Annotated in this window: 44 protein-coding genes (1 of these 44 cut by a window edge); 26 read left to right on the forward strand and 18 right to left on the reverse strand. The window is 40.0% G+C overall.

The features are described 5' to 3' along the window. The 7 genes from MTBBW1_RS09110 to MTBBW1_RS09140 all read left to right on the forward strand — a co-directional run. Window positions 1-562 (forward strand): riboflavin kinase (locus MTBBW1_RS09110; RefSeq protein WP_281255628.1); only part of this gene is annotated, 562 nt, incomplete at its 5' end. A gap of 11 nt (window positions 563-573) precedes the next feature. Continuing rightward, a complete protein-coding gene (locus tag MTBBW1_RS09115) occupies window positions 574-1,200 on the forward strand; it encodes a peptide deformylase (RefSeq protein WP_080802324.1) in 627 nt (208 codons plus the stop codon). Then, window positions 1,197-2,144 carry a methionyl-tRNA formyltransferase gene (fmt, locus tag MTBBW1_RS09120; protein ID WP_080802329.1) on the forward strand — a complete coding sequence of 316 codons (948 nt, stop codon included), beginning with the start codon at window positions 1,197-1,199 and terminating at the stop codon, window positions 2,142-2,144. The genes MTBBW1_RS09115 and fmt overlap by 4 nt, the downstream gene beginning before the upstream one ends. Window positions 2,145-2,243: 99 nt before the next feature. Next, on the forward strand, window positions 2,244-3,614 hold the full coding sequence (rsmB, locus tag MTBBW1_RS09125; RefSeq protein ID WP_186441174.1) for a 16S rRNA (cytosine(967)-C(5))-methyltransferase RsmB: 1,371 nt from the start codon (window positions 2,244-2,246) through the stop codon (window positions 3,612-3,614). A gap of 21 nt (window positions 3,615-3,635) precedes the next feature. Then, on the forward strand, window positions 3,636-5,234 hold the full coding sequence (locus MTBBW1_RS09130) for a sigma 54-interacting transcriptional regulator (protein WP_087881745.1): 1,599 nt from the start codon (window positions 3,636-3,638) through the stop codon (window positions 5,232-5,234). Between the two features lie 535 nt (window positions 5,235-5,769). Beyond that, a complete protein-coding gene (gene ald / locus MTBBW1_RS09135; RefSeq protein ID WP_080802333.1) occupies window positions 5,770-6,882 on the forward strand; it encodes an alanine dehydrogenase in 1,113 nt (370 codons plus the stop codon). A 171-nt stretch (window positions 6,883-7,053) separates the two neighbouring features. Next, window positions 7,054-7,833, forward strand: a complete 780-nt coding sequence (locus tag MTBBW1_RS09140) for a carbon-nitrogen family hydrolase (protein ID WP_080802336.1) — start codon at window positions 7,054-7,056, stop codon at window positions 7,831-7,833. 5 nt (window positions 7,834-7,838) lie between these two features. Here MTBBW1_RS09140 and MTBBW1_RS28280 read toward each other — a convergent pair whose 3' ends face one another. Further along, window positions 7,839-7,988: a hypothetical protein gene (locus MTBBW1_RS28280; protein WP_186441175.1), complete on the reverse strand. Its 150-nt coding sequence runs from the start codon at window positions 7,986-7,988 to the stop codon at window positions 7,839-7,841. 795 nt (window positions 7,989-8,783) lie between these two features. On the opposite strand from MTBBW1_RS28280, the gene MTBBW1_RS09145 reads away from it, so the two are divergent. The 4 genes from MTBBW1_RS09145 (at window position 8,784) to MTBBW1_RS09160 (ending at window position 16,730) form a co-directional block, all read left to right on the forward strand. Next, a complete protein-coding gene (locus MTBBW1_RS09145; protein WP_186441176.1) occupies window positions 8,784-10,811 on the forward strand; it encodes a methyl-accepting chemotaxis protein in 2,028 nt (675 codons plus the stop codon). Window positions 10,812-11,038: 227 nt separating this feature from the next. Continuing rightward, entirely contained in the window at window positions 11,039-11,767 is a 729-nt protein-coding gene (locus MTBBW1_RS09150; protein ID WP_080802342.1) for an EAL domain-containing protein, read from the forward strand. A gap of 19 nt (window positions 11,768-11,786) precedes the next feature. Beyond that, window positions 11,787-12,956, forward strand: a complete 1,170-nt coding sequence (locus MTBBW1_RS09155) for a diguanylate cyclase domain-containing protein (protein WP_186441177.1) — start codon at window positions 11,787-11,789, stop codon at window positions 12,954-12,956. A 471-nt stretch (window positions 12,957-13,427) separates the two neighbouring features. Next, window positions 13,428-16,730: a hybrid sensor histidine kinase/response regulator gene (locus tag MTBBW1_RS09160; RefSeq protein WP_080802346.1), complete on the forward strand. Its 3,303-nt coding sequence runs from the start codon at window positions 13,428-13,430 to the stop codon at window positions 16,728-16,730. A gap of 167 nt (window positions 16,731-16,897) precedes the next feature. Here MTBBW1_RS09160 and nhaR read toward each other — a convergent pair whose 3' ends face one another. Further along, a complete protein-coding gene (nhaR, locus tag MTBBW1_RS09165; RefSeq protein ID WP_080802348.1) occupies window positions 16,898-17,854 on the reverse strand; it encodes a transcriptional activator NhaR in 957 nt (318 codons plus the stop codon). Window positions 17,855-18,637: 783 nt separating this feature from the next. Between nhaR and MTBBW1_RS09170 the strand changes: the two genes are divergently transcribed. The 6 genes from MTBBW1_RS09170 to MTBBW1_RS09195 all read left to right on the forward strand — a co-directional run bounded on the left by MTBBW1_RS09170 (window position 18,638) and on the right by MTBBW1_RS09195 (window position 24,680). Further along, on the forward strand, window positions 18,638-20,320 hold the full coding sequence (locus MTBBW1_RS09170) for a Na/Pi cotransporter family protein (protein WP_080802351.1): 1,683 nt from the start codon (window positions 18,638-18,640) through the stop codon (window positions 20,318-20,320). A gap of 26 nt (window positions 20,321-20,346) precedes the next feature. Then, entirely contained in the window at window positions 20,347-21,153 is an 807-nt protein-coding gene (locus tag MTBBW1_RS09175; protein ID WP_080802353.1) for a CBS domain-containing protein, read from the forward strand. Between the two features lie 289 nt (window positions 21,154-21,442). Then, window positions 21,443-21,676 carry a ribbon-helix-helix protein, CopG family gene (locus tag MTBBW1_RS09180; protein WP_080802355.1) on the forward strand — a complete coding sequence of 78 codons (234 nt, stop codon included), beginning with the start codon at window positions 21,443-21,445 and terminating at the stop codon, window positions 21,674-21,676. Beyond that, entirely contained in the window at window positions 21,673-21,984 is a 312-nt protein-coding gene (locus MTBBW1_RS09185) for a type II toxin-antitoxin system PemK/MazF family toxin (protein WP_080802356.1), read from the forward strand. Before MTBBW1_RS09180 ends, MTBBW1_RS09185 begins: the two co-directional genes overlap by 4 nt. A gap of 276 nt (window positions 21,985-22,260) precedes the next feature. After that, a complete protein-coding gene (locus tag MTBBW1_RS09190; RefSeq protein WP_186441178.1) occupies window positions 22,261-22,815 on the forward strand; it encodes a response regulator in 555 nt (184 codons plus the stop codon). Next, window positions 22,812-24,680 carry a flagellar assembly protein A gene (locus MTBBW1_RS09195; protein ID WP_080802361.1) on the forward strand — a complete coding sequence of 623 codons (1,869 nt, stop codon included), beginning with the start codon at window positions 22,812-22,814 and terminating at the stop codon, window positions 24,678-24,680. Before MTBBW1_RS09190 ends, MTBBW1_RS09195 begins: the two co-directional genes overlap by 4 nt. 254 nt (window positions 24,681-24,934) lie before the next feature. Here MTBBW1_RS09195 and MTBBW1_RS09200 read toward each other — a convergent pair whose 3' ends face one another. Together MTBBW1_RS09200 and MTBBW1_RS09205 are read right to left on the reverse strand one after the other, a co-directional pair. Next, window positions 24,935-26,530, reverse strand: coding sequence for a potassium channel family protein (locus tag MTBBW1_RS09200; protein WP_245809315.1), 1,596 nt, complete (start codon window positions 26,528-26,530; stop codon window positions 24,935-24,937). Window positions 26,531-26,833: 303 nt separating this feature from the next. After that, entirely contained in the window at window positions 26,834-27,385 is a 552-nt protein-coding gene (locus MTBBW1_RS09205; RefSeq protein ID WP_139786717.1) for a hypothetical protein, read from the reverse strand. A gap of 541 nt (window positions 27,386-27,926) precedes the next feature. Here MTBBW1_RS09205 and ccsB point away from each other — a divergent pair. The 3 genes from ccsB to MTBBW1_RS09220 all read left to right on the forward strand — a co-directional run bounded on the left by ccsB (window position 27,927) and on the right by MTBBW1_RS09220 (window position 32,584). After that, a complete protein-coding gene (gene ccsB, locus MTBBW1_RS09210) occupies window positions 27,927-28,766 on the forward strand; it encodes a c-type cytochrome biogenesis protein CcsB (protein ID WP_080802366.1) in 840 nt (279 codons plus the stop codon). A gap of 49 nt (window positions 28,767-28,815) precedes the next feature. Continuing rightward, the gene (locus tag MTBBW1_RS09215; protein ID WP_080802369.1) at window positions 28,816-30,240 is read left to right on the forward strand and encodes a transferase; all 1,425 of its coding nucleotides are present in this window, start codon (window positions 28,816-28,818) and stop codon (window positions 30,238-30,240) included. Between the two features lie 985 nt (window positions 30,241-31,225). Then, window positions 31,226-32,584 carry a sigma-54-dependent transcriptional regulator gene (locus MTBBW1_RS09220; RefSeq protein WP_080802372.1) on the forward strand — a complete coding sequence of 453 codons (1,359 nt, stop codon included), beginning with the start codon at window positions 31,226-31,228 and terminating at the stop codon, window positions 32,582-32,584. Here MTBBW1_RS09220 and MTBBW1_RS09225 read toward each other — a convergent pair. From MTBBW1_RS09225 to MTBBW1_RS09295, 14 genes are all read right to left on the reverse strand, one after another. Beyond that, a complete protein-coding gene (locus MTBBW1_RS09225) occupies window positions 32,576-33,136 on the reverse strand; it encodes a hypothetical protein (RefSeq protein ID WP_080802376.1) in 561 nt (186 codons plus the stop codon). The two genes, MTBBW1_RS09220 and MTBBW1_RS09225, sit on opposite strands and share 9 nt — an antisense overlap. Before the next feature lie 401 nt (window positions 33,137-33,537). Beyond that, on the reverse strand, window positions 33,538-35,565 hold the full coding sequence (locus MTBBW1_RS09230) for a flagellar assembly protein A (RefSeq protein WP_139786718.1): 2,028 nt from the start codon (window positions 35,563-35,565) through the stop codon (window positions 33,538-33,540). A 20-nt stretch (window positions 35,566-35,585) separates the two neighbouring features. Then, window positions 35,586-36,110 carry a response regulator gene (locus MTBBW1_RS09235; RefSeq protein WP_080802379.1) on the reverse strand — a complete coding sequence of 175 codons (525 nt, stop codon included), beginning with the start codon at window positions 36,108-36,110 and terminating at the stop codon, window positions 35,586-35,588. 264 nt (window positions 36,111-36,374) lie between these two features. After that, window positions 36,375-37,076 carry a response regulator gene (locus MTBBW1_RS09245; protein ID WP_186441179.1) on the reverse strand — a complete coding sequence of 234 codons (702 nt, stop codon included), beginning with the start codon at window positions 37,074-37,076 and terminating at the stop codon, window positions 36,375-36,377. Between the two features lie 145 nt (window positions 37,077-37,221). Further along, entirely contained in the window at window positions 37,222-39,393 is a 2,172-nt protein-coding gene (locus tag MTBBW1_RS09250; RefSeq protein ID WP_080802385.1) for a sensor histidine kinase, read from the reverse strand. Window positions 39,394-39,459: 66 nt separating this feature from the next. Next, window positions 39,460-40,446: an ABC transporter substrate-binding protein gene (locus MTBBW1_RS09255; RefSeq protein ID WP_186441180.1), complete on the reverse strand. Its 987-nt coding sequence runs from the start codon at window positions 40,444-40,446 to the stop codon at window positions 39,460-39,462. Between the two features lie 277 nt (window positions 40,447-40,723). Continuing rightward, window positions 40,724-42,613: a sensor histidine kinase gene (locus MTBBW1_RS09260; RefSeq protein ID WP_186441181.1), complete on the reverse strand. Its 1,890-nt coding sequence runs from the start codon at window positions 42,611-42,613 to the stop codon at window positions 40,724-40,726. Between the two features lie 294 nt (window positions 42,614-42,907). Beyond that, window positions 42,908-43,819: a transporter substrate-binding domain-containing protein gene (locus tag MTBBW1_RS09265; protein ID WP_080802392.1), complete on the reverse strand. Its 912-nt coding sequence runs from the start codon at window positions 43,817-43,819 to the stop codon at window positions 42,908-42,910. Between the two features lie 173 nt (window positions 43,820-43,992). Beyond that, window positions 43,993-45,429: a hybrid sensor histidine kinase/response regulator gene (locus tag MTBBW1_RS09270; RefSeq protein ID WP_080802394.1), complete on the reverse strand. Its 1,437-nt coding sequence runs from the start codon at window positions 45,427-45,429 to the stop codon at window positions 43,993-43,995. Between the two features lie 94 nt (window positions 45,430-45,523). After that, complete coding sequence (locus MTBBW1_RS09275; protein ID WP_186441182.1) at window positions 45,524-46,885, reverse strand: hybrid sensor histidine kinase/response regulator; 1,362 nt, start codon at window positions 46,883-46,885, stop codon at window positions 45,524-45,526. 218 nt (window positions 46,886-47,103) lie between these two features. Next, entirely contained in the window at window positions 47,104-49,068 is a 1,965-nt protein-coding gene (locus tag MTBBW1_RS09280; protein WP_186441183.1) for a sensor histidine kinase, read from the reverse strand. 141 nt (window positions 49,069-49,209) lie between these two features. Continuing rightward, window positions 49,210-50,448, reverse strand: a complete 1,239-nt coding sequence (locus MTBBW1_RS09285) for an ABC transporter substrate-binding protein (protein WP_080802404.1) — start codon at window positions 50,446-50,448, stop codon at window positions 49,210-49,212. A 104-nt stretch (window positions 50,449-50,552) separates the two neighbouring features. Continuing rightward, window positions 50,553-50,780, reverse strand: a complete 228-nt coding sequence (locus tag MTBBW1_RS09290) for a response regulator (RefSeq protein ID WP_080802408.1) — start codon at window positions 50,778-50,780, stop codon at window positions 50,553-50,555. Window positions 50,781-50,808: 28 nt separating this feature from the next. Further along, the gene (locus MTBBW1_RS09295; RefSeq protein ID WP_080802410.1) at window positions 50,809-51,576 is read right to left on the reverse strand and encodes a response regulator; all 768 of its coding nucleotides are present in this window, start codon (window positions 51,574-51,576) and stop codon (window positions 50,809-50,811) included. A gap of 838 nt (window positions 51,577-52,414) precedes the next feature. Between MTBBW1_RS09295 and MTBBW1_RS09300 the strand changes: the two genes are divergently transcribed. From MTBBW1_RS09300 to MTBBW1_RS09325, 6 genes are all read left to right on the forward strand, one after another. Further along, the gene (locus MTBBW1_RS09300; protein ID WP_080802413.1) at window positions 52,415-53,092 is read left to right on the forward strand and encodes a CBS and ACT domain-containing protein; all 678 of its coding nucleotides are present in this window, start codon (window positions 52,415-52,417) and stop codon (window positions 53,090-53,092) included. Between the two features lie 40 nt (window positions 53,093-53,132). Further along, the gene (locus tag MTBBW1_RS09305; RefSeq protein ID WP_080802415.1) at window positions 53,133-53,612 is read left to right on the forward strand and encodes a universal stress protein; all 480 of its coding nucleotides are present in this window, start codon (window positions 53,133-53,135) and stop codon (window positions 53,610-53,612) included. Between the two features lie 113 nt (window positions 53,613-53,725). After that, window positions 53,726-54,658 (forward strand): universal stress protein, encoded by a 933-nt coding sequence (locus MTBBW1_RS09310; protein WP_080802418.1) that lies wholly within the window; start codon window positions 53,726-53,728, stop codon window positions 54,656-54,658. 264 nt (window positions 54,659-54,922) lie between these two features. After that, entirely contained in the window at window positions 54,923-56,680 is a 1,758-nt protein-coding gene (locus MTBBW1_RS09315) for a sensor histidine kinase (RefSeq protein ID WP_080802421.1), read from the forward strand. Window positions 56,681-56,788: 108 nt separating this feature from the next. Next, window positions 56,789-57,220, forward strand: a complete 432-nt coding sequence (locus tag MTBBW1_RS09320; protein WP_186441184.1) for a response regulator — start codon at window positions 56,789-56,791, stop codon at window positions 57,218-57,220. An 87-nt stretch (window positions 57,221-57,307) separates the two neighbouring features. Next, window positions 57,308-57,671, forward strand: the 5' portion of a protein-coding gene (locus MTBBW1_RS09325) for a response regulator (RefSeq protein WP_080802424.1). It continues 41 nt past the right edge of the window; only the first 364 of its 405 coding nucleotides appear in the window; its start codon is at window positions 57,308-57,310; the stop codon falls past the right edge of the window.

Here is a 57,671-nt window from a genome sequence, read left to right on the forward strand (position 1 = left end):
GCCGGACTGGTTCTGCATAGAAGATAGTGCATCAGACACATCCGACTCAGGCAGCTCCTGCTCAGGGACATCCACATCAGGCTCATCTGACGAGAACCGTATAAGCAGCACCATGATTCGCAAACTTGTCATGGAAGGCAGGGTTGATGAGGCTCCAAAATATCTTGGAAGATATTACCAGATAAGGGGGAAGGTTATAAAAGGTCGAGAAAGGGGAGGCAGCCAGCTTGGATTTCCAACTGCAAATATAAAACTCCACGATGAGCTTTGTCCTAAAATGGGGGTTTATGCAGTTACTGTAGAGACGGTTAACGGAAATTTTACAGGAGTTGCCAATATTGGCTACAGCCCGACTTTTGAGGATCATATTTTTACCATAGAAGTCCATGTGCTTGATTTTTCCGGCGACATATATGGCACAAGAATCAGGGTCAATATGATCAAGCGTTTACGGGATGAGAAAAAGTTTTCTGGAATAAAAGAGCTGGCAACCCAGATCAACTCTGATATTAAGACTGCAAGAACACTGTTTGAAGATCTCTCCAACAAAACCAGATTATAAGGTATATTTATATGGCTTTATTAAAAATTCTTGAATACCCGGATCCTTTTCTGCTTCGCAAGGCTGTTCCTGTTGAAAATATTGATAAAGAGACACTGCTACTGATTGAAGACATGATAGATACCATGTTTGACGCACCCGGGGTTGGCCTTGCCGCTCCCCAGATCGGCAGTGATAAAAGAATTATTGTTTACAACACAGTTGCAGGAGTTGACTCTTCTACTGAAGATTGTGAAAAACAGAAAAATGAGAAAGAGCTTCAGGAAGCAGATCATAAAAATGAGACAACCCAGGAACAAGAGAACACTTCTAAGGACAATGTACCCTTTAACAGAAATGACGCAAGAGCCATCATAAATCCTGAAATAGTATCAGCATCAGGCAGCCTTGTTTCAGAGAGTGAAGCCTGTTTGAGTGTTCCTGATTTCAATGCAAATGTAAAGCGTTTCAGCAGGATTACTGTAAAGGGACTAAATATTGACGGCAAGAAAATTCAGTTTGATGCCGAAGATATTCAGGCTGTGATCCTTCAGCACGAAATTGATCATCTTAATGGAATTCTCTACATCGACCATATAAGTGTCCTGAAAAGAAACATGTACAAGAAAAAGATCATGAAAAGGCTCAAAAGCAAATGAGAAAACGCCAGAAAATAATCTTCATGGGAACACCGGAGTTTTCAGTCCCTCCCCTTAAAGCACTTGCAGCGGCACATGATATTTCTCTTGTTATAACCCAGCCTGACAGACCAAAAGGGCGAGGAAGAAAACTTTCTCCTCCTCCTGTTAAAGAGGCTGCTCTTGAACTTGGCATTGAGGTGTTTCAACCTAAAAAAATCTCCGGAAAGGATGAAGATGCAATTCTTGAAAAATTAAAAGCCCTTGAGCCAGATTTTTTTGTTGTTGTTGCATACGGACACAAGTTAAGCAGAAAAATGCTTGATATCCCAACCATTTATCCCATAAATATCCATGCATCCCTCTTGCCGGCATACAGAGGCTCTTCCCCAATCCAGGCTGCCATAATGAACATGGATAAAGAATCCGGTGTTACCACCATGATCATGGATACAGATCTTGATACAGGAGATATGCTCCTCAAGGCCGTAACTCAACTTACAGAAGATGAAACTGCCCAGACCCTCCATGACCGCCTCTCCATAATGGGTGCAGAGCTTATAATAAAAACCCTTGAAGGTATTGCAGATAACACCATAACTCCAGAACCACAGGATCACTCAAAAGCAACATTTGCTCCGATGCTGAAAAAAGAGGATGGCAGGATAGACTGGTGCATGGAACCTGAAGAGATATCAGCCCAGGTAAGGGCAATGACACCATGGCCCGGGGCATTCACCTTTATCAATGACAAGAGAATAAGAGTCATGAAGGTAAGGTGCATGGATATAAAATCTGATGAGCCTCCAGGAACTGTTATTAACTGCACATGTGACGAGATTCATGTAAGGGCGGGCTCTGGCGCCATTGCCATTCTTGAGCTTCAGGGAGCATCTGGCAAGTGTCTATGTTCTGAAGAGTATTTAAGGGGAAACAGACTTGGCACAGGTGAATGCTTTCTTTAGAACCTAAAAGATACCGATGAGAGGATTAAATATTCTCTCTAAATGACTATAAGAATTCCTGATACTTATGAAATTTCGCTTTAGGAGCAAACAACTATTTTGGACACATCCTGTGACCCCCGCCAGACTGCCATTGCAGTTTTAATTGAAAACAGCAGAACCCGTCGCCCCCTTGATGCTGTTATTGAACAGTTTTCATCTCTTATGGATACCCTCTCCCGCAGGGACAGATCCCTTGCAAATGCTTTGATCTACGGAACACTTCGTTGGCAGAACTACCTTGACTGGCTGATTCAGCCATTTTCGGACAGAGATATTACAACCCTGAAGCCAGATATAATTTACATTATGCGTATGGCCATGTTCCAGGTGGTTTTCATGGATAGAATACCTGTATCAGCCGCTGTCAACACGGCTGTGGATGCGGCAAAAAGGCAATCACACAAGGGAACAGCAGGCTTTGTCAATGCAGTCCTTAGAAAGGCAACTGAGCAATATAATACAGTTGCTCTTCCAGATCAGGAAAAGAAGCCTGAACTTTATCTTTCAATATCAGCTTCCATGCCAATTACCCTTGTACGTAAATGGATCTCCCGTTTTGGATTTGATAAAACAGATCTGCTCTGCCGAACCATAAACGAGATTCCTCCCATCACCATTCGAACCAATACACTTAAGATTAACAGAGAAGAACTGATTTACAATTTTTCAAATGATGTGGAGCACATTGCACCAACCAGTTTTTCAAGTGTTGGAATATCATTTACAAGACCTGCTAAGGCTATACATGAGACAGATTCTTTCAAATCAGGATTTTTTCAGGTACAGGATGAAGCAGCCCAGCTTGTAACAGAGATTCTTTCTCCCCAGCCAGGTGAGAGGATTCTTGATGCCTGTGCAGGGCTTGGTGGTAAGACAGGCCATACAGCACAGCTTATGCAGAATAGAGGCACAGTGATCGCAGCAGATACAGATGCTGCAAAACTTGAGCGCCTTGCACAGGAAATGGATCGCCTTGGTATAACAATAGTTAAAACCTGTAACATTGACCTTTTAAAAGCACTACCTGCTGATTTTCAGGGAGAGCTTTTTGACAGGGTACTTGTGGATGCACCATGTTCGGGACTTGGAGTGTTGAGAAAAAACCCTGATTCAAAATGGAAACTTACCAAAAAAGATATGGCACGCCTTGCCATACGTCAGCAAAAAATGCTTTTAAGCGCTGCCAACCTTGTAAAGCCTTCCGGCCTGCTTCTTTATGCCGTATGTTCATGCGAGGTTAGAGAAAACGAAGATGTTGTGGAGTGGTTTCTTGATCAAAGGAGAGATTTCAGGGTTAAAAATCATTTTCCTACACTTGATGCAGCATTGAAAAACAAGAGTGTCTCGGACAGAGGATTTTTCAGAACATATCCTGACAATCTTGATATGGACGGTTTTTTTGCAGTGCTTTTTGAAAATTTTTCCTGAATCCAGAGGAGTTGTTTTCCGTTGAATTACAAGTTAAAACTTCGCTTTAAAGATCGAATGGGCATTGTTGCTGATATCTCAACAACCCTTGCCGGTTCAGGTTTTAACATTATCTCCATGGATGTTGACCGCAAAGAGGATGAAGCACATGTATATACGGAAATTGAAAATATTACAAAAAAAATAGATAAAGAGGCTCTTTCCCATATCTTTGATGAGATTCAAAGTTTTATGGAGTTTCAGTTTATTGACATTCTTCCACAGGAGGAGAAAGCAAACCGTTTCAGGGTGGTACTTGACAACATGAGTGACGGTGTTGTCTCCATTGACAAAGATGGCAATATTACCACCATAAACCAGGTTGCAAGCGCCATTTTTATGCAGACACCAGAATCACTTGTGGGAAAGCATATAAAAAGCCTTGATTTATCCCATTATGAGATCCTGGAATCTCTTAAAGGCAAAAAGGTCAATAATGCAAAGCAAAACCTTATCACCGACAGTGGCAGATATCAGTATATTTCAACTTGCAAGCCAATACGGGATTCATCAGGCCGGATTATAGGCGCAGTTGAAATTGCAAGGGAGATGCATGAGATCAGAAAACTTGCACGATCAATCTCACAGGAGATGGAAGGTATAAGTTTTGGCGACATTATCGGTAACACCGAGGCCATTAAAGAGGCCATAGCATTTGCCCAGAAGATTGCAGCCACAGATGTCACTGTTGCCATTCATGGTGCAAGCGGTACCGGAAAAGAGCTTTTTGCAAGCGCGATCCACACGGAGAGCAACAGAAAAGGCCCCTATATTCCTATAAACTGCGCAGCCCTTCCGGAGCAGCTCCTTGAAAGCGAACTTTTCGGTTATGTTGGAGGGGCATTTACCGGAGGCAAAAAAGAGGGAAAGGCAGGGCTTTTTGAAACTGCAAACCAGGGAACCGTTTTTCTGGATGAAATTGCAGAGATGCCAATGGGTTCCCAGGCCAAACTGTTAAGGCTTTTGCAGGAAAAGGCTGTAAGAAGAATTGGAGGAACAAGGGAGATTCCTGTAAATGCAAGAATTATTACTGCAACCAATAAAAACCTTGATCAACTGGTAAAGCAGAATAAGTTCCGTGAGGATCTTTACTACAGAATAAATGTGCTGCCCATACATATCCCCCCTTTGAAACACAGAAAAGAGGATATTCCCCTTTTGCTGGAACACTTCTTTTTCCGGCTTTTCATGCGTCTTGGCAAGAAAGTTCCGCCCCTTACTCCTTATGCCCTGGAAAAACTTGTTCAACATGACTGGCCAGGTAATGTTCGAGAGTTAAAAAATGTAATTGAAAGAGCTGCATTTATATCCAGGGGGACTACCATTGATAAGGATGCAATTCTTTTCAGTCACGAACTTAGCAACCATCATGAAAATATTGTCCATTCCCAAAATAGGACAATTGAACCCATTAAAGAACAAGTGGCAGAGCTTGAAAAAAGGATTATTGTGGATGCATTGAAAAATCTTAAGACAGTACGCAAGTCAGCCCTTGCTCTTGGCATATCTCACCCTGCCCTTTTAAAGAAAATGAAGAAGTATGATATTAAGATGGATGTTTTAATTACCACTGGAAACTAAAAGCATATAAACATTTAAGTTTAATTAATTCAGATAGATAATGAATTAAATTTTTAATAATGGTATTTTTTATTACCACATCTCATTATATTATGGCATATTTCGTTGTATATTCTATTGTTTTATGCAAAATACTTCTTTTCAAAACCTTCCAGAAAATAGATAGAGAGGAGTAAACGGGGTCAATAAAAAAAATGAGCATATTTTAATGATAAATTTCAGTATATTAACTTTTTTTATCATTTTCTATAGTCAATTGATGGCATTTGTTTTGCTATACAGATTTTCAACACATTAACAGAACAAATAACAGGTAGTGTCCCAAACCTGTGGACGACTCTCTGGAAATACTTATCAATAGAGTCGTTTCCTTATTAGATCAACGGATTTGGGACACCACCAAATAACAAAATTAACAGAACAAATAACAAAATCGGGGATGACTCTCTTAACCCCTCAATGACTGAATTAGAAAGTTCAATTAATCTGGAAAATAGTATCAATATTTTTTTGAAAATTAAAAAGGAGACAGGACATGATTGTTGGAATTCTCAAAGAGATCAAAGTAGCTGAAAAACGTGTATGCATGACCCCCGCAGGTGTTTCTGTAATGGTGGCTAACGGTCACACAATTCTTGTGGAAAAAGATGCTGGAAAAGGAAGCGGTTATGAAGACTCTGCATATGTTGAAGCAGGTGCCACAATCATAGGGACTCCGGCAGAAATATATGAAAAATCCGACATGGTAATGCATGTAAAAGAGCCACAGCCCTCAGAGTACGATCTCATCAGAAAAGACCAAATTGTTTTTACCTATCTCCATCTTGCTGCTGACGAAGCCCAGACAAAAGCACTTATTAAAAGTGAAGCTGTCTGCATAGCCTATGAAACCATTGAAAAACCAGATGGTTCTCTGCCCCTGCTTGTACCAATGAGTGAGGTTGCCGGTCGCATGGCTGCCCAGGAAGGAGCTAAATACCTTGAGATGCCCCAGGGTGGAAGAGGTGTGCTTCTTGGTGGAGTAACAGGTGTTGAACCTGCCACAGTTGTTGTTATAGGCGGTGGTGTTGTTGGAATCAATGCCGCAAAAATGGCCTGCGGACTTGGAGCAAAAGTTTATATACTTGACACTAATCTTAACCGTTTGAGATATCTTGATGATGTTATGCCTGCCAACTGTTTCCCTGTAATGTCAAACCCTGTTGTTTTAAGGGAGCTTGTCACAAAAGCTGATGTGGTAATAGGTGCTGTACTTGTAGCTGGCGCCAAGGCTCCAAAGCTTTTGACAAAGGATATGCTCAAAGATATGAAAGATGGTTCAGTGGTTGTTGATGTTGCCATTGATCAGGGTGGATGTTTTGAGACTTCAAAAGCCACCACACACACAGAGCCAACCTATGTAGTTGAAGGTGTTATTCATTACTGTGTTGCCAATATGCCAGGTGCTGTTGCCAGAACTTCCACACAGGCTCTGACCAATGCTACTCTTCCATATGCCCTTCAGATTGCCAACAAAGGCTGGAAACAGGCTATTAAAGATAGCGAGGAGATCAAAAAAGGTGCCAATGTTGTTAATGGTAAGGTAACATTCAAGGCTGTATCAGAAGCTTGGAACCTTGATTATACAAATATTGATGATCTTATTTAATGTCGTAAAGTGCATTGACAGGCATAAAAAGATTCCCTGACAGGCATGAAAAAAACTGAATTGTATCAAGGGGCAGACACTTAAGTGTCTGTCCTTTTTTTGTATATACTCTCATGATTGCGAGGGCATACAAGGTGGCGACTTTGATTTAACATAAAGGGAAAATGAAAAATGAAAATAGCATCAATTCAGATGGCTGTGATTGAGGACGATAAAAATGCTGCAATTGAAAAAGCTCTTGCAAAAATTCGTTGTTGCAGGGGAGCAGACCTTGTTATTTTACCCGAGATATGGAATGTGGGATTCATGAGCTTTGACAGCTATATTTCAACTTCAGAAGAGCGCAATGGCCCAACCATGACAATGCTTGTCAATGCTGCAAGGGAGATATCAGCTTACATTCACACCGGCAGTTTTGTTGAGTGTGAAAACGGCAAATACTACAACTCAAGTTATCTTGTATCACCTGAAGGTGAGCTTCTTGCCAACTATCGTAAAATCCATCTTTTTGGATACAATTCTCTTGAAACACGGATTTTGACACCTGGCAATTCTGTTACTGTAGCAGACACCTCCCTTGGAAAGATTGGAATGGCTACCTGCTATGATCTCAGGTTCCCTGAGCTTTTCCGAAAAATGGTTGATCTGGGTGCGGAATTTTTTTTGATATGCTCTGCTTGGCCATATCCAAGGTTGGAAGCGTGGCAACTGTTTAACCGAACCAGGGCGTTGGAAAACCAGTGTTATCTTATCTCTGCTAATTCAGTGGATATGAATAGAAATACAAGGTTTGTTGGGCACAGCATGGTTGTTGATCCCTGGGGCACAGTTATTGCCGGAGCTGGTGACAAAGAGAGCATATTAAAGGTTGAAATAGACTCAAAAGAGATTCAAAGCGCAAGAGAAGAGTTTCCTGTTCTGAAGAGCCGAAGGGTAAATCTTATAACCTAAGGCAGTTACTGACCACGGTTCTGGGTTGTTGTTCCTCCGCCATCAGAACCTGTTGACCCCTCTCCTTTGCCTCCGTGATTCTGATCTCCTCCGGCATATGCAAAAGATGATAAAACAATCATTGCCAATGCAATAAATCCTATAATCTTTTTCATGACACACCTCTCTTTTTTTACAGCTTTTTTTGTAAACAGGCATGATTGATTACGTATCAATCACCCCCAAATATAAAAATGATAGTCATTTTCACGGTAAACGGGCATGGCTGCCATCCAGCCACCCCCGAATATGGAAAATTGTATCCATTTCCACGTTAAAAGTACTTTACACTTTTTTTTATGGAGATGCCCGAAAGATAAGGTATGTTATTCCAGAAAGTGTAAGCTGGGAAATGAAGGATACCACTTTTTGGCATCCTTCATATCAGCTCAAAAGTAGTTTACACTTTTCGAAAATTTTGAACCATGATTAAAGGATTTAAGGATTAACATGATGAATAATCAAGAAAATCCCTTAATCATGAAAATCATGGTTCAGAAAAGTGTAAACCGATAAATGAAAGATACCCACTTTTTGAATCCTTATTTTCAGATTCGACAATACTCTTGAAATGAATGCTATTCATAAATTGAGTTTAATGTCAATATATTTCAAAAGCAACTCTATACTAAACATAAATTTAACTTTCTCCTTATACCTCCCTAATTAATTCGTTTTATAATACTGTCTGAATCAGAATTCCCAAGATTAACAAAGATAAGGCAGAATTATCTATCCTGAACATCTTTTTTATCCTGGCTATCCTGATTCAGACAAATTCAGTAAATGGAAAAAGCGATAAAATGTTGATTTTGAGCATATATCTGAGAATGATAAGTTGTTGAAATTATAAATCTAATGGCTTTTGTGCTCAAAAAATGTTGATTTTAAGCAATTCAAAGGAGTCCACTATGGATGATAGTAATATTTCTGCCTGTATGGATTCAGGGAGAGAATCTGTTCAATTTGAAGAAGAAACTGCAAATAACGAAATAATTACAGGGGGACACAAATCATTTTTGACCCTTGGTATGAAGCTTGTCGTTGTTGTTGGGCTGGTTTCCAGTTTATGCATTGGTCTCCTGGTTTTTGTCAACTGGAACGCAAATAGAGATATCAGTGTCAAAATTGAAGGGGTAACAGCGCTGAGGGATGGCTTAAGCCAGCATTTAAGGAATGAAATTGTCAACCTTCAGGATAAATACCTTCAGATACCGCAATATTTTGAGGTTAACCCGACAAAGGATATTCTGACATGGATTGACAGCAATTATCCTGACAAGAGTGAGCAGTTCCTCAAAGGTCGCAGTCAATATGCTTCACTGTTTTCAAGGACACAAAAAAGGGATATTTCAAAGGGTAAATTTATCACTCATATCATGAATGACTCACTGATAGTTGTTCAGGGCTTGATGGACGAACATGACAATTTCATGGATTCTGTAAAAATGATTCAACTTCCCTGTGCGGACCCTCAAAAAGAGCGCTCAAAGGTAAATGCTGAAATTGACAGACTTTCCAACTCCGACAGCAAAGAGAATCTGACAAAAACCATCGCATCACTGACAGGGATGCTTGCAGATGAAGCAATTGAAGCTGAAAAAGTCCGCAACGAGATTGTTCAGTTTGTAAATAAAATTGTTACTGAAGATCTTGATATCAAAAAATTCAGGCAACAGAAAGAGCGATTAACTTTCTTTATTGCAATGACAACTATTATTGTCAATCTTATGGTTCTTTACCTTGTCACATGGTTTGTTATTGAAAAACCACTTCGCACTCTTGCCCAGGTAATTAGCAGAATACAGAAAGGCCAAAAGACCGAAATTCCGTTTAAAAATCGTTTTGACAAAGTAGGAGTGCTGGCACGTACTGTCCAGGGATTTAAAGAAGCACTTGAAAACCTAAAAAATGAGGGAGATCGTAAACATGAAGAGCAAAAGATGGTCAAAGGCCTCATTGCCCTTATGACCGAGATGATCCATTCCCTTGGTTCAAAATCAAAAAATATGGCTGAGGCAGCATCAACTCTGCATGACCTGGCAATAAGCACCGAGTCCCAGTCATCACAGGTAAACGATTCCGCAAACCACACAGCAGCAAATACAGATGCAGTTTCAGAAGCAGCCGGTCGCCTCCAAATTTCTGTGGAAAATATTGGCAGCCAGATAAAAACACAAAATGATCTTGTGGAAAAAATGATCTCTGTAACAGAAGAGTCAATGACAGATATTGATGCTCTTGACAAGGCATCCACTGAAATTGCCTCAATTATTAAAATTGTCAGAGATATTTCAGGTCAGACAAAACTTCTTGCATTAAATGCCAATATTGAAGCTGCGCGTTCAGATTCCGGAGGGAATGGCTTTTCTGTTGTGGCTTCTGAAATAAGAACTCTTTCAAATCAGACAGAGACGGCCACAGGAGATATTTCGGAAAAGATTCTCGCCATACAGCAGGCAAGCCATAATATCATTGACAGTATAAAGAGTATGAAAGAGCGTATCTCTTCCCTGAGCCAGGCCGGAAAGCGCATCGAAATAACAATGTCTGAGCAGAAACAGGCCACAGCTGATATTGTCCGGAATGCAGATATGACAGCCTGCGAAACACAGGATGTTTCCGGTCGAATCCAGGAGGTAAAAAGCGCTGCAGAACAGACAAGGATATTGTCAGGCAGGGTTGAAGAAGAGAGCCGGAATCTTCTGGATGGTCTTGACGATCTTCTGGGCAATGCTATGCAAAAATTGTCGATTATCGGTATGGATAGTAACTCTCTTTTGTGCGTTCGCAGGAATTCCGGAAAAAATGATGCAATAAAAGAATCAAATAAACAGCAAAAAGGATTTGGTTCAAAAAAAGATACCTTACGAACCATGGGGACAAAAAGATGTGACAGCATCAATCCGGAAATTGCCACTGAAAAAAAGGCAGCATAAGTTTTAACAGATGAGTGGACGCAATGATGATCAGAACCAAAAGTTCAGAGTACCTCTCAATTGTATGGAAAATCTACCCGATATTTTAAGGAATGAATACGAAATAATGTGTCCATTTAGAATTCTCAAAAGTACGGCTTAAAGTGGTCGCCTGTTTTGAAATTGGCAAATTATTTAAGACTCATTCCTAAACTTGAAGAGGCAGTAGAGATAAAAGGGAAAGAATAATGATAGAACTTGCAGAAAAAAGGTGGAAATCCTGTATTGAAAAGATTGAATATGCATTCCAGCCCATTGTCAATATTCATACAGGAAATGCCTTTGCTTTTGAAGCCCTTCTAAGAAATTACAGAGAAGCAGGTTTTGAATCCATTGATGAGCTGTTTGATCAGGCATGGCAGGAAGATGTGCTTCATCATGTGGATCTTGAATTGAGAAAAAAAGCCCTTGAAAAGTTTGCTGAGTACAAACAGGGCAGAAGAATCAAGCTTTTTTATAATCTTGACAACCGACTGCTTTGCTCAAGTGACTACGAACCTGGTCAAACGATTTATGCACTTGAAAAATTTGGTTACTGTCTTGAGGATCTCTGCTTTGAAATTTCTGAAAAGCATGACATATCCCTCACTTCCAGTTCAATTAAAACATTGTCAAATTACAGGTCCCAAGGCTTTAAAATTGCGGTTGATGATTGCGGAACAGGTTTTTCAGGTTTTCAGACCCTATATTATGCCGAACCTGATTATATTAAGATTGATCGTTTTTTTATACAGAACATGGAAAATGATCCTAAAAAACGTCTTCTGGTTGCAACTATAGTTAATATGGCTCACTTCATGGGAAGCCTTGTTATGGCAGAGGGCGTGGAAACCGTTGATGAACTGACAAGCTGCAGAAACATTGGCTGTGATATGGTGCAGGGTTTTTTTTGTCCAGAGGCCAACTCTGAATATTAGTGAAATGCAGCTTCAATACATGCATATTGAGACCCTCACAAAACAGGATCAACGCCATGATTCCATCAAAGACAGGGATCTTATAAGGAATAAAATTGAGTACATTCCACCTGTCTCCTCAAGTTGCAATGCCATGAGCCTTTTTGACAAGTTCCGGCAGGAAGATAAGCACACATTTTTCCCTGTGGTCAACAGATATGAAGAGCCCTTGGGTATCATTAAGGAGACTGCATTTAAAAAATTTTTGTTTCATAAATTTGGAAGACAGCTTCTTGAAAATCCAGCTTTTGGAAAGGATCTCAATGGTTTTCTGACCAGAATCCCTGTTGCTGACATTCACTCTTCAGTTGAAAAAATGCTTGAAGTTTATGCCCAATTCAATAGTAATGAAGGTATCCTTATTGTGGATAACCACAAATATGTTGGATTTATAAGACCCCAGTCCCTGTTGAAAATCATAAATGAAAAAAACTTGAGCTTTGCAAGAAACCAGAACCCACTTACCAAGTTGCCAGGTAACACCATGATTCATGAGTATTTTTCAAGAGCTCTTGTTGATACAAGCTCAAGCTACCTGCTTGTTTACTTTGACTTTGACAACTTCAAACCCTTTAATGACACCTATGGATTCAGAAATGGCGATCGGCTTATTCTGATGTTCTCGGAGCTTCTAAAAGATGCTGAAATTTATGAAAACAGGTTTGCAGGCCATATAGGAGGAGATGATTTTTTTCTGGGAATAAAAGGCGGCAATATCAAACATGTCTGCATAGAAATGAAACAAATGACTGAAAAATTCAGGCTGGGAGCAGAGAGCTTCTATGATACAGAGGCTATAAAAAACGGCTATATCCTTGCAAATAACAGGGATGGGAAAAAACAAAAAATTCCGCTTGTAAGCATCAGTACAGCCATTCTGGAATTACCCTCCCAGGTGGATCGATTCTGTTCCATTGAGGAAGCTGCCAACATAATCGCTAAGCTGAAGAAAAAAGCAAAAAATTCCAGTAGCGGCTTTTGTGTTGAAAACATCATGAAATATATTACAAATAACCATTGCTCTTTATTAGACTCCATAACAAACGATCTTGCAAAACCTTCATGGTCTAATCCAAAGGGTAGGAGCCATGATCACAAAAACAATTTGGGGTATTTTCACGGTAAAAATGAAATTTTAAGCATTGGTTAGAATCGCCCTATAACATTCTTTATTGGTTATTTCTACTTTGTTATCTTCTTAAATTGTCTGAATCAGGATAGTCAGGATTCACAGGATAAAAGGTAATTTTGCAAATCTTGTTAATCCTGAACATCCTGGGCATCCTGATTCAGACACCAAAAATAGGAAGCAAAGATAAGCTAACAAAGTAGAATTATAATCGCCTTATAAAATTTTTTGACGCTTGGAACAGGCAAAATCCGTTGCTGATTCATCACTGGTTATGCTAATCTAAAAATTGACCCTGAAAGGGAAAATATGAGGTTTTGATTCTATTTTTGCCATTTTTTGTAGGGACAATCCCCTGTGGTTGCCCTTGTAAAGGGCAGGTATTGGAGGGACTCCCCCTACACTGGCAGACATTAGAACCAACCCCACATATGAGATTCATAAATCAGAAGATGAACATTACGCAAAGAAAATGCCTATGGAGCCAAGCTTATGAAGAAAGGGCACACTATTGTGGAGACAAGTTTATCTTTGTCTCTATCCAGTTTTACAGACAGCACAACAGACACTTTTAGAGACACCGCAATAGACACATTTATGCAGATACCTGTTTTGTGTAAGCCTGTGGTATCTCTTGCACTCCCGATAGTATTCCTTTTGATCATATCATTCCCGATTTCAGAGATGAATGCCATGCAGCATTCGGAAAAAATACTTGTTCTGCATTCATACCATTCAAATCTTTCGTGGGTTAATTCAATTGAAGCCGGCATTGAATCTGTTTTTAAAGATAGTGATGTTAATATCTGGTATGACTATATGGATACCAAGAGAATTAACAGAGCTGATTTTTACAAATCTCTTTTTGATTTTTATAAAATCAAATATCAGGATACAAGATTTGATATCATTATCTGCTCTGACAATAATGCACTTGATTTTTTAATAAAGTATCGCCACGCTCTTTTTCCTGATACACCCATTGTTTTTTGCGGAATCAATAATTTTTCGCCTGAAAGTATGTCAGGCCAAAGAGATTTTATTACCGGAACTGTTGAGGAGGTTGATTTAAAATCAACCATTGACATTGCCATAAAACTCCATCCTGATATACGTTATGTTGTCTTTTATGGTGATGACTCTCCAACCTGCCGCCACAACAAGGCACTTCTGGACAAACTTATTCCTGAATATGAAAAAATTCTTACATTTGAATATAAAATCAATTTTAATCAGACCCAGATGCTTGATGATGTCAAAAAACTCAAAGCAGATCGCATGATACTGCTTGCAACGACTGTACGTACAGAAACAGGAACTCTTCTTTCATTTGAAGAGTCCGCTAAGGAGATTGAAAAAGTAAGCCATGTACCAATATATGGCTGCTGGGATTTTTTTATGGGACATGGTGTTGTTGGGGGAATGGTTGTCAACGGCTTCAGACAGGGTGAAACTGCCGCACAGATGGCCATGGAGATCCTTGATGGAAAAACTCCACAAGAGATTCCAATAGTAATGAAAAGCCCCAACCGCTATATGTTTGACAACAGACAGCTTGAAAAATTCAATATCAAAAAATCCAGTTTGCCCGAAAGTGCCATTGTCATAAACGCAAAGCCATCTTTTTATAAGTCTCACAGGCAGATTATTATTACAGGCTCCACAATTTTTCTTTTCTTAGTAATTGTAATTATTGTTTTGGGTTATAACTTTAATATAAGAAGAAGGGCAGAAAAAAAGCTGAAAAAGAGCGAAGGTCACCTTCGCTCCCTTATTAATACCATTCCTGATCTCATATGGCTTAAAGATGAAGATGGAGTTTATATCTCATGTAACTCCAGATTTGAACGATTTTTCGGGGCAAAGGAAGCTGATATAAAAGGAAAAACAGATTATGACTTTCTTGACCGAAAAGTTGCAGATTCCTTCAGGGAAAAGGATCTTGCTGCAATACGTTCTGGAAAACCCCAGATCAATGAAGAGGAGATCGTATATGCAGATGACGGCCACAGGGAACTGTTGGAAAAAATCAAAACCCCCATGTATGACTCGGCATCACAACTTATTGGTGTCCTGGGTGTTGCAAGGGATATAACAGCCCGTAAAAGTGCTGAAGAGTCCCTTAAACAAAGTGAAGCCCGCTTCAGAAAGATGATTGAAAAATCTCCGTTTGCCATGATGATTGTTGACGATAATGACAATATCATTTTTGTCAACGACAAGTTTGTCAATATACTGGGATATGAAAAAAAAGATATTCCTGATATGGAGAGTTGGTGGCAGAAAGCTGTAACAGACATTGACAGCAAAAAAAGATTACATGATATCTGGAAATGTGTTGTTGATGGATCTGTAACTATTTGCATGGATAGTTCCGAAAAAACCAACGGCACTGAAGAAAAAATGGCAATTAGATCAAACAAAGGGAGAAGCATATCTGATGATGCATCAGAAAATGTTGTGATGCAGGAGTGTGACCTTGCAACAAAAAACGGCACCAAACGAAGGTGCGAATTTTACATGACATCCCTTGGAGATATAGCACTTGTTATACTTAAAGATGTAACTGAACATCGCCTGATCGAAGAACGTCTCCAGCAGGCACAGAAGATGGAGGCCATAGGTACACTTGCAGGCGGCATTGCCCATGATTTTAATAATATTCTTTTTCCGCTCATGGGCTTTACTGAGATGCTTCAGGATGATTTTCCAAAAAACAGCCCTCAGCAGCAGTACATATCAGAGATACTTCAGGCAGCCTTTCGGGCAAGGGATCTTGTAAAACAGATTCTGACATTCAGCCGCCAGAGTGATAAACTTGTAATGCCTGTAAGTATTCAACTGATACTGAAAGAGGCCCTGAAACTTCTCACGGCCTCCATCCCCAAAACAATTGACATACAGTCTGATATTGACCCTGACTGCGGTATGGTGGTAGCAGATCCCACCCAGATTCACCAAATTATCATGAATCTTGCCACCAATGCATATCATGCCATGCAGGAGACAGGGGGGCAGTTGAAGATAAGCCTTCGGCAGACAACAATAAAACCTGGATTTATAGATACTATCTCTCCCTGGAACTTTTTTTCATCTGAAATGTCAGAGGATGATGCTGTGCCTTCCGGAGATTACGCTCTTTTGACAGTTGCAGATACAGGATCGGGGATTGACAGGGATATCCTTGATAAGATTTTTGACCCCTATTTTACGACAAAGGATATAGGCAGGGGAACCGGTCTTGGACTTTCGGTTGTTCAGGGAATAGTAAAAAGGTGTAAGGGCGGCATAAGGGTTGAGAGTCAGGTGGGCCTGGGAACAAGAATTCATATTTGCATTCCAATAAACAGAGATGCAGTGGATGATATTAAGGATGCCCAAAATAGTAAGGATATTAAGAAAGGGAGTGAGCGAATACTTGTTGTTGATGATGATGAGACCATTTTAAAAATGGAGACAATGTTTCTGGAGAGGATAGGTTATAATGTCACAAATATCGTTGGGAGTGTTCGTGCTTTGGAAACATTCAGACAAAATCCCGACAATTTTGATCTTTTAATTACAGACATGACAATGCCTGGTATGACAGGAGTGGAGCTTGCTTCTGAAATCAAAAAAACAAGACCTGATCTTCCCATTGTAATATGCACAGGTTACAGCGACCTTATAGATATGGAGAAAAGCATTGAACTTGGTTTTGAAGGATATCTTCAGAAACCTGTTTCAGGATATGAAATCTCATCAACAGTCAGAAAAATTCTGGATGGCCATAAGCAAAAAAGCAGCAATACATAATTGTTCAAAAATTGACATTTTATTACTTTTCCAACAGTAGTTGCATTTGTTTAAAAATACCTTAATTGATGCCCCTGTAAAAAACAAGAGTCTCCAAAATCACTATTAATGATTTCAACATGTTACAGCCTGAAAAATGCTGAAATCGGACTTTTTACGAGTTCATCTTAATTACTTTGTCGAAATTCAGCCAAAGTATTCAAAACCCTGCTGGAACCAGTCTCGTCTTTAAGCATCGAAGTGGTCGCAGCTTTCTGGATGGCGGCTACAGCGGGATGCTTGATAATCCGTTCCACAGAGATAACGTAGAATTGTTCTTTGACCTTATGGGAGCGGCCGATCACTGACAGATCGTACTGCTTCTGGATTTCTTGTTCAATGACCGATGGTGCAGCGAAAACCCCGTCTCCTGCCTGGCCAAAAATCTTGAGAAGTGCCTGATCATCGAACTCTCCGACAACCATCGGATGGATATTGAGTGAGTCAAACCAGCGATCCAGAGAGCCCCGCAGGGCTGACATGGACCCTGGAAGCAGCATGGGAATACCGTCCAGTGATTTTGGGAAATTGGCAGTCAGGTTGGTTGCCATAGAATTGACTGCAAAGAAGGTTACACCGCACTCGCCCAAGAGGTGGCTGAAAGCCTTGACACTAAGCCCTGGTTTTACCGGCGTATCGGTCAGAACCATATCTAAAGCATGAATAGAGAGTTCGGCCAGAAGATGCTCTTCTTTGCCTTCACGGCATACAAGGTGGATCTGCTCGGGAAGCGAGAAGGCAGGTTCGAGGAGCTTCCTGACAACAAGCTTAGGAAGGGCATCCACGACCCCGACGTTAAGCCTAAGAGGACCAGACACAGGTCTTCCCCTTACCGTGTCCACGAGTTCCCGGCCAAGGGAAAAAATTTCGTCTGCATACCGGAAAACCAGCCGCCCCATGTCTGTTAACTCCAGGTTACGGCCTGTTTTTCGGAAGAGCTTGCCTTCCAGCATCTCCTCAAGCTTCCCTATCTGCGCACTTATGGTTGAAGGTGCAAGCCGCAGCCGTTCACTGGCCCTGGTGATATTTTCTTCCCTTGCTGTTTCCCAGAAATAGTAAAGATGATGATAGTTAAGCCATTCCATGGCCAATCTCCTGTGAATCTTTAGTTTATTTCGAATGAAAATACTATATTTTTCTAATTGTCGCAATGGTTGTTTCAGCATATAGCAAAAACCAGGACGCATATTTTCGGCCTATCCAGAGATTAATTCAAAGCCGAAATACACACTCCTTTTTGTGACAAAAGTAACTAACGGCGAACTTGCTTGTGTGCTTTCAAACAATTATTTTCAAATGCTTCAGCAAGCGATTTCTTAATTGAATCACTTATCGGAGTAACAAAATCCTCTAATTGGGTAAAATATTCTATTAAGCGGAAAAAATTACTCAACACTTTTGCGTTCGAATCTGATTTTTGTTATCTTGAGCCTTAAACTTATATTCTCAAAATCGACATCTTATTGCTTTTTCAGAAGTTATTGCAGTTGTCTGAACCAGGATAACCAGGATGGATAGGATGCTCAGGATAGATAATCCTGCCTTATCCTGTTAATCTTGGGAATCCTGATTCAGACAGTGTTGACAAGGCTTACAAGATCATAGGTGTCGACTTTGAGTATATTCTGATGCCTTCATAATTACCTCCAAAATTTCGGCATCCTTCATTTGACCCCAAAAGTACTTTACACTTTTTGTGAGAGATTCCCGCAACTCAGAGTTTTCTATCTGGAAAGTGTAAACTGGGAAATGAAGCTTGCCAAAATTTCAGTTCATTTCAATCTTAATTTGGAGCTAATAATCATTTATTTCAAAATATTAAGACAGGTCAACACGTTTAGACCTATCCGAAAGGATGTGAGCTTTTCATGTACGAATTTGACTATTGGAAATTATTTGCAGGACTGGGAATTTTCCTTTTCGGTATGCAGATTCTGGAGCATGCCATCAAAGATCTATCCGGAAAGGCCTTTAGACGGGTGGTGAGAGATTATACTGACACAAGATTGAAAGCCATTGCCAATGGTGTGTTTGTCACTGCCATATTGCAAAGTAGCTCGGCAGTATCATTGATGGTACTTGCCTTTGTCGGTGCCGGCATCATGAACATGGAAAATGCCATCGGCGTCATTCTTGGGTCAAATATCGGCACGACACTGACTGCCTGGATTGTCGCCACACTGGGATTTAAAATCAAAATTGAGACCTTTCCACTCCCCTTTATCGGTGTTGCGGCGGCAGGGCTGGTTCTCTTTAAACCGGGGACTCGCTTTTATCATCTCAACAGATTGATCATTGGGTTCGGCTTTTTGTTCCTTGGGCTGGATTATATGAAGACCAGTGTCGAAGGATTTTCCCAGCACTTTAATCCGGAGCAATTTGCCGATCTTTCTTTGTGGATGTACCTGATTATCGGAACGGTCATGACGGCACTCATGCAAGCAAGTGCGGCAACCCTTGCAATTGCACTGACCGCATTAAACAGTCAGTTGATGTCCTTTGAAATGGCGGCGGCAATGGTGATCGGTGCCAACATCGGCACAACGGTTACCGTATTGATCGGAGCCATCGGGGGGACGCCTCCCAAAAAAATTGTTGCTGCAAGCCACATGTTGTTTAACCTTGTAACCGGAATCGTTGCGTTTTTAAGTTTGCCGGTATTGGTCACGATCGTAAAATATTTTATTGATATTTCCAAAAGCGGGCCAATGGGCCTGGCGTTGTTTCATACCATATTCAATATCACGGGAGTTTTGATTTTTATTCCCCTCGTCTCTTTGATGGCAAAAGGGTTAATCAGATTCTTTCCTGAACGTAAAACCGAATTGAGTGTCTATATTGCCAATACACCGGCAGAGGAAATTGATGCTGCAATCATGTCACTCAAAAATGAGATCATCCATCTGTTTCATGAATGTCAGCTCTATACCATGAGAATATTACAAATAGATCGAGAACTTGTATTTGATGAACCATTGCCCTTTGAAAAAAATCTAAAGAATCGAAAGAAAAGAATATCAACTCAGGATCTCTATGATGACATTAAACGCCTCCATTCATCGATTATTGCTTACTACTCCCGCATCCAATCTCAAAAACTGGATGATGCAGGCATTTATGATATTGAAAAGGCTATTTTGGCATCGAGAAATATCATTAATGTTGCTAAAAATTTCAAAGGCATTCAATCCGATTTGGATGAGTTTGAATCATCGGACTCGGCATTTCTCAACCAGCAGTATAATCGGTTCAAAAAACGGTTAGTTTCACTATACCATGAGATGAACTCCGTGTTGACCTTAACGGATATGGATGCGCAGTATGATGCCATCATAAGAATTTTTCGTAAGGTAGAACAGCTGGACGAGGACTTTATCAAAAACACGGTTCAAACCTCCTGTATTGACGCACAGATGGAGCGGGATTTGTCTACACTTTTTCTTGTGAACAGACTGTTCACCCAGGCATGCCGAATGATGATATTCAGTGTGAAAGATATGTCGCTTACGAGAGAGAGAACAGATGCTTTTGATAAAGAGATAGAAAGATAGAAGAGAAGAGAGATAGAGAATATATAATGGAAAATTTAGACGATTATAACCACATCATAAAAAAATTCATTAGCCATGACATTGCCACAGCATCTTACATCATTGAAAGTCTGAGCGAAAAGGAAGCCTCCATGGTTCTCCAGGTGTTGCCGTCTGAACTTACCATTCAAATCATTAAAAATCTGCAAATCAGCTTTGTAGCGACGTTGTTGGAAAACTTTGATGATGCCACGCTGAATAAGATATTGCCTCGTCTTGAGCCCCAGATATTGACGACGCTTTTGATGCACGTGTCCAAAGAGTTCCGTGAGCGGATAAAACACTACATCAGCGGTACCCTCAAAGTGCAGATTCGAGAGTTGCTGGAGTATCCTGAAAGTAGTGTGGGGCGTTTCATGACAACCGATTTTCTCTCGTTTGATAGAAATCTCACTGCACGGGAGGTCATCAGTAAAATTAGGTCGCTATCAAAAAAAAGACTTCCGGCCTCATACGCATATGTCGTTGATGCTGAAAAGCATCTCATAGGTGTGATCAACATGCGTGATCTCATGATTGCACTGCCCAACCAAACCCTGGAATCGGTCATGCTGAAAAATGTCTTCTCACTTGATTCTTTCCTCGATGTCCAGGATGCGGCAAAAGAGTTGTCAAAAAGGAAATACTTTGCCGCACCGGTTGTTGATTCCGAGAATCGAATCATGGGGATCATCAAAGCGGAAAGACTCATCAAGGGAGTACAAGAAGATTCGATCCAGGATATTCAGCGGATGTTTGGTGTGGGGAGGGATGAAAAACCATTCTCAAGTATTTTTTCCTCAATGAAACATTGAGTATTCTTGTCATACAGGTTGTCATGACCTATGCCGGAGGAGTGATTTTGAGGACCCATGGACTTTTGTTCAACGAGTGGCTTCTGATACTGTCTCTGGCATTTTTGATTATTCCTCTGAATCTTTTGAGAAAAGTCATACGTCGCTCTCTTGTTGATAAACGTTAAAGAGGAAAGAACCAAAAAATAAAGAGGGCCTTCTTTAATGTGCAGACAGCATGTTTTTGACATTCTCAATCATGTGGATTAATATAGCTATAGTAGTCCACATTTAATACTGGGAGGATCAAATGAGAACAATACAAATGACACTGGATGATGACCTTGTTGATACTGTAGATTCTATCGTAAAATCCCTTAAGACAAGTCGTTCAGCATTTACCAGAGAGGCGCTTCGTGATGCTATAGAAAAGTATGATGTCAATCGTATGGAGGAAAAACATCGGAAAGGCTATCAACGTTTTCCTGTGGGTGTAGATGAATTTTCAGGCTGGGAAGATGAACAGGTTTGGGGTGATGCATGAAACGTGGAGAGATCAGATGGTACAAATTCACAAAGCCGGATAAGAAAAGACCAGTTTTAATTTTAACACGAAATTCAATTATCGAGTATCTTGGAGAAGTAACAGTAGCACCAATTACAAGCACGATACGTGATATTCCATCTGAAGTATTTCTTTCTACCGATGATGGTATGCTGAATGACTGTGCAGTGAATTGTGATCATATACAGACCGTTTCTAAGGGAAAAATAGATGGTTTGATTACGACTCTACCAACAAAAAAAATGACCCAGGTGGGAAACGCTATCAAATTTGCTTTGCATATTTGATGAACGGGCCAAAGTTGATAGTGCTTTGTCAAAGCTAAACATTGATACCCCTGTAAAAAATCGAAATCAGCAAATTCGCTATTAATAAACTCAGTATGTTATAGCTGAAAAAATGCTGAAACCGGACTTTTTACGAGCCCATCAACATTAGGCTGCGGCTACTTTTAGAGACAAGGCATGCCTTGTCTCTACGTCATGTTTTCTGCTCATGGTGTTCTCTGGCAACCCTAAAATTAAGTGCTGACAATGCACTATAGTAGAATGGAATATCCCGATATGACGATTCTATTGGTTGATGAGAATACAACCTTTCAAAATAAACTGACTGAGTTTCTTCAAGGAAAAGGATACTCTATTGTTCACGCTTCCAGTGGTTTTGAGGCTCTTGAACGTCTTCAGCAGTATCCCATAGGTATAATCATTGCAACCTGGGAGATGTCAGACATGGATGGAATAGAGCTGTGTCGCACCATCCGAGGTTTGCCAAAGGACTCATATATCTATTTGATAATGTTGGCAAAAAAGTTGCCAAAAGAGAAAAAACTGGAAGGTTTCAGGGAGGGAATTGACTCATATCTGACCGAGCCCATTGATTTTGACGAACTGGAAGCACTGGTTCAAGTGGGAAAACGGATTGGAGGATTTAATACCCTGAAGGCGGAAGGGACTGGCCTTGATGCACTCCCTGGGCAACCTGAATCTCCAGGAGATATCTGGAAAAGGAGTGAAAAAGAGAGTAAAAAAGAGGCACAAGGGGAGAGTAAAAAGGGAACAGATAACGATTTTTCGCAAAAACATATTGCATCAGAAGATAAAAAGAAAGTCGTATGATAACAGAGAATATCAACGAGTATGATATTCTTCTTGCCAGAATTGCCCTGGGGCAGAACCTTGTGACAAAGAAACTGTTAGCAAGGGCATTTTCATTCCAACAAAGAGAAGCCACGGCAGGAAAGAAGATTCCCCTTGGGGAAATATTCCTGGAAAAAGGGGTGATCTCTCCCGAGAAACTGGACGATCTTCATAGCGCCTTAACCCAGCGTCTCACCAAAAAGTCCGGTTTTTCAGACCAACAACTCCACTCAGGTAAATTAGACTATGCCAGTGATACAGAGCACCAAAGGAGCCCAACCGAAGCCCCCTTTCATCTGATGGTCACTCCGGACAAACTGGAAGCCCGCATCCAGCTCAAAAAGGGTTTTTCCGAAAAAATAACCCCGGATGATATCATTGATTTTCTACACCACAACGGCATAACATATGGTATTGCAGACATTGAAGAGATATCGCAATATTTAGAAACATTAAATAAAACCCGTTTGATTACGATTGCAAGAGGAAAATCACCATTACCGGGATGTGATGCATCCATGGTTTATCATTTTGATGTTGACCACTTAAAAGCTGGAACCGTCAGTGAAAATGGAGCAATTGATTACAGAGAACGGGGAAGCGCTCCACGGGTACAAACCGGAGATCTTCTGGCAACCAAACTTCCCATGCAAAATAGCGAGCCCGGAATTGATGTCTATGGCAAATCAATCCCTGCTCCTGAGGTAACGGATATCCCTTTCAAGTGCGGGGAAGGCACCCGTTTGTCAGAAGATGGTTTGATGCTTTATGCAACCCTTGATGGTCAGCCCAATCTTGCTGTTGGAGGGATGATTTCCGTCTATGCTGAACTTGTCATTAACGGGGATGTGAATTTCAATACCGGGAATATAAAGTTTGATGGCAATGTGATTGTAAATGGCTCCATTATGAATGGATTTGCCGTAACGTGCGGGAATCTGACCGCAAAAGAGATCATGGGAGGCAAAATCGTTGCATTGGGGGATGTGACTATTCCAGGTGGCATCATCAGTGCGGATGTCAAATCGGAAGGAAATATAACTGCAAAATTTATCACAGGATCAAATATAAAGTCCTTTGGCAACGTGATTGTGGAGAAAGAGGTGATCAATTCCAAAATACGTTCCAGCGGAATATTCAAAACAGATCGGGGCAAGATCATATCCTCTTTTATTTCAGCCAAAATGGGCTTTGAATCAAAGGAAGTGGGGACAGATGTTTCCCCACCCTGCAGAATACATGTTGGCATGGATGAAAATGTCAAAAAGCGGATTCAGGCCTTTAATTATGCCATTGATGACAAGAAAAAAGTGCTGGAAAAGACCCAGAAACGATATGAAAAGCAGGCCGCAGCCCAGGTGGCCATTCACCAGAAAATATCTGAATTGGCCCAGCGCCAGGATCGGATGATGTCGGAAAGACGATCTTTGGAACAGAAACTTGCCGAGTTAAAAAGAGACGGTGTGATGGATGGGAGAGGCAGAATTGGGGTAAAACTTCTGGAGCTTAAAACCAGAAACGAGACGACTGAACAAGAAAAGAACAACTGTTTTAAAAATCAAGAGCTGTTGGATGAAAAGATTGCCCAGGATCTAATAACTATCGAAACATTAGTAAAAGAGATAGAAAAAATCAGTGAAGAAAAAGATGCCATCATTAAATGGTCAATTGAGGAAAAAGGAGTCCCTGTCATTAAAGTAAAATGCCCAATTTGGCAAGGGACAAATCTGTTTGGGATTCATTCATCTCTGATGCTTACAGAAACGGTTCGTAATGTGACGATAAAGGAAGTTAAATCAAATGATGCTGAATTGTGGAGATTGACAATTTTGGAATCAAAATAGGGCTTTTTCCCAGGAACGACCCCATCTTTTTTTATATGAAAGTCTCAGTAAGTGCCTGTTTTTAAAACAACTTTCATTTTTTCGATTGTGGCGTGAATCCGCCATGTACGTTATATGAGAGTCTCCGTAACAGCCTGTTTTAAAAACGACTTTCATCCCTTAGATTGTGGCGGTAATCCGCCATATACGTTATTGCATTTGCAATCCGCAACTTTCAACACACATTTCACATATGTCAAACTAACAAAGACCCATCATGAATAAATAGTCAAAAGACGTTTTTCCGCATCGCTGGTTCCGATGAGGACCATTTCATCCCCATTCTCAAGCAGAATAGAAGGCTCAGGGTTGATTTTTAACTTGTTTTTCCGGCGTATGGCGATAACGCTGCAGCCTGTCTCTTTCCGGATTTGGCTGTCGGCAAGGGATTGACCCTCCAGAGCCTGTACCACAGGCATCCTGAAAATATTCAACCCTTCTGCAACCATCAGAATTTTATTGGGTTTTAGCAGATTTATGATCGTATTGGCACCCATAGATGCATGGGACATGACGAGGTCGGCTCCCGCATTGTGCAGCTTGGATATATTACTGTCCATATTGGCCCGGCTGACGATCTGGATGTCGGCTCGAAGCTTGCGGCAATAGATCGCCAAGTAAACATTCATGGAATCATCATGGGTGGTAATAATCACGGATGATGCCTGTTGTATCCCTGCCAAATTCAATGTTTCAAGATCTGCGGCATTTCCATGTATATACTTGCTATTTTGAATCAACTTTCTATTTTTTTCAACAACAGTATAAGAAATGTGCCTTTCTTCCAGGGCTTTTGCCGCAGCCTGCCCTACCCGCCCACCGCCCAGGATCAAAACCGGGGTGCCTTTGGTGTGATATTCGCGGTATGTGGAAAAAATCTCATCATATTTTTTTAGCTGTGCGGCCGACCCAGCCAATAACAGCACAGTTGTGGCATTGATGCGTGTCTGTGGCCGAGGATTTTCAAATAATCCCCGTTCCCAGAGTCCGACAACGGTTATTCCGGTTTTTTCCCGTAAATTGCTTTGAAGAAGTGTTTTTCCCTCAAGCAGTGTCCGCATGGCAGGTGCTTCAGCAATGAGAAGTTGATCAAATGTTCCGATAACATTCGTCCCCATACTCATCCCCAATGTTCTTCGGGCCAGGGATTCTCCGAGCATCTTCATGAACTGAAATACATAGGTACTGCCGGCAAGCTGCATAATATCAATGGAATGGTCGGCATCGGCATTGGTTACAATGGGTGTTTTTTCAGATATTTCTCTGGCCGTAAATGAGATATCTGTGTTGGTCATATCGTCATTGTTGGCGATGAGCATAGCGGCATTTGCGAAACGGAGCAGCTTATAGGTTTCTGGATCACCCAGATCCCCCCGGACGACCTTAAAATTTAAATCATATAATTCCAGGGCATGCTGCATGTCAGGAGCAAGGATCACATACGGGTATTTATACTTCTCCAGTTTTCCGATCAGATTGATTGTCAACGGATCAAAGTTAGTCAATATCACGTGCCCATGCGTATTCTCAGGTAATTCCCGTGGTGTTTTTGCCCGGGACTGGGCTTCAAGCCACGGGCCGTAAAAAAACTGGATAAAAGTAAAGGGAAGCATGACAAGAAGAAACAAAATACCAGATATTAGGACGAGCATGGTGAATGCCTTGCCCAAGTCACTGGCAAAGGTTATATCCCCGAAACCAAGCGTTGACATGACCGTCAGTGTCCAGTAAAAACCGGTCATCCAGCTAAACTCTTTGTTTTCAAACAGCATAATAAAATGGAACAGGACACTGTATATAACCACCAGCATGGTCAACACTAAAAGAAAGCGGAACAACAACCTGAAGTTCCGTTTAGTGGTTCTGCTTCGAGTAAAGTATAAAATCTGAGAAGAAATGAATTTCATGGTGACAAACCTTTTTTTGCAGTTTTTATCCAACCCCAATTATGATGTCAGCATCTGATCCGGGCTGATTATACAAGACAATCAAACGCAGGCTGATTTATATGAAAATATCGGTAACAGCCTGTTTTTAAATCGACTTTCATCTCTTCGATTGTGGCGGTCATCAGCCATGTACGTTATATAGAATTTGAACCAAATGATGTAAATTTACCAGAGGAAATGTTTTGATCTATAGGTTTTTTCAAACAAAGTTTTCTGCCAAAACCTGCGGGTCAGGATAATCTGAGGGTTTGAACGGAGAAAGTCGGGCAAAATGTGATACCACCGGTAGCCCATTTGTTCATAATGGCTGGATAGTTCCCGGAGCAACCCAAGGTCATTTGCTGCAATTTTGATGGCGTCCCTCTGGCAGCGGGAGGCGGCATACAGGTTAGCGATCCGGGGCCTAAATCCGTTCTCATGAAATAGATCCTTGGCTTTTTTGTAATTCTGGTAGCGGCTGAAAATATCCAGTTGTGAAAAAACGGGCAAAACGGCACCATAGATTGCAAGAAGTCCATGCCCCAAAAAATTGAGCCATTGATGCTGTTGAAATGCTGCCAGGGCAGTATAGCTGAATTCTACAAACAAAAACAAGCTCAACAAAGTTGTCATATGAAGCAACAAACCTATTTTTATGAACCTGACCAGCCGCTTAAAATAAACGATAAATAGATGAATATCTTTTGATACAGGGATTTTAAACGCTTTTTTTTCCATGATAATGCTATTAAGTGCCCTCATGTGCAGAGCTCTGACTATAGTTCTCACCTGATGGCCGTCCAACCTATTGAAAATCCACACCTATAACCTCTTGCCTTGTCTTTTGAGACTCTATAAAGCATGCCGCTGTTTCCCAGTATAGTAAACGGGCATGATTGATTACGTATCAATCACCCCCAAATATAAAAATGATAGTCATTTTCACGGTAAAATAGTAAAGATGATTACATAGTATTCCAGATAATTAAAATGACAATGAAAAAGTCTAACTATCTGTTATCTTAACATTTTTTTAATAAAAAAAATAAAATTCTTCTCTGGAAAGCTATAGTTAAGCCATTCCATGGCCAATCTCCTGTAAATCTTTAGTTTATTTCGAATGATAATACTATATTTTTCTAATTGTCGCAATGGTTGTTTAAGCTTATAGTAAACTGATAGAGATGGACAGAAAAATTCATCACACAGCAGAGCAACTGTTCGGGGTTTCTCTGAACCTTGGGCACATACTGGAGAACGCTAAAAGAAAGGATGTTTCATGAGCAGCTCACACCTTCTCGGTATAACTACATTTGCCTATCTACTGGCATCAATTCTCTATATCGGAATGTTCATATTCAGGGCAAAACGGATCGGCTTTGCCGCTACTGCTGCAACAGTCATTGCTGTTGCTGCCAATACAGCCGGCATAGGACTTCGATGGGCTGAGTCTCACTGGATGGGGTTCGGCTATGCCCCTCTGTCGAATATGTACGAATCCCTGGTCTTTTTTGCCTTGTCCATCAGCAGTGTTTTCCTGTGGTTTGAATACAGGTATGGGAATCGATTTCTCGGAGCTTTTGTTGTACCATTTTCAGCCGTTGCCATGGGCCTTGCCGGACTCAAGAATCCAGCGATAACCCCTCTGATTCCGGCTTTGAAAAGCAACTGGTTGATAGCCCATGTGGTTACTTGTTTCATTGGTTATGCCGCATTTGCGATCTCCTGCGGCTTAGGCTCTGTCTATCTGCTAATGCTGAAATCAAATAGCTCGTCAGCAGGCAGGTTGAGCAGGCTTATGTCACAACTACCAAGCTTAGATACCATTGATGACATTATCCAGAAAACCCTTGTATTCGGCTTTTTTTGGTTCACTGCCGGCATCATCACAGGAGCTGTCTGGGCGAATTCAGCTTGGGGAACTTACTGGAGCTGGGACCCCAAAGAAACCTGGTCTCTGATTACATGGTTCCTTTATGCCGCAGCTTTGCATTTCCGATATATTATGGGATGGGGCGGTAAAAGGATAGCCTGGTTCTCGATCATCGGATTTGCTTCGGTGATGTTCACTTACTACGGGGTTAACTATCTTCTGTCAGGGCTTCATAGCTATGGGTAAATTTTTCCGCAACCTGAAACAATATGTTGAATGAAGGAGTTATGGTGTTATGAATAATGAACTTGAAAAACTATACACTCGCATTATCCAGCGAACCACAATTAACTTGAGAGAGTTAGAATTTGACGTAAAGCCATATGTATGGGACCTGATTCCACCGGGTCAGATGGAAAAATTCTATGCGTTTTATGGCATAACCGACAATCATCCAATAAGTTTTTATTTCAAACATTCCGGGCTTGCCGGGAGTTATTTTCTGGGAAAAAGCCAGGTGATCAACTCCTTACTTTATAAGTCCGATATCCGAGGCGATGAACTGAAAAAAAAGGGAGATGTGCTACAGTTTAAGAACTTTGAAATTGAGCTGTCCAAAGATGAAGAAATATACATCGAGGATAGTGCATTGATCAAAACAATGGTTCATAACTATTCCCATGACCCTGAATCATTGGAACAATTCTTCATCAAAAACACCGTAGCCACACATTATTCCAATATCCATGGCGCTCCGTGTGATGGTTGTTTTATAGAACCTTTTGCAACTGTTGACCTAACAACGGTTCACGACTGTGTAATTGGAGCATTTTCATATATTCAGGCCGGAGAAATCAACCACCTGAAGATTATGCCGGGAACTATTTGGGTCCGGAGTCCCGATAACTTTGATTTTGCATATCGACATCCCCGGAATCGGCTGAAAAAGTACATTGACTTCACAGCAGAGAGCCAGCCCCAGGGGATTTTTATCAATTTTATGGAAGAACGGAAAGAAGCTTTTGAAAGAATATTCAATGCTATGAACCTTGAATCTCCAGAACCTCTTCCGGATACTTCTTCACTGGATAGATATGCTGTTGTAGATCTTCAGACCCAAATCGGTGAGAATGTGCTTGTGGCTCAAAGGGCTTTTCTAAAAAATGCCTGGTTAGGTAAGGGTGCAAATGTACAAGAAAACTGTTTTGTTATAAATTCGCGTTTAGAAGGGTTAAATATTACAGCTCATGGTGCAAAAATCATAGAAGCTGATTTGGGTCGGAATGTTTTTGTCGGGTTTAACAGTTTTCTGCAAGGCAAAGCCAATAGCAGGCTTACTGTGGGCAAAGAGTGTGTCATTATGCCCCATACGATAATCGATATTAATGAGCCGCTCGTAATACCGGAACGTTATGTGGTGTGGGGGTTGATAAACGATGAAAAGGATCTTGCAAACAATAGTTTGCCCATCGACGATTTTTTGGCCATTGAGAACAAACTTGAAAAGGGGCCTATGACTTTCGAGGGCAGTGGCAAGAGTTTTATTACAGCCTTTCAAAAGAGAATTCATCATATACTGGAAGTAAACGGTGCATTTTTTGATGGTAAGGATAACAGAGGTCATGCCCAAAAGAATCAGGATATTTCATTTAATACAATTCAGCCTTATCCAAAGGGCACTTTAAAAGGCTTGTATCCGACTATCTCGATTCAACCTTAATAACAGCCATGCCAGGCCATCACCCACAACAAAGCATGAAAGCCCCGCGCAACCAAAAACGGCGGGAACTTTCATATAACTTACATGGCTGATGACCGCCACAATCGAAAAGATGAAAGTCGTTTTAAAAACAGGATGTTACAGAAAATTTCATATAAACTCAAAATCGACATCTTGTTGGCTTTTTTGGCATTTATTGCATTTGTCTGAATCAGGATAACCAGGATTTACAGGATGCTCAAGATTTTTATCCTGTAAATCCTGATTATCCTGGGCATCCTGATTCAGAGAGTATTAACAAGGCTCATAAGGTCATAGGTGTCGTTTTTGAGTATAAAAGGAGTTCCCATGATATTCTTGAAACCGTGTATCAAAGTGACTTAGTAAAACCTATGTTGCTCAACATCCACATCTTATTACTTTTTCAGATTTTATTGCAGTTGTCTGAACCAGGATAAACAGGATGGATATAGACTTCCAGAAAAATATTTTTCCATCTCAACTTTGAAGGGCAACCACATAAGGTTGCCCCTAAGTTGTGCTTGCAAATTTAATTATCTGGAAAACTATAGGATGCTCAGGATAGATAGTCATGCCTTATCCTGTTAATTTTGGGAATCCTGACTCAGACACTATTAACAAGGCTCACAAGATCATAGGTGTCAACTTTGAGTTTATTTCTTGTACTGCCTTTCATGCCATATCATAAATCCTTTAATCTGGGGTGTCTAAATCTGCCATTTTCGGTTGATCATCCAATGGCGAAAATAACCGAACGGTAGAGACGCAATGCATTGCGTCTCTACATAATCACGTTTTGTGCATCAAATTAATTGGTTTTTGGACACCCCACCTTTAATCCAGTTTCGGCATTTATATTTAATAATTCTATATCTTTTGACATCATTTATAACATGGTCTATTCTTATTTTTGAAATACTGCGATTTATAAATTATAGAAATTTTTCAATAAAAAAGGAACATAATGTACCATAGGAATCCGGATAAATTTTCACTGCTTTTTGTTGATGATCAAAAACAGATTCTCTCTTCAATGAAAAGGATATTTTTTGATGAGGATTACAGTCTATATACTGCTTCTGATGCTGAAAATGCCCTTGATCTGCTTGAAAAAAATGAAATACATGCTGCATTAATTGATCTTAAAATGCCAGGAATGGATGGACAGGAACTTTTGAAAAGGATGATGTCAGATTATCCTCAAATAATGGTTGTTATGGTCACAGGGCATGGTAACATAAGGGATGCTGTTGAAGCCATTAAAAATGGCGCAGTTGATTTTATTGAAAAACCCTTTATGCCGGAGAACCTTATTGCAAGGGTTAATCAATTGTATAGACTTTGGAAATTAGATCGGGAAAACAATCTTCTTAAAAGCGAAATTGCATGCCATTTCAACTATGAAAAATTCATAGGAATATCCACTGTTGCAATGGAGCTTAAAAAGTTTATAACAAAGGTGGGCAGGTGCGATGAGACTGTATTGATTCAGGGAGAAACCGGAACGGGAAAAGAGGTTGTGGCCAAGGCAATTCATCATCACAGCGCAAGGTCAGATAATCGTTTTGCTGTTGTGGACTGTACAACCATCAATGAGAATATGCTTGAAAGCGAGCTTTTCGGACATCTTAAAGGTTCGTTTACAGGAGCATATGCTTCAAGCAGGGGGGTTGTGATGGCAGCAGACAGAGGAACTCTTTTTCTGGATGAGATCGGGGAGATGCCCATGTCAATTCAGGCCAAGATGCTTCGTTTGATTCAGGAAAAAGAGATACGCCCTGTTGGTTCAGATACTCCTTGCAAGGTTGATGTAAGAATCCTTGCGGCCACCAACAGAGACCTTGGCAAAGAGATAAAAGAGAAGCGATTTCGTGAGGATCTCTACTACAGGCTTTCTGCTGTCACCATCAATGTTCCGCCATTGAGAAAAAGAGTGGAGGATATTCATCCTCTTACTGAACATTTTATAAAAAAACATCAGACTGATTTTTCAAAACCTGACTCAATATCAAGGGAGTCTTTAAGAGTCATGGAAAAGTATCCCTGGCCCGGAAATATCAGGGAGCTTGAAAACGTGATACGAAGAATCATGGCATTAAGTTCGGGCAAGGTTATAGAACCATATGATTTTCCGGAACCAATCTATCAACCTGCCTCTTCTGCAAATATGGCTCCCCTTGAGGATTCACTGGAGGCATATGAAAAAGCAGCGATTGTCAATGCCCTTGCAAAAACGAATAACAACCGCAAAGAGGCATCCAAAATACTCAATATAGGAGAAGCTACTCTTTACAGGAAATTGAAAAAATACTTGCTAACCTGAATTTCTCAAATTTGATATCTCATTCATTAACATCTCCCTGCATTTATCGCACATTCCATGAGTAAGAGCAGGAAGGCAAATACTCCCAAATAAATCTAATTCTCGTATGGCATTTTCAACTTCTAACCAGGAATCATTAACATAAACCTTTTTACACCAGCTACACATCCGCAATAAAGTATCATTTCTTGGAATAGTAATGTCAAGAAGGTCAATTTTTGTGCGTTTTTCTTCCTTAATCAGACAGCCTTGAAAACGCACCATGGTCTCATTTAATCTTTTTATATGCAGTTTCATAAACCTTCGAATAGTGGGACTGTCACATCTGAAAGGGATAGAGATTTCTCTTTTTTCACTTCTGACACGTTCAATTAAAAGACGATAAAGCTCTTTAGTCTCTTTGCCGCCTATAAAGCTGCATAGTGATTGTCCAATAATGGAATTTTCGACTAACTCTTGAGCCTCATTATTATGTGCGAAAAAATAAAAATTTTGGGAAGTGGTGATAATGATATTTTCCTGGTTGATTATATATTCATAGATATATTTCAAATGATCGACTCCCGGTGCATCTCGCGTTTTGGCATTTTTTAGAATTTTCCCATAACATGCTGATATACAACGACTTTCATGTTTAGTTGTGATGCGTCAGCAAACATGAGGGTTTTATATGAAAGTCCCCGCCGTTTTTGGTTGCGCGGGGCTTTCATGCTTCGTTGAGGCAGAAGGTTCTGCCATGGCCGTTATTAGAAAGTTTCCGTAATACACTGATATACAAAAATTTTCATGTTTCGTTGTAATGCGTCAGCAAACATGGAGGTTTATTATAGTTGTCCAGATAATTAAATTTGCAAGCACAACGTAGGGGCAACCCTATGTGGTTGCCCTTCAAAGTTGAGATGGAAAAATATTTTTCTGGAAGTCTATAGAAAAAATCGCGACTTTGGTGGGAATCAGATACCTTTGATCTCCATTTCAAAAAAATGCGGGTTATCCTCATCCTTTGCCATCTCTCTTATAATACACCTTGAGTAATCCTTTTCAAGAACAATCGAGCTTCCAGGGCCTATAATTTTGGAGCCTTGAAGAATGGTTCCGTTAACCTTTACAGTTGGGTTGGGTTCCATCATTCTTATTGACTGGCCTATTATCCTTTTCTCCTTTAACAGCACCATGTTTTTTTTCTCCTGCTGTTCAATTCCAAGTGATAGTTTATCCCTTTTGGCTGTAAGAACACCCTGTTTTTCAAAAAGTGAATTTATGAGATCTTCTGCACTGTGTGCTCTTTCTTTCAGGGTTTTTATTTTTTCCGCAACTTTTTTAAGCTCATTGTTATCGTTTGACTCTCTGTGGCGTACAAGCTGTTTTTTTAGCTCCTCTATTTCAAAAAGTGCCCTGTCCTGAATATGAGCAGATTCTGTAATTTGTGTAAACAGTGCTTCATCTTCTCCATTAAGAAGATTCATGGCTTTTCTGATTTTATCTATGGTAATTCGCCCCTCTTCCAGAAGTTCGTCAATTTTTTTCTCCATCAGATCAGCAATGTCATCTGTTCCAACAACAAGATTCGAAGGTTTTGAGGCGATTGTTCCCACCTGTTTTGTCTCAATTCCTTTTCTGGCATTTAGGGTGGATGCCATAACCGTCCCCCTGAGAACATTGCAGGAGCCACTTAAAATAAGATTTGAATCAACAATCTCCTTTTCAACAGTGAAATCTCCAAAACCGGTTATTTGGGAAGAATTTACAAATTTTGTATGAATATTGCCGACAGCTTTAACAGTTGTATGTGATATTCCGTTTGCAACATTTAAATCGCCTTTTAGGTCAATGGTTGCACCTTCAATCTCCTTTGCTGTTAGGTTAATTCCTTTAACGGTCATTCCCTCTTTAATAATGCCATTTACCACAATATTTCCCTTGAAAATGACATTGCCAGTTTTAAGATCCACATCTCCTTTTATGACAAGTTCATCATTTACAGTTATGTTTCCCATGATATCCACATGGGGCTGTCCATTGGCAGCAGATGTTATTTGTAGTTTATCCTCTGAAATTATGGTACCGTTCCCTGAAGTAAATGGGGGATCAAAAGGCTCTTGTGGCATTATTTTTATGCCAAAAACATCAACTCCTGAAATTCCTTCCTTAAATGGCGTTTTGATTGCCAGTAAAGTATCTTTGTTGACATATGGCATATCTCCTTTGTCACGAAAATCTATGGAACCATCTTTCATGATTTTTCCAGGATTTGTATAGTCTGTCCTGAAAAGATAGTTGACAGAACCATCCTGACCGGCAATCGGCTTTACGCCTCTGGCTATTACAAATGGTTTTTCATCAGCTTCAGGTGTACTCTCCATAAGCCATTTTTCGATCTCCTCATCTGATATAATGCCATATGTTATTCTCTTTTTTTTCAAAAAATAGAGAAGTGACGATAGATTTACAATCTCAGATTTCAGCTCCTTTTTTTTGCGAATAAATGCCTCAATTTTATCATTAGAAACAGTCAGTTCAAGGTATTGATCAAGCAGTTTTTCTTCTCCTTCATACCGAACAATTCCTCCTTTACGCTCTATTATTGTGACATCTGTACTGAGAGTTGAAATATAAAGGCATCTTTTTACCTTTTCAATAAGGGGGGCATTTCCAGATTTTTTTTGCTCTTCTGCAGCAAATTCATTTTCTTCTGTATCGCTGGATTCTGCTTCATTGCGGGTTTCTGTTTCATCATCAATTTCTGACTGTATATTCAGATCATAATTTCTGGTTTCTCCATTTATAATTGTATAAACCTCCGCGGGTCTCCATTCAAGTACATGGTTTGAGGCAACCTTGCCAAGCATATTTTTTAATGATTCATCAATGAGCAGAAACTCCCTGAAAAGATTCACAGGCTGGATCTCCACTTTTTTATGATCAAGAACGCCGGCAAGGGATATGCGTGTGGATAGAGCATCTTCCTTGTTTTTATTCAAAAGCCTCAATTTCAGCTTGACTACTTTTTTTTCCTTGTTTTCAACTGCTCTGCAAGTTTTTCTTCCTTGTGTTTAAGGCTTTTGGATTTAAGAAAGAGTTCCTGATTCTGGCGTTTTACAAGGCGTTTGTATATCTCTTTCTTTTTGATGCTCGTGAATTCATAAAGAGCATTTTCAGCCTTGCTGACAAGATCACTTTTATCAAAAGGAGTGGTCATGCATGCATGTATGTCTGTTGAGTTGATGGCCTCTATAAGTGCCTTGTTTTCACTGCGGGGCAGAACAAGCATTCTGCGGGTCAGAGGGGATATAGCTTCTGCCTTTGCAAGAAAATCGCTCCCATTTATTCCATTAAGGTTCACACCGCACACAATAAGGACAAAAGGGGACGATCTCCTTTTGTCAAGGAGTTCAAGTGCATCTGAAGGTGAGTCATGCGAGACTGCCTCCCAATCAATGGAGACAAATATCTGTTTCATCATCTCTCTTTGTGACGGATCAGAATCAACAATCATGACTGTCGGTTTTTTTGTCTCATTCAGCATTTTTATAATCTCTCCTGTGAAAGCAGATTTTATAACTTCTCCTGTAAAAGGAATTTTTATAACTTCTTCTGTGAAGGCGGGTATTACAATTTCTCCTGTGAAGGCAGAGGCATTTCAATGCCGTTACGCTGTGCAATTTCATCAAATTCATCAAAAACAATCTCAATGCAACAGGAATAAAAATCATCAAGTAGTTCAGTTTTTTATTTTGCATCTCTATAGAATTCGTTGACTTCGCCTCCATTTTGTTCTCTTCTGCTTTCTTTACTTCTTCTTTTTTTCATCTTCTGTCTTTTTCTCTTTAACAACCTTTTCTTTGTTGACCATCTCTTTATTTATGGAATTATCAATAAAGCTGTTCAACTCATCAATAAGCTGATCAGGGTGGCAGGATGCATTTGAAAGGTCATCTTTAAGCTGTGCCTGGATATGCTCTATCTCCCTGTCCCGTTTTCTGATTTCTCTGTACTGCCTGCTTGTTATCTCCATCAATGCCTGTTCCATCTGTAATAATTTTTTATGCTGTGTTTTTGCAGTTACAAGAAGTCTTTCGTTTTCAATAATTTTTTCATACTGCAAAAAAGCAGAGTTCAGGGTTTCCATCAATATATCGTCATCCCATGGCTTCAAAAGGTATCTGTGAACAGAACCTTTGTTTATGGAGGCTGTAACAGTGTCAATATCCGAGTACGCAGTTAAAAGAAAACGAATGGTATCAGGATGTATCTTTTTAGCCTGCTCAAGAAACTCGGCTCCGCTCATTTCGGGCATTTGCTGGTCAGACAAAATAACGGAAAATGGCTTTTCAGCAGAGCGCATCTCGTCCATAGCTTTGTGGCCGCTCTCTGCATAGACAAAGGAAATATCATTTAATGTGAGAAGTCGCCCTATGGATTTTCCAATCTTCTTTTCATCATCCACAATCAGGACAGTATGTGAAAATTTTCCGGTTGTTATTTTATCCATTGTTTTCGCCTTAATACTTTTTTTACTCATGAGTCATATGTTCTCGATTTTATAACTACATATAGTGCTTCATTAAACTAAAACGGCGAATATATGGTATGCCAAAAGAGAACTTACAACTCTTGAGTTTTTTTATTGCTATTTATTATCCGAAATTGTCAAGTTCAAATTCCAGTATTACAGCAGCACCTTTCCCCTTTCCTTCACTGAAGATTTCAAGGGTTCCATTGTTGGCTTCCACAAAACTTTTACAATAATAAAGCCCAAATCCAGAGGAGCCTTTGCTGGATACGCCAAATTCAAAGATCCTTGACTGCTGATTAGTTTCAACTCCGCACCCTGTGTCTGAGATCCTTATCCCTATATGTCCTGAAGAGCAAACAATTCTCTCATTTAAAGAAGAATCATCATTTCTCACCTTGGAATGAGATGCATCATTGTTCTCCTTGAAATAAGATTGGTCATTTTCCTTTTGCAAATAAGAGTTATCCTTTCCCTCCCTGTAATAGGTGGAGACCTCAATTTTGTGTGGTGCAAAATCGGGATTTTCGTCAATGGCATCGCAACTGTTCTTGATAAAATTTACAATTACCTGCATGAACTTATTTTTTTCCATTGAAAAGAGAGGAAGTCCGGATGCAAGATTTTTTTCAAGAATTATTCCCCTTTTGGAAAGAGATGTCTCCTGAATTCTCAGAGCATCTTCCACAAGATGATTTATCCTGATATTTTCCTTCATCTCATCTGTGCCCGGCGCATATGCTCTCTGAAGGCTCAACACTTGACTTACATAATCTATTGCAGCCGATGCCTTTTCTATCAGTGAATCGTTTTTCTGGCGTTCCATTTCAATATCTTTTATAAGTTCTCCCATATATCGGGCAATCTGAGTTCCTCTGGGATCTCTGGTTACATATTCCGTCAGGGTCTCCTTGTGTTCAGCAAGCTCCTGGTAGCACTGGACAAGATACTCAATCATGGGTTTGATATTGCCCTGTTTGAGTTTTTCCATGGTAACACCCACCGGAGTTATTGCATTGCCAATGTTATGGAGTACCATTGCAGAAAGCTGTGCCCTTCCGGCCTCCACTGCCTTGTTGATAAGCTCTTTCTGGGTTTTTTCAAGTTCTCTTGTACGTTCCTTTACAAGTTGAACAAGATTTTTACGATGATTTTCAAGCTCTGCCTCAATCTTTTTGCGATGGGTTATGTCAATGTGGGTACCAAGGCACCGTACAGGTTTGCCTTTGCTGTTTCTCTCCACCACTTTGCCGGTATCCAGAATCCATTTCCAGCTATTGTCTTTGCAGAGGAGACGCTGCTCGGTTTGATAAAGATGTTTTTTCCCTGACATATGGGCTTCAAGCTCCTTCATTACACGTTCCTTATCTTCAGGATGAAGCAGTTTTTCCCAGGATGAGACATGGTGGGTTATATCATCCATCCCATATCCAAGCATTGTTGCCCATCTTTCGTTCCATATTACTTCGCCTGTCTCTACATTCCAGTCCCACAGGCCTGCTTCGCTTGCTTCAAGGGCAAGGTCAAGCCTCTCCCTGCTCCTTGCAAGCTCTTCGGTTCGGCTTGCAATCATTGTAACCATATGGTTGAAGTGGTTCATAAAAATACCCAGTTCATCCTTTCTTTTTACATTGATGCTCTGCCGGTACTCTCCTCCCATTGCAATCTTCTCCATTGTCAGGATAAGGCGGTTCAGAGGCTTCATCATTATAAAATGGATAAGCCCTATACCGAGAAGCACAATTACAGCAAAAATTATCACAATGAGAAGGATCATGGAGCCTTTGAGGCTTGAAAGAATCTGATTTTGTGTGTCTGTTTTCAGTAGAAGATAAAGAACGTGTGTAATATCACTTTCAGATCCCGGATCATATGACCTTGTCCTGACAGGATAGGCAGTGGCATAAAATTCATCTGTGCTGTCAACCATCTTTAATAGATTTTTTTCAAATATCTTTTTTACAATGGGAAGGTTCCGGTGTTCCCCAATGGTGAAAATATCGCTGGATGCCACTATATTGTCATTTCTGTCAATAAGAAAAATGGCTTTTATAAATCTATAAGCACCTGTTGTTTCAATGAGTTGCTGTATTTCAGTATAGTTCCGGCCATCAATGAGTGGAGCAAGGGCGCGTTCGGTGATATAAGCCGTAAAATCAGCATTTTCCTCAAGCTGGGCCTGGAGACGATCCCTTATCTGAAAAGATATTCCAAATCCTGAAATTGCAGCAGCACCGCCCATTATGCAAAGAAGGGCAATCCCTGCCTTTGTGTAGAGTGAATGAATAATTTTCATTTTTATACTCCTTTTCAGGTTTGTACCGGATTTTTAAAAAAGGATTTACTTAAAAGGTTTAAAGAGTCAGTAAACAGCGTCAATGATTGTTGTGTCAACCAGTGTGTGAACATCCACAGCATCTTTCAGAAATTTTTTAGAAAGAAGAAATGAGTTTATCTCATTGAGCTTTGAAAAAAAAGTATCTGATTTCATATATTCCCTGTTCTCATTAATGGAATAAAAGGTGAAGTAGGAGTAGAATTTGCCAAACTCTTCCATTGTCATATTTTCGTTTTGTGCCATTCGTGTAAATGCCTTTTCAGGATTCTTATCAACATACTCCATTGCCCTGTACCAGGCTTCAATTATATTTTGAAGATCCTTTCGCCGCTTCTCAATGGATTTATTTCCAGCTACAAGTACATCAATCATGTATCCTGGGTACTCTTTTGTTGTTGATACTATCCGACCATCCCCTTTTGCAGCAGCTTCACTCATAAAGGGTTCATAAAGAAAAGAGCCTTCCACCTCATTATTAATGAATTTTATGGAAGCTTCAGCAGTTGGAACAGATACAATGGTTATATCTTCAGTTGAAATGTCAAGAAGCTCAAGTGATTTGTGAAGAAGAAAATGTTCATCAGTACCTGTTTCCACAGCAATGCTTTTGTTATAAAGAGTTTTTATATCTTTTATGGATTTTTTAATAATCAGACCATCTCCACCTTCAATTGTCTCTGTTCTGAGGATTATTTTACCTTTTTCACCTTTATCAGAATAATAGAGAGCATTAAAGTAGGATGCATGTGTAATATCAAGATGTCCCTTGTAAAATGAGAGCATGTTATCACGCCATGAAGAGAATCTTACCAGTTCAACCTTTGTATCTCCAAAAAAGCCCTGTTCATCTGCGATGTACCACAGCTCGCACGGAGGCCAGGAATTGACGCCAATGCGAATAGGAAGTTTTTCAGGGCTGGAACAGGCGATCTGCAACAGGCTGACTCCTGCAAGGGCTGTCACTATGCAGAATCCCATGAAAATGATATGATTTATTTGCTTTTTATCCATTTGCGCCTCCTTCACTTTTTCACTACAGTCATGATTCGCTTGTTTTTTTGGCATCCTTCATTTCCCAGTTTACACTTTCCGGATAGAAAACTCTGAATTGCGGGAATCTCACACAAAAAGTGTAAAGAACTTTTGGTGTCAAATGAAGGATACCCTTTTTCATAGCTAAACTTTCATGGCCAACTATAATCACTAAACAGTCATGACAGTAGAGACAAAGATTACTTTGTCTCTCTACGCCACCCCCGATTATGAAAAAAATGTCGATTTTGAGTTGTTAAGACTGCTTGTCATGCCTGAAGCTCATCATTACAGTGGCTCCTCTGTTTTTACCGCTGCTTTCAAGTGTAAGGGTTCCATTGTTTGCCTCAACAAAGCTTTTGCAGTAGTAGAGACCAAAACCAGAAGAGCCTTTTGTGGATATACCGAACTCAAAAATATCGTTAAGTTTTTCAGGTTCAACACCGCAGCCTGTATCGGTTATTGTGAGTACAAGGTTTTTGTCGTCACAGACTGTTTTTATGGAAATAGTGTGGTTTTCTATCTCCGTGTTTTCGTCAATGGCATCGCAACTGTTTTTTATGAAGTTTACCACAACCTGCATAAGCTTATTTTTTTCTATTGATATACGTGGCAGGTCACTCATCAGCTCTTTTTCAATCTCTATGTTTCTTTTTGATATGGTGGCCTCCTGAATTTTAAGAGCATCTTCCACCACAAAATTCATAAGAACGCTCTCTTTCATTTCTTTGCCTGAAGGCGCATAGCTTCGCTGAAGGCTCAAAACCTGACTTACATACTCTATTGCAGCAGTTGCATTGTTAAGAAGCTTGGCTGCTTTTTTTCTCTCCTTTTCAATATCATCAAGCAGTGCTCCCATATATTGAATTATCTGTACTCCACGAGAATCTTTCGTAACATATTCAGTGAGGTTTTCCTGATGTGCTGTAAGATCTTTGTAGCACTGGTTAAGATAGTAAATCATAGCCTTGATTTTGCTTTTTTTAAGCTTCTCCATGTTTACCCCAACAGGGGTAACTGCATTGCCAATATTATGAAGAACCATTGCCGCAAGCTGTGCTCTGCCTGCATCAACGGCCTTTGATAGAAGCTCCTTTTGAGTCTGCTTCAGCTCAAGAGTCCTCTCCTGCACAACCTTTTCAACTGCTTTTTTTCGCATGCTCTCTTCCCTAAGACGTGCTGTGAGAACAAGCTCCCTTGCGTCCATTCTCCATAGCAAAAGTGCTGCTCCTGTGACAAAAAGTGCCAATACGATCATTGCTATCAAAAGATGCATCGGAGTTGCATGACCCACCATTTCACCAGCAGGCATTGCCATTACCAGAAAAAATGGAGTTCCTGCAATGGCGGCCTTTGCTCCGGCATAATGAATCTTTTTGCCGTCACTTCCTGAAAGATCAAAAAAGAGAGTTTGTAATGGTGCTGTTTTCCTTATCATGGTTAAAAGATGGATGTCACTTCCAGCACAAAATGAAGCATCATTTAAATATTTTTCATAAATCCCAAAGTCTATATAAAGATGAAGAGCGTCAATGGTGCCTCCTTTTTTTGAAAGCATATTATTAACTGCCCCGCAGTTGAGCCATGCAATGATTTGCCCCTTGTAGTGATTTTTAAAATAATATGGGATACTTATAATAATATCCATATGATTGCTGACAAAAAAAGCCATTATAGCAGGTTCCGGATTTTCCGGTGTTAAAAAAGTGTACCAATCAATGGATTCTTTATGGTTTTTTTGGATTTCTCTTCTTCTGTCAGATAGCAGGCCGCCTGACTCATCAACAAATACAATCCTTGCATATATAGGGTCTTCGCCCATCTTTTTCTCTTCCATTAGGCGATCAAACCTTTTGTCGATTTGCACAAGACTTGCCCTGAGTCCATAGGCCATGGACATTCCAAGAGCCTTGTTTTCAAAGAAGATATTGCCTTCCCTTGCTCCGGCAAGGTTTTTCATGTCAATAATTCTCTCCGAAAAAAAGTAGCTGATAGCTCCTGCCTGCTTGTCAAGATTCTGCACAAACTGGGTAAGAGCGCTCTCCTGAAGGCGAATAAGGGATCTGTAGTTGACAATCAGCAAAAAAGAGAGAAAAAGTACAAGTATCCCCCCTGCTAAAACGGCGGCGGTTCTTTTTCTAAACATTTTGTTATAGCTCCCTCCTGCTTTCAGGTCAGACATTCTTTAAATACTCAACTGCGACATCTATGATCCTTGTCAACAATGTCTGAATCAGGATTCCCAAGATTAACAAAGATAAGGCAGGATTATCTATTCTGAGCATCCTATCCATCCTGGTTATCCTGTTTCAGACAACTGCAATAACTTATGAAAAAGCAATAAAATGTGGATTTTGAGTAATTTTAAATAAATAACTTTACCGTGGAAATAGATACAAATTTCCATATTCGGGGGTGGTTAAATGCCGGCCATGACCGTTTACTCGAAAAATTCAGGATAATAGTCAAATACAGCAGGATAGTATTTTTTGACCAGATTTACATATATACCATTTGACTTTACCTCTGAAAGATAGGCGTTAAATGCTTTTAGAAGTTCCGGAGCATCCTTGGGAAAAGCTACTGCCATCTCCTGCTTGCCGGAAACAGGGCCTATCACCTTGACTTTTCCTGGCCACTTGTCAAGGGCTATAAGTGCATCCGGTACATCAAGAAGGGTGGCATCGGCCTCTCTGTTGATAACTGCCGGTGCCATTTCGTTGAGTTTTGCATGAAAGAGCTTTACGGTTGCCCCTGTTCCTTTTATGTCATAAAGTTTTGGATCAAGGCATGTATTTGCCAGACCCAGAACTGTGAGGCCGGAAAGGCGGGATTTTACACTATCAATATCCTGTTCAATGGTTTTTCCAGGTATGACAGGTTGCAAGCTACTATCGGCAGTTGCTATCATCCACACCTGGGTCGGGAATGTGGGATTTGAATAGTTTACAATTTTCTTACGCCATTCAAGCACAGTAAAACCGTTGGCGATAAGATCGCCTTTAACAGGTACTTCACCGATTATTGTAATATCGTCACCTGTTGCCTTGACTTTTTTCCCCGTCAGATCTCCTGTAACATCTCCCCAAGATGTCTCAACATATTGGTATCTAACCCCAAGGTGTTCTGCAAAACCCTGAATAAGTTCAACATCCATGCCATCGCCACTGCCTGTGATAAAGTTTGCATAAGGAACTCCAAGATGACGGATAACTTTGTTTTTCATTATTTCGTCAAGATCTCCTGAAAATGATTTTGCAGGCAAGATCAGACAGAGCCAGAGGCAAAGGGTTGTAAAAAATATTAACGGAAAGTTATATTTATTTTTTTTGTAAATTTGATAATATTTCATAATTTTCTCCTGTTTTTGAAAGGATAGTCATTTTCACGGTAAACCTTCATGGCTGGAGTCCGGCCACCCCCGATCATGAAAATAATGTATCTATTTCAACGGTAAACGGTCATGACCGGCATTAAGTCACCCCCGAATATGGAAATTTGTATCTATTTCCACGGTAAAAAAAGCTATCTGTTTTCAGCGTTGACAGGCAGAAGTATAGTAAAACAACTTCCCTTTCCAACTTCGCTTTCAACTTCGATTGTTCCATGATGGGCCTTTATAATTTCATAGACAATACTGAGCCCAAGTCCTGTTCCCTTTCCCACAGGCTTTGTGGTGAAAAAAGGATCAAAAAGTTTTTGAAGATTCACTTCAGGTATGCCGCATCCCGTATCTTTTATTACTATTTCTACGAAATGGTCGGTTTTTCTTTTGCCTTTTTTCACAGAGCGTGTGGTTATTTCAATGGTGCCGTTCTCTTCAATTGACTGGGCTGCATTGACAAAAAGATTCATGAAAATCTGGCTTATTTTCTGGGGATAGCAGAGAATGTGAGGGATATCGCCGTAATTTTTCTTAACAACAGCCTTGTATTTTATTTCGCTTTTGACCATCTTAAAAGTGGTGTCAATGGCGCTGTTGATGTCAAGCATCTTGTATTCAGACTCATCAACCCTTGAAAAGGTTCGGAGATCCTGGACAATATCCCTTATTCTGTCAATTCCCTCAATTGATTCATTGGCAAGATCCTCAAGATCAGCCATTATAATATCAATCCTGTTTTTCTTTTTATGTTGAGAAATATCATGTAACAGCGTTGCAGCATCAGGAGAACCTGACCCCATAAGCCACTTTTCAAGTGTTGCATATTTTTCATAAAGATCAACAATACGCTCAAAATATTTTTTGATGGCCGAAAGATTCGAGCGGACAAAGGCCACAGGATTGTTGATCTCATGGGCAACACCTGCTGCAAGAAGACCTATGGAAGCCATTTTTTCAGCCTGTACAATCATGGATGCCTGTTTTTGCACCTTATCTTTGAGATTTTGATTCATCTCCTCAAGTTGTTCGTTGGCATTTCTGAGGCTCTCCTGGAGCTGGTTTTTTTTATGTTCGAGATTCCATGTATTGCTCAATGCCCTTGCAAATTGAAGTATCTCTTCATGGTTAAATGGTTTTCTTAAGTAAAATATATCATCCCTTCCGGTCACAGCAATGATATCTTCAGGAGAGTATTCGCTGTAAGCCGTTACAATCACAATTTTTATAAAGGGATCAATTTCCCAGATTCTTCCTGATGTTTCACCTCCGTTGAGACCCGGCATTTTCATGTCAATAAATGCAACTGAAAATGGGCGGTTTTCTCCAAGGGATTTTTTTACCTCTTCAATACCAATGGTTCCGTTTTCAGCCATAACAACTTCATAGCATTTATCCGGAGATGTTTTTAAAGTTTCACCAGGCAAAAAGCCGGATTCAGACCCTTTGGGCATGTCAAAAAGTGCCCTTCCCATTGATATGGTTTCAGACTCATCTGCCTCGGGAAGCAGTATGCTCTGATATGTTTCACGAATTCCAACATCGTCGTCAATCACCAGGATTCTTCTGTTTTCTTCCATGATAAGCCTCTCTTGTTTCAGGTTTTTATTTCTGATTTTTGTGTTATTTGGGCAATAAAATCAAAAAACCTTTTTTGTTTCTGTATTCTCTAAGTCAGGTTACAGGAATATCAACGTAAAAACATGTTTCACCATCTTCAGCTTCGCTTCTGACATTCAGATTCCATCCGTGAAGCTCCGTTATAATCCTTGCCTTGGGAAGGTTTAGTCCAAATCCCATACCGTTGTGCCGAGTATCTTCAAGATTTGCAAAGGGATCGAAAATGCTCTCCATTTTTGCCTTCTTGATACTGCTTCCCTGATTTGCAACTTCAATTCGCAGCATATTATCATTTTTCAACGCTTCTACAGATATCGTTCCACCCTCCCTTGAAAATTTTACTGAGTTGTCAACAAGGCTATTCAACATCTGGCTAAAAAGTTCTGCATCTGCATCAATTGAAAGCTGTTGTGGTACATTTTTATTTACAGTGAGCTTTTTCAATTTGATATCTTCAGCCTTCTGTTCAAGAACAGAGTCAACTATATGTTTTAAAGATAAATTTTCCTTTGTTATGGTGGCTTCGGGATTTGCAAGATCAAAATATGAAACCATCTCTTCCATGAACTTTGACAGCCTTTCTCCGCCAAGGGATATATAAGAGAGCATCTCTTTGTCATCAATTTCAAGATTGTTCGGATCAATGTTTTCAACTGCTCCTATCCAGTTTAAAGGGGTATTGATTTCATGGCAGAGGTAGTGGATCATGGCATTTTTCTCAATATATCTTTTTTTGAATTTCCGGTTAAGCTCTCTCAGTTCAGCAGTTTGCATTTTTACAGTTTGCTCAAGTATTTTTTTCTGGTTCCGGCGATTTTGTTCAAGATTCCATGTGTGGGTAAGGGTTCTGGCAAGCTGTTGAATCTCTTCATTGAAAAATGGTTTTCGCAGAAACAGAATATCATCCCTGCCTATGATTTTTATGATCTTTTCAAGTGTGTACTCACTGTATGCTGTTACAATAACTATCTTTATGTCTGGATCAATTTCCCATATTCTTCTTGATGTTTCAGCTCCGTTGATTCCCGGCATCTTCATGTCTATAAAAGCAAGGGCAAAGGGACTCTCTTCTTCCAGTGCAGCCTTTACTTTTTCAATGGCTTTTGTTCCATTTTCTGCAAGTGTAAGATCATAACTTGGCTTTAAATTAATGTTTTTATGCTCATCATAACTATTTGTAATTTTGTCTTTATCCTTGTGAACAATCTCCCCTTTGTTGTTAAAATCTGTATTTTCAGAACTTTTTTTGTCAAAAAGATGCTCAGGTGTACCAAAAAGCGATTTGCCAGTTGAAATAAGAGCGGAATCTTTCTCTTCAGAGAGTATGGTCATATAGGCATCCCGAATTCCCTTGTCATCATCAACTAAAAGTATCTTTCTGTTTTCCTGAAACGGATAATTAATTGTATTATTCATGTTGTATTTGTTCCTTTTTAATGTCTTACCCACCCCTCCCTTCCAGCAATGGGCTGGGGGTGAGGTGAATGGACAATTTATTTTTATTTGAATGACCTTGAACGCATCTTTTCGATTGTGGCGGTCATCAGCCATGTACGTTTATAAGAAAGTCCCCGTGATTCAAGGCTTCTCAGGACTTTCATGCTTCGTTGTGGCAGGTTTGTCTGCCATGGCCGTTATATTGCTTTTGGGAAGAGAATTGTTATCACTGCTCCTTTTCCCAATCCCTGGCTTGTCATCTCTATTGTTCCGTTATTTACCTCAACAAACATTTTGCAATAATAGAGCCCCATTCCTGATGAACCTTTATCTGATGCTCCAAATTCAAAAAGGCTCTCCAGAGATGGAAGATTTATCCCGATACCACTATCTTTAACCGTAAATCCTATCTTATTTCTATCTATCAATGTTGTGATTTTAATATTTTTTTGAATGTTACTATCTTTTACTATTTGTATGTTATTCTCTTTTTTTAAATTATCTTGACTATCATGATATTTTATTGATTCTATTTCAAGTTGCTCTATGGCTTCACAACTGTTTTTCAGTATGTTGATTACAACCTGAAGCAGCCGGCTTTTATCAATAAAAAGCTTAGGCATATCTGGCTGGAGATCCATCTGAAGGTTGATCCCTGATTTTTCAAGGGCAGATCTGTTAATTTTCCAGGCTGTCTCCATGATGCTGTTAATGCTTACAAGCTCACGGATCTCTTTTCCAGTTGCAGCATAATGATGTTGAAGTGAGAGTATTTCAGAAATATAGGAGACTGCTCCGGAAGCAGATTCAATTTTTTCTTTCTGTCGTTCACCTGCCTCTTTTAAAGTTACAATAAGTTCTTCAAGATATTCAAAAACCTGTCTCCCCCTTGGGTCAGTTTGAACATATTCTGACAAATTGTTCATATTATTTTCAAGATCCATGTAACACTTCTGAAGGTATTCCTGTATTGTACTTATCTCTTTTATATCCATTCGGTTTATCTGGATGTTAAGGGGGGTTACAGCATTACCGATGTTGTGGAGAACCATGGCTGAAAGCTGCGCCCTGCCTGCTTCAATTGCGGTGTTCATGGATTCTGCCCTGGCCTTTTCAAGCTCCATGATAAGTGAGTTGAATGCAGATGCAAGGGATCTGATTTCATGGGGACCGGTTTCCGGAAGATCGGCCATATATTTCCTGGATTGCCTTGCGCTGTCTATGAGCTTTACAAAAACACTTAAAGGTTTTCCGGTGAGCCTGGAACTCATATAAATTCCAAGGATAAGGGCTGCAAGATCCAGCATCATGGCAGCTACAAGAAACCTGTCCATCCTTGAATATTCTCCACGATGGGAATCTTTTTTCATGCCGCATATTATATGAAGATTTTCATACCCAGGTACATTTACCCTGTTTTTCAGCCACTCTTCATCTTCACCATTGTCTGATTTCTGTTTTTGCCTACTCTTTGTTATATTCTGATTTTGTATAGTTTCTGGTAGATTTGTTATTTCTTTATAAAAAAGAGTTTCGCTTGCATAAATAAGACCATTTGGCTCAAGGATAATTGCATATTCAACGGTTGTATCCAAGGTTAACATGCTGAAAAGTTTTGAAAAATCTGAATTAGTAACAGATAGGACTATCATGCCTTCTGGTAAATCAATATAAAAAACAGGCATGGCCACATCAATTATATTTTCCTTTATCCTGAAAACATTATTTCCAGCCATCACTTCACTTTGGATGTCACTATCTTGAAAGTCACGATAGTCACTGGAATTTGATATAATGTAACGCCCCCTGTAGTCTGAAAGAGAGACATTGGCATTATCAACACCTGGAACCTCAAGGGATTGAAAAAAAGCCGGAAGATAATTTTCTCTTGCTGTCTGGTCTATGAGACTATTAATAATAAGGTCATTTGACGACAGAAAATGTGTATATCTTCTAAGATCATCAAGTTTTTCACCAACTGCACTGGCAACCATTTCACTTCTTGCGGCAAGTGTACTCTGGAATTTTTTTTCAAGGGAGCCCAAGGAGAGATAACGAATCCCGAGCCATATGAGAATCAACAAAAGTGCTGCTGCGGGAACCACCCGCACCATTACAGTAAACACAATTGTTTTTTGGCTGCTATCCTCTCTGATATTCATAACTATCTCCTTTTGGCATCTTTCATTCATCGGTTTACACTTTTTCTGAAGCATGCTTTTCATGATTAAGGGATTATCCTGATTTTATGAAGCATGCTTTTCATGATTAAGGGATTATCCTGATTTTTCATCATGTTAATCCTAAAACTTTGAATCATGGTTCAAAATTTTCCGAAAAATGTAAGGAACAATAACTCCTGCATCATTATATTTTGCCAGTATGAAATCATCTTCATTCAGTGCATCATGCATATCTTCCCTGAATGGATATACATAGTTTTTTAAAAGCCCCTCGTGAAAGGGAATTTTTTCCAGGGCATCCCGTACAGAAGATCGGTCTGTTGTTCCTGCAATTTCCAGAGCCTTTTTAAGAAGATGAACAAGATCATAGGCGTGTGCTGTTCCTGCTGGCGAAAAAATATTGTCAGCAGATAAGGTTTCAGGATATTTTTTCTGGTACATCCGGATTAACCTGTCGTTTCTTTCAGAAAAAACAGGTTTAAGAAAAGAGTATGTCTGGAGAAAATAGAAATTTATCTCTGAGAGTGGAACAGCGAACTCTTTTGTCATTTCAAAAAAATTTCCTCCAGTAATCCCCCAATGTGATACAATGGGAATCCTTTCAGTTTCAGGCAGAAGAGACATTGATTTTACAGCAACAACACCCTCAGGGCAGTTGGCCACAAGAAGAAGCACATCCGCACCTGCATTTTTCGCAGCATGGATCTGTTCTCCGAGATCATTTACACCCCAGTTGAACCAGTATATGCCGGCGGATGTTAATCCATTTCTGTTCATTGCTGATGTCATTGATGTTTTATTTGAACGCCCCCAACCCGTCTGTTCCAGCAACAGTGCAGGGTTCCTGTAACCGGCTTCAATAATTTTTTTTATCAAAAACCCACCTGCATATTCATCCCTGACAGATACCCTGAATGCATAGTTTGGCTTGTAGCTGTTTTCAATCACAGGTGTTCCGGCAGCCCATGGAACAAGGAATATCATGTTGTGTTTGTGGATAGTATCAAGTTCACTCATGGCAACAGGCGTATGGAGGCCTCCAAGGACAGCCACAACACTATCCATTCCGGCAAATTGGTTCATATTGTCAACGCCCCTTGCAGGGTTGCCTCTGTGATCTTTTACTTTCAGTTCAAGTTGACGACCAAGAACTCCGCCGGCAAGGTTTATTTCGTCAATTGCAATCATAGCCCCTCTTTCAATGGCAATGCCAGCCCTTGCAGAACCTGATGACATATCAGCATCAAGCCCGATTAGTATGGGGGACTCTGACGCATTTACAGTAGTGAAATGAATAAAAAGAATCAAAATCATATATATAATATTTGAAAGTTTAATATCTGATTGAAAAATATTCATTTTATATCCTTTTATTTAGCAAGGTTTATTAGCAAAAGTGTCTAACTACTCAAAATCGAAACCTTATTTGTTTTTCTTGATTCTCTTGGCCGGCACCAAGCAGCTTAATCCGGAGATTCTGATTTTTTGACCTTTTCCAGAAATTCTGTTCCTGTCATGCCAGGCATTTTTTGATCAGCGATTACAACAGCCGGATTGATATTCTCAATGGCATTCAAAGCCTCAAAAGGAGATAAAAACAGAATGCATTTACAGGTGTTGCGTAAAAGAAGGCTTTGGCGCATTTTTAATATACCATCTTCATCGTCAACAATAACTATTTTGTCATTCATGTTCACATCCTGTTTTTCCCGTAATGATTTATTCTATGCTGTCAATACATCTTACGATTTCACCGATTATCTGGCGACCGGAAAAAGGCTTTATCATGTAACCCTGTATGCCAAGATTCATGCAACTTTTTACATCATCTGCATCGTTTCTGGATGTGGCAACAATGATTGGTGTATCCTTGTCTTCAAGTTCCAGGCGAATTTTTTTCAATACAGAATACCCGCTCAAATCCGGAAGCCCCAAATCCATGATTAATATATCCGGTTTCCATGACTGATAAATTTCAAATCCGTTTTTTCCGCTTATAGCAATCTTAAGTTCAAATCGTTTTGGTTTGATCCAGTTTTCATATAAAAAGCGTGTCATTCTATCATCTTCCATGACAAGAACCTTTATAGGTACATTTTTAGCGGCTTCATTGTTTTCACCATTTTTTGATGAGAGGAAGGAACGGATTTTTTCTAAAAGAGTATCTTCATCCCAGGGCTTTGTGATTATGCTTGAGATGGTTTTATCCTCAAATGCCTTTAAAACAAGTTTTCTGTCTGTGTATGCTGTCAGAAGAATTACAGGAATATTTTTATATTTTTCCTTGATGATTGATGCCAGTTCCATTCCGTCCATCAAGGGCATTCTGTAATCAGTGATAACAAGATCAATTTGAGATTCTTCAAGAAGTTCAAGTGCTTTTATGCCATCCGGAACATGTACGACCTCCCACCCCTCAAAAAGAATCAGGCGTTTCATGGCACTCAGAACTTTTATTTCGTCATCAACAAGCAGTATCTTGCTCATAATGATTCTCCTTTGTGAAAATTAAACAAAAGAATTCATATGAAAGATTACTAAGCAAGGTAGATGCCATTTGTAAAAAATAGTATAACCTACTGTTTTAAAAACAAATATCATAAATTGAATGACTCTGCGGGCTTTGCTGACATTCTATCATATTGATAGACCAACATCATTTCTATCAATATGACAGATCAATAGCAAATATCAGACAATCAACTATGGAGAGCGGGTGGAGTACCAATCTTTAACCTGGTTATCCGGCATCCTTCATTTGCCAGTTTACACTTTTTGGAGCCACATTCCCATTTTTAGGGAATTATCTCAAAAAAAGTGTCAACTACTTTTGATGGATTCTGAAGGATGCCGGTTATCCTTATTCAGACAGTATTGGTAAAGCTCAAAACTCATAGGTGTTGACTTTGAGTTTTTATGCTATCTGCGGCATGCTTCATTTCCCAGTTTACACTTTCCTGAGAGAAAACCCTAAGCGGAGGGAATCTCTTACAAAAAAGTGTAAAGTACTTTTGGAGTCAGATGAAGGATGCCCTATCTGCTTGAATAAACTATTTACAGGTTGGAAAAAAACCTGACACCCTGTCTGCTTCCTGTCTGCCCCCTCCCTATTATCTCTATTCACAAAAATCTTATAATTTCAGTTTGTTATCTTTATTTTAATGCTGATAAACATAACGGCATCATAGTTGCTCATATGTTTTTTCAAGTTTGAAAATAACAACAAAATAAGTACCTGAGCTGAAATAATTCGTTAAAATTTCTTAACGGACATTATTGAAATCAATATGCTTCGTTACTTAAAGGCAAAAATCGGAGGACAGGTATGCTGATAAACGAATGGATGAGCAGAGGCGTCATTACAATAAAAAATAGTGACTCACTGAATGATGCAATGAGGATTTTTCAGAAAAAGATGATTTCCATGCTTCCTGTTCTCTCAAGGGGAAGTCTGGTGGGTATTGTGACAGACGGCGATATTAAAAAAGCAATGCCTTCTGATGCCACCACACTTGATAAATATGAAATCAGGTCATTGATGGATTCTGTAAAAATCGAATCGGTAATGTCAAAGCCTGTTATTACAATCGGAAAAAATCATACAGTTGATGAAGCTGCTGTTATCATGTTGTCAAAAGGTATTTCAGGTATGCCTGTAGTCAACGGTATGGATGACATTGAAGGAATTATAACCAAAAGCGATGTTTTCAGGTGTCTGGTCTCTTTTACCGGTGCAGCCCATGCAGGTCAGATTTTTGCCTTCAGGATTAAGGATATGCCTGGAATAATAAAAACAATTACAGATGTCATTCGTATGGGCGGAGGTCGTTTGAGCAGCATCCTGACATCCTATGACGACGTGGAAGATGGCTTCAGAAAGGTGTTTATCCACTCCTTTGATATACCGGAAGCAAACTTTGACAACGTGGTCGAGCAGCTTCGCGAATCAGCCCAGATGCTCTACCTTGCAGATCAAACACGAAACATCAGAAAACTGTTCTGAAAATAAGTTTTATCCAATTTCTAATCAAGGAGGAGTCATCATGAAAAAAATCAGCAAAATAATGGTATGCGTAGATCTATCTGAATATTCCGCAAACAACCTTGAATATGCTGTTGCCGTTGCCGGTAACACCAATGCCGAAATCATGATTTTTAATGTCCTGAACCAAAGCGATATCAATGCTGTGAAGATGGTGAGTAGTTACTATCCTGATAAAATCAACCTTCAGGACTATATAAAGGAGAGCATTGAGGAGAGGCGCCAGGAGATCAAAAATATCATAAGGGAAAAGTTCTTTGAGCAAAAATCCATCATGAGCATTCATATGGGCATGGGTGTTCCCTTTGAGGAGATCCTGAAAAAAGCAGAAGAGGAGAAGGTTGATCTTATTGTGATGGGCAGCAAGGGAAGGGGAAATCTTGCAAGAACACTTTTCGGCTCACAGGCTGAAAAGGTTTTCAGGCACTCTCCCATACCGGTTTTAAGCATCAGGAAAACACCCCATAAAAGAGATGCATAATGATTCAGACAATATTGACAAGGTTTAAAAGTGCATAAGTGTCATCCTTGATAATAATAATTATCTAAATATCCAAATATCATAATATTTATATATTTTATAGGAGAAATAAAATGAGTAAATATGGAAATACAATACTTGTGGCTCTTGATGGTTCGGAACGGGCAATGAAAACCGTTGAATATCTTTGCGATTTTAAACCTTTTCACAAAAAGGATCTGGTTCTTCTCAATATTTTCAGTGGCGTGCCTGACTGCTACTGGGATTTGGGGCGTGAATCCTTCAGCCGCAGCACAATGGCCCAGGCAATGGGATGGGAACACCAACGCAGGACAGAGATGGAGGAGTTCATGGCCCGTGCAAAAAGCATGCTTGTTTCAGCCGGATACCCTTCCAAATCTGTTTATGTTCGTATCCAGAATCGCAAAAAAGGCGTAACCCGTGACATTATAGAAGAGGCAGAAAAAGGATATTTTGCACTTCTGTCAAGAAGACGCGGCGCAGGGGCGCTTTCATATGTGGTTATGGGCAGCACTACCTCAAAGCTTGTCCAGAGCTTATCGTCTGTGCCTCTAATGCTTGCTGGGATTGAAAGGGTTAATAACTCCATCTGTGTTGCGGTTGACGGTTCCGAAAACTCAAGGAGAGCAGTTGATTTTACAGCAGGTGTGGTTGAAGGCTCTGATTGCAGGATTGTGCTTTGCAGTGTTTTGAGAAATTTCAACCTCTTTAACGGAAAAAGTGCCCTAGAGGTGACAGAGGACAGCAATATCAGCTCGCTTTCCGAGATTATTGATGCTGCCCTGGAGGATGCCGCACAGAAGTTCAAATCTGTGGGAATTCCCGTGGATAAAATAGATCGTAAAAAGATTGTGGGAGTCAGCAGCCGTGCAGCAGCAATATCACAGGCAGCCCAGGATGCAAAATGCGATACAGTTGTACTTGGCAGAAGGGGACAGTCAAATCTTGCAAAATTCAGCATGGGACGCGTTCCTTCAAAGGTTATACATATTGCAAGGACAATGACTGTCTGGATTATCTCCTGAGCCAAATGAAAAAATGAAATAATTGGCATCCTTCATATGACTCCAAAGATACTTTACACTTTTTTGTGAGAGATTCCCGCTACCCAGAGTTTTCTCTCCGGAAAGTGTAAACTGGGAAATGAAGCATGCCAAATAATTCTGTTTTTTTCATTCTTCTTCCCCCCTCTCCATTAATTGGGGGGAGGAAGGGGAACTTTACTTTCAACTATTAACCCAAGTCAGTTAAGACAAATGTATCAAATTTAACAATAAAATGAGGCTTCAATGAAACAGTCAGTTACAGAGCGCACAGCGTTTTACCAAATTCTTACAAGAAAAATAACGGTGTTGATACTGATGGTCTCATTTTTTCCCATGATATTGACCACAGGTATCCTTTTTTACCGTTTTAATGGAGCATACAAGGAAAAGATAAATGCCCATATTTCAGAACTTGTACAGAAACATACCCAGAACATTGATTCATTTCTCTCTGAAAAACTTGGCAACATCCGCTATCTTGCCCGCTTGTTCGATAATAACCAGCAGACACCCAGGATTTTTCTGCAACAGCAGATGACACTTTTACGAAATCAATATGGCGATGTCTTCACAGATCTTGGGCTTGTGGATTCAAACGGCATTCAGTTTGCCTATGAGGGGCCATTTAAACTTGAAAATGCCGATTATTCAAATGCCAAATGGTTCATTGCAGCAAAGGAAAAGGCTTTTTACATAAGCGATGTCTTTGCAGGGTTAAGGGGGCATCCCCATTTTATTGTTACCGTAAAAGTTTCATTCAACGGCTCTAACTCACTTTTGCGGTCAACCATCAATTTTGGCGCATTTAATTCCCTTGTCGAAAATATACAGATAGGTAGGACAGGTATTGCCTTTATTATCAATACAAAGGGAGAACTTCAGACCAAAATGGATGTTCGTCTCAAAGATTCTGCGATAATGAGCATTCTTGATCCTGATGGTCACAAAAAAAATGAAACCATTTTTTCTGAAAAACAGGATGCGTCCGGAAAACGCTATCTTTGTGTTACTTCAATGCTGAACAATATCGACTGGATCATGGTATTTCGCCAGGATATTGGAGATGCCTTCAGGGAGTTGCGAAAAACCCAGATTCTTGCACTTGTACTTTTTCTTTTAGGCTGCGGAGCCATTATATCAGTGGCATTTACCCTTCCGAGAAATATCGTAAAACTAATCGCCAGTGCTGATAAAAAGAGTGAAGTGATGAACAGGCAGGTGATTGAAAGCGGTAAACTTGCCACAATTGGAGAGCTTGCCGCAGGCATTGCCCATGAGATCAATAACCCTGTTGCAATCATGGTTGAGGAGGCAGGATGGATAGAGGATCTCCTTGAAGAGGAGGAACTTAAAAATACCAAAAATTTTGAAGAGTTCAAACGGGCACTTGTCCAGATCAATACCCAGGGAAAAAGATGCAAGGAGATAACCCATAAACTTTTAAGTTTTGCCAGAAAAACCGACTCCACCATAAACGACGTCCAGATAAATGATGCTGTACGTGAAATTGTCTCTCTTACAGCGCAGATGGCAAGGTATAACAATGTAATCATTGAAACAGAGCTTCATGAAGGAATTCCATTTATAAGGATCTCTCCGTCAGAACTTCAGCAGGTGATTCTGAACCTTATCAATAACGCCATAGACGCCATGCATAAGGGTGGAGGTACAATAAAGATTGAGACAAAAATCAGCAAGCTCGAAAAGAACCATGTGGTCATTGCAGTTGAAGATAACGGCCCTGGTATCCCCAAAGATAATCTTGAGAGAATTTTTGATCCTTTTTTCACAACAAAACCTGTGGGAAAGGGGACAGGTCTTGGTCTTTCAATATGTTACGGCATTGTACAGAAGATGGGGGGTAAAATTGATGTTTACAGTGAAGTGGGTATGGGCACCCGTTTCAGGATATGGATACCGTTTCAGGAACCTTTGTCAGAAAAGCCTTTAAACGAAATCAATGTGGCAGAACCTGTTTCTGCTACGTTGGCAGATAAATAGTTTAAGTAGGGCATTAAAATCACGAATCAAGTGCCCCAAAAAGTGTAACCTTATAAACAAAAGTGCTTGAAAAAATTGAGTTATTTTTTTTAAAAAGGAGATTTTAAAATGAAAAACATAAAAATGCTGCTTGTGGATGATGAAAAGGGATTCATTGATACCCTGAGCAAACGCCTTGAAAAACGAGAACTTTCTGTCAGTGCTGTTTACAACGGAGAGGACGCTATCTCTAAGCTTAAAGAGAATTCAGATATTGAGGTTGTTATCCTTGATGTAAAGATGCCGGGTATGGATGGCATTGAGACATTGACCGAGATTAAAAGAGTCTATCCCCTTGTGGAGGTTATCATGCTTACAGGTCATGCAACTGTTGAGACAGCCATTGATGGCATGAAGGTTGGGGCATTTGATTACCTCATGAAACCCTGTGACATAGAACTGTTGGTTGACAAGGTTAAGGGTGCAGCAAAACGAAAAAGAGATCATGAACAGAAAATTACAGATGCACGTATAAAAGAGATCACAGAGAGGATGGCCTGATTAAAATTTTCAGTCGTTATGTAAATTAAGTTACAATGAAATAGGATAAATGGGCTGGGATACAGAATCTGCCTGGGGGAGAGGAATATGAACAGTAAAAATAAAGAGACAAATATCATAAGGGTTCTTCTGGTGGATGATGAGCAGGGGTATCTAAATGTCCTCTCCAACAGGATGGCCCGCCGATCCATTCAGGCTACAAAAGCCTTCAGCGGAACAGAAGCCATACAGATTCTTCGTAAAAACGATTTTGATGTGGTGGTTCTGGATCTGAAGATGGAGGATATGGACGGCATTGAAGTTTTGAAAGTTATCAAGCGTATGGTGCCGGAGCTTCCTGTGATCATACTGACAGGGCACGGCTCGCAAACCGCTGCCGAGGAAGGCATCTCTTTTGGTGCATTTGATTACCTTAGCAAACCATGCGAGCTTAGCGAGCTTCTGGAGAAGA

The organism is Desulfamplus magnetovallimortis (assembly GCF_900170035.1).
Classification (GTDB): Bacteria; Desulfobacterota; Desulfobacteria; order Desulfobacterales; family Desulfobacteraceae; genus Desulfamplus; species Desulfamplus magnetovallimortis.

Coding starts and splice junctions, on each gene's coding strand:
- MTBBW1_RS09190 (WP_186441178.1), top strand. CDS start 22,261: ATGACGATTCTATTGGTTGATGAGAATACAACCTTTCAAAATAAACTG.
- MTBBW1_RS09155 (WP_186441177.1), top strand. CDS start 11,787: ATGCATATTGAGACCCTCACAAAACAGGATCAACGCCATGATTCCATC.
- MTBBW1_RS09260 (WP_186441181.1), bottom strand. CDS start 42,613: ATGTTTAGAAAAAGAACCGCCGCCGTTTTAGCAGGGGGGATACTTGTA.
- MTBBW1_RS09185 (WP_080802356.1), top strand. CDS start 21,673: ATGAAACGTGGAGAGATCAGATGGTACAAATTCACAAAGCCGGATAAG.
- MTBBW1_RS09160 (WP_080802346.1), top strand. CDS start 13,428: ATGAAGAAAGGGCACACTATTGTGGAGACAAGTTTATCTTTGTCTCTA.
- MTBBW1_RS09285 (WP_080802404.1), bottom strand. CDS start 50,448: ATGAATATTTTTCAATCAGATATTAAACTTTCAAATATTATATATATG.
- MTBBW1_RS09150 (WP_080802342.1), top strand. CDS start 11,039: ATGATAGAACTTGCAGAAAAAAGGTGGAAATCCTGTATTGAAAAGATT.
- MTBBW1_RS09255 (WP_186441180.1), bottom strand. CDS start 40,446: ATGGATAAAAAGCAAATAAATCATATCATTTTCATGGGATTCTGCATA.
- MTBBW1_RS09215 (WP_080802369.1), top strand. CDS start 28,816: ATGAATAATGAACTTGAAAAACTATACACTCGCATTATCCAGCGAACC.
- MTBBW1_RS09295 (WP_080802410.1), bottom strand. CDS start 51,576: ATGAGCAAGATACTGCTTGTTGATGACGAAATAAAAGTTCTGAGTGCC.
- MTBBW1_RS28280 (WP_186441175.1), bottom strand. CDS start 7,988: ATGAAAAAGATTATAGGATTTATTGCATTGGCAATGATTGTTTTATCA.
- MTBBW1_RS09245 (WP_186441179.1), bottom strand. CDS start 37,076: ATGGATAAAATAACAACCGGAAAATTTTCACATACTGTCCTGATTGTG.
- MTBBW1_RS09115 (WP_080802324.1), top strand. CDS start 574: ATGGCTTTATTAAAAATTCTTGAATACCCGGATCCTTTTCTGCTTCGC.
- MTBBW1_RS09315 (WP_080802421.1), top strand. CDS start 54,923: ATGAAACAGTCAGTTACAGAGCGCACAGCGTTTTACCAAATTCTTACA.
- MTBBW1_RS09180 (WP_080802355.1), top strand. CDS start 21,443: ATGAGAACAATACAAATGACACTGGATGATGACCTTGTTGATACTGTA.
- MTBBW1_RS09205 (WP_139786717.1), bottom strand. CDS start 27,385: ATGGAAAAAAAAGCGTTTAAAATCCCTGTATCAAAAGATATTCATCTA.
- MTBBW1_RS09275 (WP_186441182.1), bottom strand. CDS start 46,885: ATGAATAATACAATTAATTATCCGTTTCAGGAAAACAGAAAGATACTT.
- MTBBW1_RS09220 (WP_080802372.1), top strand. CDS start 31,226: ATGTACCATAGGAATCCGGATAAATTTTCACTGCTTTTTGTTGATGAT.
- MTBBW1_RS09195 (WP_080802361.1), top strand. CDS start 22,812: ATGATAACAGAGAATATCAACGAGTATGATATTCTTCTTGCCAGAATT.
- ald (WP_080802333.1), top strand. CDS start 5,770: ATGATTGTTGGAATTCTCAAAGAGATCAAAGTAGCTGAAAAACGTGTA.
- ccsB (WP_080802366.1), top strand. CDS start 27,927: ATGAGCAGCTCACACCTTCTCGGTATAACTACATTTGCCTATCTACTG.
- MTBBW1_RS09300 (WP_080802413.1), top strand. CDS start 52,415: ATGCTGATAAACGAATGGATGAGCAGAGGCGTCATTACAATAAAAAAT.
- MTBBW1_RS09270 (WP_080802394.1), bottom strand. CDS start 45,429: ATGGAAGAAAACAGAAGAATCCTGGTGATTGACGACGATGTTGGAATT.
- MTBBW1_RS09265 (WP_080802392.1), bottom strand. CDS start 43,819: ATGAAATATTATCAAATTTACAAAAAAAATAAATATAACTTTCCGTTA.
- MTBBW1_RS09170 (WP_080802351.1), top strand. CDS start 18,638: ATGTACGAATTTGACTATTGGAAATTATTTGCAGGACTGGGAATTTTC.
- MTBBW1_RS09235 (WP_080802379.1), bottom strand. CDS start 36,110: ATGCTGAATGAGACAAAAAAACCGACAGTCATGATTGTTGATTCTGAT.
- MTBBW1_RS09250 (WP_080802385.1), bottom strand. CDS start 39,393: ATGAAAATTATTCATTCACTCTACACAAAGGCAGGGATTGCCCTTCTT.
- MTBBW1_RS09145 (WP_186441176.1), top strand. CDS start 8,784: ATGGATGATAGTAATATTTCTGCCTGTATGGATTCAGGGAGAGAATCT.
- MTBBW1_RS09305 (WP_080802415.1), top strand. CDS start 53,133: ATGAAAAAAATCAGCAAAATAATGGTATGCGTAGATCTATCTGAATAT.
- MTBBW1_RS09175 (WP_080802353.1), top strand. CDS start 20,347: ATGGAAAATTTAGACGATTATAACCACATCATAAAAAAATTCATTAGC.
- MTBBW1_RS09320 (WP_186441184.1), top strand. CDS start 56,789: ATGAAAAACATAAAAATGCTGCTTGTGGATGATGAAAAGGGATTCATT.
- MTBBW1_RS09280 (WP_186441183.1), bottom strand. CDS start 49,068: ATGAATATCAGAGAGGATAGCAGCCAAAAAACAATTGTGTTTACTGTA.
- MTBBW1_RS09200 (WP_245809315.1), bottom strand. CDS start 26,530: ATGCTGGTGGTTATATACAGTGTCCTGTTCCATTTTATTATGCTGTTT.
- MTBBW1_RS09310 (WP_080802418.1), top strand. CDS start 53,726: ATGAGTAAATATGGAAATACAATACTTGTGGCTCTTGATGGTTCGGAA.
- fmt (WP_080802329.1), top strand. CDS start 1,197: ATGAGAAAACGCCAGAAAATAATCTTCATGGGAACACCGGAGTTTTCA.
- MTBBW1_RS09140 (WP_080802336.1), top strand. CDS start 7,054: ATGAAAATAGCATCAATTCAGATGGCTGTGATTGAGGACGATAAAAAT.
- MTBBW1_RS09290 (WP_080802408.1), bottom strand. CDS start 50,780: ATGAATGACAAAATAGTTATTGTTGACGATGAAGATGGTATATTAAAA.
- nhaR (WP_080802348.1), bottom strand. CDS start 17,854: ATGGAATGGCTTAACTATCATCATCTTTACTATTTCTGGGAAACAGCA.